This window comes from Merdimmobilis hominis, assembly GCF_900104615.1.
GTDB lineage: Bacteria > Bacillota > Clostridia > Oscillospirales > Ruminococcaceae > Merdimmobilis > Merdimmobilis hominis.
In genome coordinates this window covers 1,032,717-1,085,493 of the sequence record NZ_LT629939.1, presented here as the reverse complement: position 1 = coordinate 1,085,493, position 52,777 = coordinate 1,032,717, and the positions used below count along the sequence as shown (strand labels likewise).

46 protein-coding genes and 2 other RNA genes are annotated in these 52,777 nt (G+C 56.6%); 20 read left to right on the top strand and 28 right to left on the bottom strand.

From position 1 onward, the window contains the following. Positions 1–96: 96 nt before the first annotated feature. Positions 97–1,260 carry a class B sortase gene (locus tag BQ5353_RS05250; RefSeq protein WP_071427438.1) on the top strand — a complete coding sequence of 388 codons (1,164 nt, stop codon included), beginning with the start codon at positions 97–99 and terminating at the stop codon, positions 1,258–1,260. A 597-nt stretch (positions 1,261–1,857) separates the two neighbouring features. Here BQ5353_RS05250 and BQ5353_RS05240 read toward each other — a convergent pair. From BQ5353_RS05240 to BQ5353_RS05190, 11 genes are all read right to left on the bottom strand, one after another. Continuing rightward, complete coding sequence (locus tag BQ5353_RS05240; RefSeq protein ID WP_054332041.1) at positions 1,858–2,625, bottom strand: M23 family metallopeptidase; 768 nt, start codon at positions 2,623–2,625, stop codon at positions 1,858–1,860. A gap of 186 nt (positions 2,626–2,811) precedes the next feature. After that, the gene (locus BQ5353_RS05235) at positions 2,812–3,189 is read right to left on the bottom strand and encodes a sulfite exporter TauE/SafE family protein (RefSeq protein ID WP_071427437.1); all 378 of its coding nucleotides are present in this window, start codon (positions 3,187–3,189) and stop codon (positions 2,812–2,814) included. Continuing rightward, entirely contained in the window at positions 3,186–3,536 is a 351-nt protein-coding gene (locus BQ5353_RS05230) for a sulfite exporter TauE/SafE family protein (protein WP_054332040.1), read from the bottom strand. Before BQ5353_RS05230 ends, BQ5353_RS05235 begins: the two co-directional genes overlap by 4 nt. A gap of 191 nt (positions 3,537–3,727) precedes the next feature. Continuing rightward, positions 3,728–4,318, bottom strand: coding sequence for a hypothetical protein (locus tag BQ5353_RS05225; RefSeq protein ID WP_054332039.1), 591 nt, complete (start codon positions 4,316–4,318; stop codon positions 3,728–3,730). A 94-nt stretch (positions 4,319–4,412) separates the two neighbouring features. Further along, complete coding sequence (locus tag BQ5353_RS05220) at positions 4,413–5,141, bottom strand: tRNA threonylcarbamoyladenosine dehydratase (RefSeq protein WP_071427436.1); 729 nt, start codon at positions 5,139–5,141, stop codon at positions 4,413–4,415. A 33-nt stretch (positions 5,142–5,174) separates the two neighbouring features. Beyond that, positions 5,175–5,365: non-coding RNA, 6S RNA (gene ssrS, locus BQ5353_RS05215), on the bottom strand. A 12-nt stretch (positions 5,366–5,377) separates the two neighbouring features. Beyond that, on the bottom strand, positions 5,378–5,674 hold the full coding sequence (locus BQ5353_RS05210) for a DUF1292 domain-containing protein (RefSeq protein ID WP_054332038.1): 297 nt from the start codon (positions 5,672–5,674) through the stop codon (positions 5,378–5,380). Between the two features lie 1,014 nt (positions 5,675–6,688). Continuing rightward, complete coding sequence (locus BQ5353_RS05205) at positions 6,689–7,279, bottom strand: hypothetical protein (RefSeq protein ID WP_054332039.1); 591 nt, start codon at positions 7,277–7,279, stop codon at positions 6,689–6,691. Positions 7,280–7,373: 94 nt separating this feature from the next. After that, positions 7,374–8,102, bottom strand: a complete 729-nt coding sequence (locus tag BQ5353_RS05200) for a tRNA threonylcarbamoyladenosine dehydratase (protein WP_071427436.1) — start codon at positions 8,100–8,102, stop codon at positions 7,374–7,376. Between the two features lie 33 nt (positions 8,103–8,135). After that, positions 8,136–8,326, bottom strand: a non-coding RNA gene (ssrS, locus tag BQ5353_RS05195) — 6S RNA. Positions 8,327–8,338: 12 nt separating this feature from the next. Further along, a complete protein-coding gene (locus BQ5353_RS05190; protein WP_054332038.1) occupies positions 8,339–8,635 on the bottom strand; it encodes a DUF1292 domain-containing protein in 297 nt (98 codons plus the stop codon). An 810-nt stretch (positions 8,636–9,445) separates the two neighbouring features. Between BQ5353_RS05190 and BQ5353_RS13040 the strand changes: the two genes are divergently transcribed. The 5 genes from BQ5353_RS13040 (at position 9,446) to BQ5353_RS05165 (ending at position 13,311) form a co-directional block, all read left to right on the top strand. After that, positions 9,446–9,631 carry a hypothetical protein gene (locus BQ5353_RS13040; protein ID WP_071427435.1) on the top strand — a complete coding sequence of 62 codons (186 nt, stop codon included), beginning with the start codon at positions 9,446–9,448 and terminating at the stop codon, positions 9,629–9,631. Beyond that, positions 9,628–10,353, top strand: a complete 726-nt coding sequence (locus BQ5353_RS05180) for a peptidylprolyl isomerase (RefSeq protein ID WP_162273110.1) — start codon at positions 9,628–9,630, stop codon at positions 10,351–10,353. The genes BQ5353_RS13040 and BQ5353_RS05180 overlap by 4 nt, the downstream gene beginning before the upstream one ends. A gap of 76 nt (positions 10,354–10,429) precedes the next feature. Continuing rightward, the gene (locus BQ5353_RS05175) at positions 10,430–11,017 is read left to right on the top strand and encodes a peptidylprolyl isomerase (RefSeq protein ID WP_071427434.1); all 588 of its coding nucleotides are present in this window, start codon (positions 10,430–10,432) and stop codon (positions 11,015–11,017) included. A 130-nt stretch (positions 11,018–11,147) separates the two neighbouring features. After that, positions 11,148–12,026: an LCP family protein gene (locus tag BQ5353_RS05170; RefSeq protein WP_071427433.1), complete on the top strand. Its 879-nt coding sequence runs from the start codon at positions 11,148–11,150 to the stop codon at positions 12,024–12,026. A 196-nt stretch (positions 12,027–12,222) separates the two neighbouring features. After that, positions 12,223–13,311: a M24 family metallopeptidase gene (locus BQ5353_RS05165; protein ID WP_071427432.1), complete on the top strand. Its 1,089-nt coding sequence runs from the start codon at positions 12,223–12,225 to the stop codon at positions 13,309–13,311. 79 nt (positions 13,312–13,390) lie between these two features. Here the strand turns inward: BQ5353_RS05165 and upp are convergent, their stop codons facing one another. From upp to BQ5353_RS05140, 5 genes are all read right to left on the bottom strand, one after another. Beyond that, positions 13,391–14,023 (bottom strand): uracil phosphoribosyltransferase, encoded by a 633-nt coding sequence (upp, locus tag BQ5353_RS05160; RefSeq protein ID WP_071427431.1) that lies wholly within the window; start codon positions 14,021–14,023, stop codon positions 13,391–13,393. Between the two features lie 42 nt (positions 14,024–14,065). Then, on the bottom strand, positions 14,066–14,506 hold the full coding sequence (gene rpiB / locus BQ5353_RS05155) for a ribose 5-phosphate isomerase B (RefSeq protein ID WP_054332065.1): 441 nt from the start codon (positions 14,504–14,506) through the stop codon (positions 14,066–14,068). A gap of 5 nt (positions 14,507–14,511) precedes the next feature. Beyond that, positions 14,512–15,222 (bottom strand): tRNA (adenosine(37)-N6)-threonylcarbamoyltransferase complex dimerization subunit type 1 TsaB, encoded by a 711-nt coding sequence (gene tsaB / locus BQ5353_RS05150; RefSeq protein WP_231358676.1) that lies wholly within the window; start codon positions 15,220–15,222, stop codon positions 14,512–14,514. Next, a complete protein-coding gene (gene tsaE / locus BQ5353_RS05145; RefSeq protein WP_054332031.1) occupies positions 15,194–15,637 on the bottom strand; it encodes a tRNA (adenosine(37)-N6)-threonylcarbamoyltransferase complex ATPase subunit type 1 TsaE in 444 nt (147 codons plus the stop codon). Before tsaE ends, tsaB begins: the two co-directional genes overlap by 29 nt. Positions 15,638–15,698: 61 nt before the next feature. Continuing rightward, the gene (locus BQ5353_RS05140; protein ID WP_054332030.1) at positions 15,699–17,366 is read right to left on the bottom strand and encodes a formate--tetrahydrofolate ligase; all 1,668 of its coding nucleotides are present in this window, start codon (positions 17,364–17,366) and stop codon (positions 15,699–15,701) included. A 270-nt stretch (positions 17,367–17,636) separates the two neighbouring features. Here BQ5353_RS05140 and BQ5353_RS05135 point away from each other — a divergent pair, with 270 nt between their 5' ends. The 6 genes from BQ5353_RS05135 to BQ5353_RS05105 all read left to right on the top strand — a co-directional run bounded on the left by BQ5353_RS05135 (position 17,637) and on the right by BQ5353_RS05105 (position 26,980). Then, complete coding sequence (locus tag BQ5353_RS05135; RefSeq protein WP_071427429.1) at positions 17,637–18,767, top strand: FtsW/RodA/SpoVE family cell cycle protein; 1,131 nt, start codon at positions 17,637–17,639, stop codon at positions 18,765–18,767. A gap of 264 nt (positions 18,768–19,031) precedes the next feature. Then, entirely contained in the window at positions 19,032–20,414 is a 1,383-nt protein-coding gene (gene glmU, locus BQ5353_RS05125) for a bifunctional UDP-N-acetylglucosamine diphosphorylase/glucosamine-1-phosphate N-acetyltransferase GlmU (protein WP_231358679.1), read from the top strand. 52 nt (positions 20,415–20,466) lie between these two features. Then, positions 20,467–21,429, top strand: coding sequence for a ribose-phosphate pyrophosphokinase (locus tag BQ5353_RS05120; RefSeq protein WP_054332027.1), 963 nt, complete (start codon positions 20,467–20,469; stop codon positions 21,427–21,429). Positions 21,430–21,599: 170 nt separating this feature from the next. Further along, positions 21,600–22,217 carry an aminoacyl-tRNA hydrolase gene (gene pth / locus BQ5353_RS05115; RefSeq protein ID WP_231358680.1) on the top strand — a complete coding sequence of 206 codons (618 nt, stop codon included), beginning with the start codon at positions 21,600–21,602 and terminating at the stop codon, positions 22,215–22,217. Positions 22,218–22,250: 33 nt separating this feature from the next. Next, entirely contained in the window at positions 22,251–25,739 is a 3,489-nt protein-coding gene (gene mfd / locus BQ5353_RS05110) for a transcription-repair coupling factor (RefSeq protein ID WP_071427428.1), read from the top strand. Positions 25,740–25,951: 212 nt separating this feature from the next. Continuing rightward, positions 25,952–26,980, top strand: a complete 1,029-nt coding sequence (locus tag BQ5353_RS05105) for a hypothetical protein (protein ID WP_071427427.1) — start codon at positions 25,952–25,954, stop codon at positions 26,978–26,980. A 132-nt stretch (positions 26,981–27,112) separates the two neighbouring features. On the opposite strand, the gene BQ5353_RS05100 is transcribed toward BQ5353_RS05105, so the two are convergent. Further along, positions 27,113–28,249 carry a sensor histidine kinase gene (locus tag BQ5353_RS05100; RefSeq protein ID WP_054332025.1) on the bottom strand — a complete coding sequence of 379 codons (1,137 nt, stop codon included), beginning with the start codon at positions 28,247–28,249 and terminating at the stop codon, positions 27,113–27,115. A gap of 543 nt (positions 28,250–28,792) precedes the next feature. Here BQ5353_RS05100 and gap point away from each other — a divergent pair. Then, positions 28,793–29,812, top strand: a complete 1,020-nt coding sequence (gap, locus tag BQ5353_RS05095; protein ID WP_054332024.1) for a type I glyceraldehyde-3-phosphate dehydrogenase — start codon at positions 28,793–28,795, stop codon at positions 29,810–29,812. Between the two features lie 144 nt (positions 29,813–29,956). Here the strand turns inward: gap and BQ5353_RS05090 are convergent, their stop codons facing one another. Beyond that, complete coding sequence (locus tag BQ5353_RS05090; protein ID WP_054332023.1) at positions 29,957–30,874, bottom strand: SufB/SufD family protein; 918 nt, start codon at positions 30,872–30,874, stop codon at positions 29,957–29,959. Beyond that, positions 30,868–31,605, bottom strand: a complete 738-nt coding sequence (locus tag BQ5353_RS05085; protein ID WP_071428419.1) for an ABC transporter ATP-binding protein — start codon at positions 31,603–31,605, stop codon at positions 30,868–30,870. The genes BQ5353_RS05090 and BQ5353_RS05085 overlap by 7 nt, the downstream gene beginning before the upstream one ends. 724 nt (positions 31,606–32,329) lie before the next feature. Between BQ5353_RS05085 and BQ5353_RS05080 the strand changes: the two genes are divergently transcribed. Next, positions 32,330–33,685, top strand: a complete 1,356-nt coding sequence (locus tag BQ5353_RS05080; RefSeq protein WP_071427426.1) for an MATE family efflux transporter — start codon at positions 32,330–32,332, stop codon at positions 33,683–33,685. 104 nt (positions 33,686–33,789) lie between these two features. Here BQ5353_RS05080 and BQ5353_RS05075 read toward each other — a convergent pair whose 3' ends face one another. Both BQ5353_RS05075 and BQ5353_RS05070 read right to left on the bottom strand, forming a co-directional pair. After that, entirely contained in the window at positions 33,790–34,488 is a 699-nt protein-coding gene (locus BQ5353_RS05075; RefSeq protein ID WP_071427425.1) for a GDSL-type esterase/lipase family protein, read from the bottom strand. A gap of 66 nt (positions 34,489–34,554) precedes the next feature. Continuing rightward, entirely contained in the window at positions 34,555–35,931 is a 1,377-nt protein-coding gene (locus tag BQ5353_RS05070) for a hypothetical protein (RefSeq protein WP_071427424.1), read from the bottom strand. A gap of 448 nt (positions 35,932–36,379) precedes the next feature. Between BQ5353_RS05070 and BQ5353_RS05065 the strand changes: the two genes are divergently transcribed. Next, complete coding sequence (locus BQ5353_RS05065) at positions 36,380–37,837, top strand: MATE family efflux transporter (protein WP_083386410.1); 1,458 nt, start codon at positions 36,380–36,382, stop codon at positions 37,835–37,837. Between the two features lie 138 nt (positions 37,838–37,975). Then, positions 37,976–38,338, top strand: coding sequence for a VOC family protein (locus BQ5353_RS05060; RefSeq protein ID WP_071427423.1), 363 nt, complete (start codon positions 37,976–37,978; stop codon positions 38,336–38,338). Between the two features lie 49 nt (positions 38,339–38,387). Here BQ5353_RS05060 and BQ5353_RS05055 read toward each other — a convergent pair whose 3' ends face one another. The 5 genes from BQ5353_RS05055 to BQ5353_RS05035 all read right to left on the bottom strand — a co-directional run bounded on the left by BQ5353_RS05055 (position 38,388) and on the right by BQ5353_RS05035 (position 42,263). Continuing rightward, positions 38,388–39,050 carry a hypothetical protein gene (locus BQ5353_RS05055; RefSeq protein WP_071427422.1) on the bottom strand — a complete coding sequence of 221 codons (663 nt, stop codon included), beginning with the start codon at positions 39,048–39,050 and terminating at the stop codon, positions 38,388–38,390. Between the two features lie 36 nt (positions 39,051–39,086). Beyond that, positions 39,087–39,590, bottom strand: coding sequence for a hypothetical protein (locus BQ5353_RS05050; protein ID WP_054332016.1), 504 nt, complete (start codon positions 39,588–39,590; stop codon positions 39,087–39,089). A 21-nt stretch (positions 39,591–39,611) separates the two neighbouring features. Continuing rightward, a complete protein-coding gene (locus tag BQ5353_RS05045; protein ID WP_054332015.1) occupies positions 39,612–40,202 on the bottom strand; it encodes a hypothetical protein in 591 nt (196 codons plus the stop codon). 155 nt (positions 40,203–40,357) lie between these two features. Next, positions 40,358–40,873 (bottom strand): hypothetical protein, encoded by a 516-nt coding sequence (locus BQ5353_RS05040; RefSeq protein WP_054332014.1) that lies wholly within the window; start codon positions 40,871–40,873, stop codon positions 40,358–40,360. A gap of 58 nt (positions 40,874–40,931) precedes the next feature. After that, positions 40,932–42,263, bottom strand: a complete 1,332-nt coding sequence (locus BQ5353_RS05035; protein ID WP_071427421.1) for a hemolysin family protein — start codon at positions 42,261–42,263, stop codon at positions 40,932–40,934. Between the two features lie 286 nt (positions 42,264–42,549). Here BQ5353_RS05035 and nifJ point away from each other — a divergent pair, with 286 nt between their 5' ends. Beyond that, a complete protein-coding gene (nifJ, locus tag BQ5353_RS05030; RefSeq protein ID WP_071427420.1) occupies positions 42,550–46,101 on the top strand; it encodes a pyruvate:ferredoxin (flavodoxin) oxidoreductase in 3,552 nt (1,183 codons plus the stop codon). Positions 46,102–46,538: 437 nt separating this feature from the next. Further along, positions 46,539–48,158, top strand: coding sequence for a CTP synthase (locus BQ5353_RS05025; RefSeq protein WP_054332062.1), 1,620 nt, complete (start codon positions 46,539–46,541; stop codon positions 48,156–48,158). Positions 48,159–48,294: 136 nt separating this feature from the next. Here the strand turns inward: BQ5353_RS05025 and BQ5353_RS05020 are convergent, their stop codons facing one another. Together BQ5353_RS05020 and BQ5353_RS05015 are read right to left on the bottom strand one after the other, a co-directional pair. After that, the gene (locus tag BQ5353_RS05020) at positions 48,295–49,062 is read right to left on the bottom strand and encodes an acyl-CoA dehydratase activase (RefSeq protein WP_054332011.1); all 768 of its coding nucleotides are present in this window, start codon (positions 49,060–49,062) and stop codon (positions 48,295–48,297) included. A gap of 10 nt (positions 49,063–49,072) precedes the next feature. Next, entirely contained in the window at positions 49,073–50,233 is a 1,161-nt protein-coding gene (locus BQ5353_RS05015) for a double-cubane-cluster-containing anaerobic reductase (protein ID WP_071428417.1), read from the bottom strand. 377 nt (positions 50,234–50,610) lie between these two features. On the opposite strand from BQ5353_RS05015, the gene glgB reads away from it, so the two are divergent. Then, the gene (gene glgB / locus BQ5353_RS05010) at positions 50,611–52,554 is read left to right on the top strand and encodes a 1,4-alpha-glucan branching protein GlgB (RefSeq protein ID WP_071427419.1); all 1,944 of its coding nucleotides are present in this window, start codon (positions 50,611–50,613) and stop codon (positions 52,552–52,554) included. An 85-nt stretch (positions 52,555–52,639) separates the two neighbouring features. Then, a partial coding sequence (locus BQ5353_RS12395; protein ID WP_267888292.1) for a sugar phosphate nucleotidyltransferase occupies positions 52,640–52,777 on the top strand: 138 nt, incomplete at its 3' end.

Below are 52,777 nucleotides of genomic sequence, written 5' to 3'. Positions count from 1 at the left end.
GCGCCTTCCCCCCGCCGGTTCCTGCGGCGGGTTGGCGGTGGGAGGAAAAATCCCTCCGCCCAAAATCCAATTTTTTGTAAAACAAGGGGTGCAACCATGGAACGGAAACAACAAAATCAAAGCGCGGCAACTCCCCGCCGGCGCAAAAAGAAAATGAAGCTCCGCTACGGCAGAATCGCTGTGCTGGCCATTGCCTCCGCCCTTGCTATGGGCAGTGTGGGGTATGCCCTCAGCAATACATTTGTAAGCCGTCCTATCGACGCGATGGCTTCCAGCACCGTATCGGTGGTCAGCGGCCGCGATTTGGCCTCGGTGCTCTCCACCCGGGCCAATAATCTCCTGGCTGAACGGAACCAGCAGCTGGCAGAGCAGCAGCTCCCCCAAGAGGAGGAGTCCCACAGCCAGCAGGCGTCTTCCAGCTCTTCCAGCCAGTCTTCCGGCTCCTCCAGCCAGGCTTCCAGCACCCCCGCTTCCAATGGGACAGCTTCCAGCTCGGCACCGGTGAACAATGGCAATTCCTCTGCGGCAAGCTCTTCTGGAGCGGCTTCCAGCCAGGCCCCAGCCACCTTTGATCCCAATTCTCTGGGAGCTTCCGGCGCGGCGAACATTCCCCAGTGGAAGGCCATCAACGCCGATGTCCGGGGTTGGATCAAGGTCCCCAACACCAACATCAGCTACCCAGTGGTCATCGGCCCAGACAACAACTACTATTCCAACTTGGGGTATTACAAAGAGCAGAGCCGGGACGGCGTCATCTGGGCGGATTCCGGCACCAAGTTCGGCAAAAAGGCGGATATCAGCCGCAACACCGTGCTGTACGGCCACAACTGGACCAATATTTCGGCCAACCCCCGCATCGGAAATGTCAATGACCGGATGTTTGCCCAGCTGACCGCTTTCCACCATCTGAATTTTGCCCAAAAGACCCCCTATATCCAGTATTCCACCGAAGATGAGAGCATGATTTTTAAGGTGTTCGCTGTCTTTTATACCGAGGTGGACTTCAACTACATCGCCAGCGATCCCGAGGACCCCAACTTCCTGTACATCATTCAGGAGGCCCAGCGCCGCAGCCGCTTCACCTACGATGTGGACGTCAACACCACCGATAAAATCCTGACCCTGTCCACCTGCACCCGGGCCTATGGCCCCAGTGACCGGCAGCGGTTTGTGGTCATGGCCCGCCTGATGCGGGACGGGGAGGAGATCACCCCCGTCACCATCACCGACAATCCGAACCATAAGAAACCCACCCTGTAATCCGATGCTGCAAAACAGCGAAGGCAATTGCCTTCGCTGTTTTTTCTTTGTGGGGAAAAGGACCCGGCGGTGGCCCCAGATGGAAATTTGGGGTGGTGGCAAATCTCCTGTCCCCATGGGGAGGGAGAGGATTTTGAAAAGCCATCCATATTCCCCATGTGGACCTTCCGTTGGGAGCCACCAAACCAAGGCGCAGCACATTGCCACAAGCGGGCTCCCCCAAATCAGGCGATGATATTCTGCGGTGTCAGCCGGAAGCCCTTGAGCAGAAGGTGAGCCCTCTATCTTACGGGATGAGGCTGAGGGGCGCAATAGAAAAGCAAAAAGCAAAACCCCCGCGGCGGGAAGAACGCCGCGGGGGTTTTGCCGCTTGGGTCGGCTCGAGCACATTCCTTTTGCAGACTGTCTGTGAGAGAGGCAAACAGGAGGATTTGTTGATTGGTAAGAGTGCATAACACGTATGGGGCACACCCCGCCAAAGCCTTAGAGATGGTGGTTTCGCTGGCGGGGCAGGATGGGACTCCCTCGCCTCTCTATTTTATCAGTGGCAGGGGGCTCCCGTTTTGTTGCACCCTCAATTGTGAATCTTTTATGACCTTACCGGCCGATGATGGCCAAGGGGTCCAGGTTGCCGTCAGAGCCTATCAGTTCAAAGTGGATGTGGGTGGGCAGGGAGATTTCGGTGGGGATGGAATCCACCTGGCCGATGGTCTGGCCAGCGTTGACCAGGTCCCCTTCCTTCACCGCCAAATCCTTGGCCAGGCCGCAGTACCGGCTGATGGAACCGTCGCCGTGGGTGATTTCCACCACCTGGCCCCACAGGGTATCCTGGGCCACTTTGGTGACGCTGCCCGCAGCAGCGGCAAAGACTTCAGCGCCTTTATCCGCTTTGATGTCCACCCCGTCGTGGGTGCGCCATTCACCCAGGGTCACATCCTTGACCAGCTCCCCTTGGCTAAAAGAGGTGAGAATTTCGCCCTGCACTGGCAGCACGAAGTCCAAAACGGGCGATTGTACCGGCTGCTCCGAGGGTTCGGAGCTGCTGGAAGATTCGGAAGAAGCCTCGGACGAGGATGAAGAGGTATCCGCCGAAGAGGAGGAAGCCGACGGCTTGGAAACGCCGCTTTGAGGCTTGTCCGCTTCCTCCAGCGAAGGGAAACCCCAGTTTGACTCCGAAGAAGAGAGGGGCAGGCTGGAAGAAGCCCGGTCCAGGATGGCCTTGTTGTTCTGATCGATGCTGTCGATGGTGCGGTCCACTGCGGCCCAGGCGGCTGCTCCTGCGCCGATCAGGCAGAAGGTGAGGGCCACATAAAAACCTTTGCCAGCCATGAATTTACTAAAATTGCCTTTGGTTTGTTTGCTCATAGTGATGATCTCCATTTCCGCCCTGCCGGACGCGGTGGCAGGAGCAAATTTTGCTTTTGAAAACTTCGATAGTAGTTTGAGCGGAAATGAAAAGCTTTATACCGCAAAGAAATCGATTTTGAAGGGAGATTTGCAATATGAAAAAATCCCCTTGGAAGGATTCTTCCAAGGGGGATGGATAGCAGGTCATTTTTGCGGGGGATCTTCCTGCTGCTTTTTGGAAAAGAGCTCCCGGCAGCCGATGTAGATGAGGAAGAGAGCAAACGCCTTGGAAAGGAGCTGGGACCCCAGCTTCCCGGCAATCCAAGAGCCCACCGGGACGCCAATGAGGCCGCACAGCACCGAAGGGAGGACCACCTTCCACTCCACCAGTTTGTTTTTGGCGTGAAAGAGGAGGGACAGGGCGGCGATGGGCAGAAAAAACAGCAGGTTCATCCCCTGGGCATCCAGCTGAGCCATGTTTTGGAACACCGTCAGGTAAATCAGCAGCACCCCGCCCCCGCCCATGCCCAGGGAGCCGAGGACAGCGGCAAAAAAGGCGGCGATTATAGTGGCAATATTCATCGCAGCAACAACCTCACAGCAGAGAATAGAACCAGCGCCCCAAAGATCCGCCGGAGCCACAGGGTGCTCATCCGGGGCAGGAGGTAGGAACCGGCCAAGCAGCCGGCGATCCCGCCGGGCAGGTAGGGGAAGGCTTCCCGCCAGGCCAGGTGCCCGCCCCGCAGGTAGAGATAGGCGCTCACCGCAGAAAGGGGCAGGATAATGGCGATGGAGGTGGCGTGGGATTTCCGGGTCTCCACCCCCATAGCAGACAACATGGGCACCGCCGCCATGCCGCCGCCTGCACCGAACAACCCGTTGAGGAGGCCCGCCGCAAAGCCCAATAGGCCGCTTTTGATCCGGTTCACAGTATCTTCCTCCTTTTTGGGAACTTCTTTGGATTAGCATTCCATTTGGTTTTAAAAATATGCAGCTCCAGCGCCGGGCGGGAAATCCCATTCATGGAAAAGAATTTTCTGCTTTGTGGGTATATCTCTCACGCACAAAAGGGCCTGCAGGGAAGATCTCCCCACAGGCCCTTTGTTTTATGTACTTGGTATTACAGCTCCATACCGCCGGCCAGTGCGTTCAGGACATCATCGGGCAGATCGGTGACGATCCACTTGTTCTCCTCCACAGCGGTGGGGACGGTGACTTCGCTGCTCAAAGTTTTGGCGTCTTCCGCAGAGATGGCGGCGTCCAACATCTCCATAGTTTTGGCCATGATTTCATCTTCGGTAGGCTGCTCGGCGGCGGGCTTAGCAGCTTCCTCGATCGCCCACGCCATCAGATTTTCCTGGGCGACGGTCATTGCTTCATTCATATCCACGTTGGTGATCTTCAAGGTGACTTCGGCAGTTTTGCCATCGGAAGCCTTGTCGGTGCTGACCACTTCAAAAGTGGCCCGCTTCAAAACCATTTTGACAATGTCCAAGTCCTCAGAAGAAAACTCGTCTTTGAGGGTCTGGATCTCCTCGGTTTTGGAGACATAGTTGGCCATGGCGTCAAAATCCATAGCTTTGAAGGACTCCATGCAGCCTAGGACAGCGTCACCAGGCTCGCCTTGTACTTTGCTTCCGCAGCCGGCCAGAGCCAAGCCAAACACCAGAACTACAGCCAAAAGGCCGGAAAGCATTTTTGTCTTTTTCATTGGGATAAACCTCCTCATTTGTTTCAGTGATACGCAACTCACTTTATCACAATATACCAAAAAAACAAATAAAACACAAGCAGAAAATTTGCTATTATTTGGATCCCCCATCCATTTGACAACAATCCCGGACAACCACCGACGCGAGAAGGCAGCCTGCCGCTGGTGGGACAAAGGGGCTGCTCCCCGGGCTGTGCCGCCCGGCAGGGGAATCCGCCGCCACCTGTGCAGGCAGGGGCTGTTCGGTGGAAAAGACCACCCGCAGCCGGGGGACTCCCTGCTTTTTCAGCTCCCGGCGCAGGACCCGGGCCAGGGGACAGCCACACCCGGAGGTGTCTGCGATGTCCCCCACCGTCAGTTTGGAGGGGTCTAGGCGGTTGCCGGTGCCCAGGCAGGCGATGAGGGGGATCCCCCTCTCCCAGCAGGCTTTGGCCAGGTGGAGCTTGGCAGTGACCGTGTCGATGGCGTCCACCACATAATCGGGCTTAAAATCAAAGAGGAAATTGCAGTTGTCCGGCAGGTAAAACTGGTCAGCGGCGAGGATCTCCGCCTCTGGGTGGATGGTGGAAAGCCGCTGCTTAGCAACTAGGCATTTTTTCTTCCCCAGCACGTCCCGGGTGGCGAAAAGCTGCCGGTTCAGGTTGGTTTCATCCACTGTGTCGTGGTCCACAAGGAGCAGGTGGCCGACGCCAGCCCGGCAGAGGGCCTCCGCTGCGCTGCCCCCCACGCCGCCTAAGCCCAGCACCGCAACCCTGGCGTCAGCCAGCCGGGAGAGGGCGCTTTCCCCTAAAATCAGCGCGGTGCGCGCTTGCCAATGGGACATACGATGATCCTCCTTTTCCTCAAAAAAACAAAAAAATACCCCGCCGTACCGTTCCATCGCCTTTTAAAACCCGTCCGAAGACAGGTGGGTGAGCTCCCTCTGAGGTCATGCTCCCTTCGTCCGGCTGGGCCGGGAGGTCTGCAATCGGTCAGAGGAGAATGGCTCTCCCGAAAAGTAAGTGTTGGATTATAAAGCGGCGACAGTATCGTATACAGCAGGGATTTTTTTCACAGGTATTAGTCTTCGAATTCGAAGGTGTCTTTTAAGCGGTCCATAAAGATTTCAGCGACTTTGTTGAACTCATCCTCGTCCTCAATGGGCTCCAGATAGCTGTCTTCTTCTTCCCCAGCGGCTTTGAGGATTACCAGCTCGCCCATGTCGTCCAGAAGTTCTTCGGATTCCTCAAATACCGGGACCATGGCCAGGTAGTGGCCATCTTCGAAATCCATAGCGTCCAGCACCTCGAAGGAATGCTCCACGCCTTCTTCATCCACCAAAGTCAAAATGTCATTGCCAAACTCGTTCTGTTCCATAAATCCTCCCCATTCCACGCTGGGCGGGAATGATGCTTGTTAATTCAGCGCCCCGGGTTGAGGGGCTGCTCTTTTCATATCTCAGTTTAATGCATCCGGGGAAGGTTGTCAAGAACTTGTTGCGGCAGGAATTTTTGAATAAAATTTATAATAAAATGTGGAAAATAACTATTGACAAAAGCTAATGGATGGGGTATTATATAGATGAAATAAGGGATAGATGGAAATCTAGAACGCAGAGAGAGGAGTGGTTCCGATGTACGAAGATACCCCAAAGCAGTCCCATACGGTCGGGGCCGCGCGGAACGCATAGATCGGTTGATTGTTGGGCCTGGAATATCCGCCCATGATGCAGTGGAATTTTTCTACAAGTACCGCTATACATGCTTCCCCAAAGCTTTTGCCGTATGCGTTGGAAACAGTTGAATCATCCAAAGTAAATATTTCAGGTGAGTCCAATGGAAGAATCAATTTCTGGTTCGAGTAAAATTTGATGCAAAGGTTGAGTCCAATGAAATAGCATCTGCCCTATTTATGTTCCTGCATTCTTAAGAAAAGGAATGAAGCAAACCGGTTGGTCGCCCCTCGAAAGTAGTAAAGAGGTAGGCCCGGGAAGCGTGCAATCTGAAAAAGGTGTGTTTCCCCGTGAATGGGAAAGAGACTTCAAATGATTTGGATTGTAGAAAGGCCTTTTTGTAGGATTGCCAAGGTGAAACATGAACAATATAAAGTAAAGGCTGCAATCAAGTTGGGTTGCAGCCTTTTTGATNCCGTTGAGGAGGCCCGCCGCAAAGCCCAATAGGCCGCTTTTGATCCGGTTCACAGTATCTTCCTCCTTTTTGGGAACTTCTTTGGATTAGCATTCCATTTGGTTTTAAAAATATGCAGCTCCAGCGCCGGGCGGGAAATCCCATTCATGGAAAAGAATTTTCTGCTTTGTGGGTATATCTCTCACGCACAAAAGGGCCTGCAGGGAAGATCTCCCCACAGGCCCTTTGTTTTATGTACTTGGTATTACAGCTCCATACCGCCGGCCAGTGCGTTCAGGACATCATCGGGCAGATCGGTGACGATCCACTTGTTCTCCTCCACAGCGGTGGGGACGGTGACTTCGCTGCTCAAAGTTTTGGCGTCTTCCGCAGAGATGGCGGCGTCCAACATCTCCATAGTTTTGGCCATGATTTCATCTTCGGTAGGCTGCTCGGCGGCGGGCTTAGCAGCTTCCTCGATCGCCCACGCCATCAGATTTTCCTGGGCGACGGTCATTGCTTCATTCATATCCACGTTGGTGATCTTCAAGGTGACTTCGGCAGTTTTGCCATCGGAAGCCTTGTCGGTGCTGACCACTTCAAAAGTGGCCCGCTTCAAAACCATTTTGACAATGTCCAAGTCCTCAGAAGAAAACTCGTCTTTGAGGGTCTGGATCTCCTCGGTTTTGGAGACATAGTTGGCCATGGCGTCAAAATCCATAGCTTTGAAGGACTCCATGCAGCCTAGGACAGCGTCACCAGGCTCGCCTTGTACTTTGCTTCCGCAGCCGGCCAGAGCCAAGCCAAACACCAGAACTACAGCCAAAAGGCCGGAAAGCATTTTTGTCTTTTTCATTGGGATAAACCTCCTCATTTGTTTCAGTGATACGCAACTCACTTTATCACAATATACCAAAAAAACAAATAAAACACAAGCAGAAAATTTGCTATTATTTGGATCCCCCATCCATTTGACAACAATCCCGGACAACCACCGACGCGAGAAGGCAGCCTGCCGCTGGTGGGACAAAGGGGCTGCTCCCCGGGCTGTGCCGCCCGGCAGGGGAATCCGCCGCCACCTGTGCAGGCAGGGGCTGTTCGGTGGAAAAGACCACCCGCAGCCGGGGGACTCCCTGCTTTTTCAGCTCCCGGCGCAGGACCCGGGCCAGGGGACAGCCACACCCGGAGGTGTCTGCGATGTCCCCCACCGTCAGTTTGGAGGGGTCTAGGCGGTTGCCGGTGCCCAGGCAGGCGATGAGGGGGATCCCCCTCTCCCAGCAGGCTTTGGCCAGGTGGAGCTTGGCAGTGACCGTGTCGATGGCGTCCACCACATAATCGGGCTTAAAATCAAAGAGGAAATTGCAGTTGTCCGGCAGGTAAAACTGGTCAGCGGCGAGGATCTCCGCCTCTGGGTGGATGGTGGAAAGCCGCTGCTTAGCAACTAGGCATTTTTTCTTCCCCAGCACGTCCCGGGTGGCGAAAAGCTGCCGGTTCAGGTTGGTTTCATCCACTGTGTCGTGGTCCACAAGGAGCAGGTGGCCGACGCCAGCCCGGCAGAGGGCCTCCGCTGCGCTGCCCCCCACGCCGCCTAAGCCCAGCACCGCAACCCTGGCGTCAGCCAGCCGGGAGAGGGCGCTTTCCCCTAAAATCAGCGCGGTGCGCGCTTGCCAATGGGACATACGATGATCCTCCTTTTCCTCAAAAAAACAAAAAAATACCCCGCCGTACCGTTCCATCGCCTTTTAAAACCCGTCCGAAGACAGGTGGGTGAGCTCCCTCTGAGGTCATGCTCCCTTCGTCCGGCTGGGCCGGGAGGTCTGCAATCGGTCAGAGGAGAATGGCTCTCCCGAAAAGTAAGTGTTGGATTATAAAGCGGCGACAGTATCGTATACAGCAGGGATTTTTTTCACAGGTATTAGTCTTCGAATTCGAAGGTGTCTTTTAAGCGGTCCATAAAGATTTCAGCGACTTTGTTGAACTCATCCTCGTCCTCAATGGGCTCCAGATAGCTGTCTTCTTCTTCCCCAGCGGCTTTGAGGATTACCAGCTCGCCCATGTCGTCCAGAAGTTCTTCGGATTCCTCAAATACCGGGACCATGGCCAGGTAGTGGCCATCTTCGAAATCCATAGCGTCCAGCACCTCGAAGGAATGCTCCACGCCTTCTTCATCCACCAAAGTCAAAATGTCATTGCCAAACTCGTTCTGTTCCATAAATCCTCCCCATTCCACGCTGGGCGGGAATGATGCTTGTTAATTCAGCGCCCCGGGTTGAGGGGCTGCTCTTTTCATATCTCAGTTTAATGCATCCGGGGAAGGTTGTCAAGAACTTGTTGCGGCAGGAATTTTTGAATAAAATTTATAATAAAATGTGGAAAATAACTATTGACAAAAGCTAATGGATGGGGTATTATATAGATGAAATAAGGGATAGATGGAAATCTAGAACGCAGAGAGAGGAGTGGTTCCGATGTACGAAGATACCCCAAAGCAGTCCCATACGGTCGGGGCCGCGCGGAACGCATAGATCGGTTGATTGTTGGGCCTGGAATATCCGCCCATGATGCAGTGGAATTTTTCTACAAGTACCGCTATACATGCTTCCCCAAAGCTTTTGCCGTATGCGTTGGAAACAGTTGAATCATCCAAAGTAAATATTTCAGGTGAGTCCAATGGAAGAATCAATTTCTGGTTCGAGTAAAATTTGATGCAAAGGTTGAGTCCAATGAAATAGCATCTGCCCTATTTATGTTCCTGCATTCTTAAGAAAAGGAATGAAGCAAACCGGTTGGTCGCCCCTCGAAAGTAGTAAAGAGGTAGGCCCGGGAAGCGTGCAATCTGAAAAAGGTGTGTTTCCCCGTGAATGGGAAAGAGACTTCAAATGATTTGGATTGTAGAAAGGCCTTTTTGTAGGATTGCCAAGGTGAAACATGAACAATATAAAGTAAAGGCTGCAATCAAGTTGGGTTGCAGCCTTTTTGATTTGCGCAAAATCCCTTTTCTTCCCCAAGGGATTGTGTTACAATGATTGCATGGCAGCTGGCCAATCTGGTTGTGCTGGGCGTGCTTCCAGCCTTGGGTTGGGCGGACAAGCTGGAAACGCCTCCAAAGGCGGCCAGGTTCCCGCACGAGGAATTTTGCCCTTTTTCTGGGGAAACATGGAAACTGCCGTCCCCGCAGCATATGAAACACCAAGAGGTGATCGATTGAAGACATTGAAAATCTTTCTCCCGCTCCTGATAGCTGGCGTGCTTCTGCTGGGGTGCAGCCAAGAGAAGGGGAACGACCCGGCATTTATACCCCCATCGGTGGAGAACAACCAGACGGTGGATGTGGATAAAATCCATCTGTTTCAGCTGGAGGAACCCAAATCCGGCGATACCATCGCCACCATTGAAACCACCCAAGGGGCCTTTGAAGTGGTCTTATACCCTCAGCGGGCCCCCAAGGCGGTGGAGAACTTCACTACCCATGTGACCGAGGGCTACTACAACGGCCTGAAAATTTTCCAGGTGGTGAGGAACAACCGCATCCAGACCGGCGACCCCAACAACGACGGCACCGGGGGGGACAGCATTTGGGGCGGCCCTTTTGAGGATGAATTCGGCTATGATCTGTGGCACTTTACTGGGGCGGTCTGTATGGTGTCCACCGGGGCGGACAGCAACCGGAGCCAGTTCTATGTGGTCTGTTCCGGCGAATTGCCCCAGGAGACCATCCGCCAGATGGAAGAGGCAAAATACCCGCAAAAGGTGATTGACGCCTATAAGGAAAAAGGCGGAGCCCCTTGGCATGACAGCAAGACCACCGTCTTCGGCCAGGTGGTCAGCGGGATGGATGTGGTGCAGAAAATCTGCAACCTCCCCCAGACGGAAAACGTCCCCCAAGAGGATGTCATTGTCACCAATATCACACTGCGCACCGTGGAATAGCCCGACCGGCCGCCGGAGCGGAAGCTCCCGGCCTTGTGGATAGAAGACTTTATTTGATGTGAGAGGAAGATTACCATTGATCCAGTTTGAATCGCCCAAAAAGGGCACTCCGATTGTCACCCTGAAGACCTCCCTGGGGGAGATTGAGCTGATGTTTTTCCCCCAGCAGGCCCCTAAAACCTGTGAAAACTTTTTGACCCATGTGAAAGAGGGCTACTACAATGGTCTGAAATTCCACCGTGTCATCCCGGATTTTATGATCCAGGGCGGTGACCCCACCGGCACTGGCCGCGGCGGACAGAGCATCTGGGGCCGCCCCTTTCCCGACGAGTTCTCCATGGATCTGTGGAATTTCCGCGGGGCCCTTTCCATGGCCAACAGCGGGCCCAACACCAACGGCAGCCAATTTTTTATCGTCCAGGCGCCGGTGGTCAGCGAGGACCTGCTGGGCCAGATGAAGCGGGCTGGCTTCCCGGAGGAGGTCATCGCCCAATATGAGCAGGTGGGCGGCACCCCGTGGCTGGACCGCAAGCACTCGGTGTTCGGTCAGGTGATCCGGGGCATGGATGTGGTGGATGCCATCGCCAATGTGGATACCGACGGCGGCAACATGCCCTTGGAGGATGTCAAAATCCTGGAAGCAGTCTATTCAGAAGCGGAATAGTTTTTTGGCGGGAGGGCGGCAGCTCTCCCGCCTTTGCTTGCTGAATTTTTAGAGGGGGAAACTCCCGCCGCGCATGAATCCCGCCCTCCCGGTCAAAGCTAAGGAAAAAGTGTAGAGAGGCGGTGAGGGTGTGGCACCTTCCAAAAAGCCCAGCCGGTGGGCCTACTTTGTTTCGTCGTTTACCTTGACCTTTCTGGTGCTGGGAGCTTTTACCGGCGTTATGGTGATCTATCTATTCACTGGAAACCCCGGTGAGGAGACTGCCCCAGAACAGGTGGGGGCTTCGGTTTATATTCCCCGGGAATCAGATGATCTGACGGTGTTTTCGGTGGTGGAGGCCGACCAGGACATTTTCCTGTTGGTGCATTACAATCCCACCCGGGGCAAAATTCCCATCCTCTCCCTGCCGCCCCAGCTTCTGGTGGAGGAACCCCCCTCTCCCAAGACGCTGCAGGAGGTGTATGAGGCCGGTGGGGTCGCAGCCACCCGCACGGCATTGGAGCGGCTGTTTGGGGTATCCATCGACCGCCATATGGTCATGGACCGGCAGGGATTCCTGGCGATTGCCGGGGCGTTCGGCCCGGTGGAGTACACCTTGGGGGAGGAGCTGTCCCTCTCCCCGGATGCGGGCGGCGTGGTGCTGAGCGCTGGCAGGCAGCGGCTGGATGGCTCCGCCCTCCTGCGGTTGATGGAGTACCAGGGGTATGACGGCGGGGAGCCCAGCCGGATAAAGGCCATCGCTGAATTGGCCGCAGCTGCGGTCAATCAGAAATTGGGACTGGTCAGCGGGGCCCAGGGGGAGGACTTGTTCCGCAAGGCGGTCAACCAGATGAAGACCGACCTCTCCTTTGTGGATTTTGATGCCCGCCTCTCTTCCGCCCGGATGATGGCGGAGCTAAAGGCATCCCCCGCCCAGGTGATCCCCACCGAGGGCCGGTACAACCAATCCCAGGATATGTTCGCCTTGAGCGAAGTGACCAAGAACATGGTAAAGGACCAGTTCCGGTAAGGGGCCTTGTTTGACCCTGTTTTCACCCTTTCAATCCCGATACCGCAAAAAACAGCGGTATCGGGATTGCTTTTTTTGAGGATTTTCAAAAGCGGCTGCATCCTCAAGACGGATATTTGACTTTCGGGGAAATTCCCGGTATCATGGTCACAATGGAATGCTTGAATAAAATTCGCAGAATGAAAGGAGATATTTTATGGAACTCTATCAAAAACGGTGGCAGAAAGCCCGGGAACTGATGGCCCAAAAAGGGATTGACGCCCTGCTGGTCACCCCTTCCACCGACCTTGCCTACATGACCGGCCACACTGGCCAGTCGATGGAGCGGATTGTCTGCTTTGCCTTGACTCAGGAGCGGGTATTCTTCCTGATGCCCTCTTTTGAGATGGACAACCTGAGCGAGGGGCTGCGCCAGTCGGTGGAGTGTATCGGCTGGAAAGACGGGGAGGACCCCCTTGCCATGCTGGCGGCTCTGCCGGGTATTAAAGGCCGGATCGCCGTGGGCCAGCGGATGTACGGCATCTGGCTGCTGGGCCTTCAGGAGCGCATCCCAGGGGCTCAATGGGTCAACGGGGATGTGATCCTCTCCACCCTGCGCCGGGTCAAGGATGCCCAGGAGCTGGAATACATGTTCCGGGCCCAGCACATGGCAGAAGCCGCGCTGGAGAAACTCTATGCCATCGGCCTGGAGGGCAAGACCGAACGGGAGGTGGCAAGCCTCCTCAGTGAACTGCGGCTGGCCGAAGGGTTGGAGTCAGTTCGGTCGGGCATTGTGGCATGCAGCGAGAACGCCGCCGCACCCCACCATGTCAACGGGGACCGGGTCATCTGCAAAGGGGATTCGGTGATGATGGACTTCGGGGGGCTGTACAAAGGCTACAGCGCCGACATGACCCGCACCTGTGTGGTGGGGAAAGCCCCCGAAGGGTTTGAGGAGATTTACGCCATCGTGCTCAAGGCCCATCTTGCGGTGGCTAAGGCCATCCGGCCCGGCGTGCCCGCCGAAGAGATTGACCGCACCGCCCGCAGGATCATCACCGACGCCGGTTATGGCGCGTATTTCACCCACCGGGTGGGCCATGGCATCGGGCTGGACGTCCACGAGGACCCCTACATGGTGGAGGGGAACAAAGAGCTGTTGGTGCCGGGCAACGTCTTCTCCGACGAGCCGGGCATCTACCTGCCCGGGCGGTTCGGCATCCGCATCGAAAACCTGATGGTGGTCACCGAGACCGGCTCCAAGGCCCTCAACGAGATGGGGCTGGAGCTGCGGGTGGTGGGTTAACCAAATTTCCCCCGTTGCATATACACAAAAAACGATCCCCCTTCTTTGCAAAGAAGGGGGATCGTTTTTATCAGACAGATTATTTGGTGCCGAAGATCCGGTCGCCGGCATCGCCCAGCCCGGGAAGGATGTATTTGTTCTCATCCAGTTTTTCATCCAGGGCGGCGCAATAGACCTGTACATCGGGGTGGGCGGTAGTCAAGGCGTCCAGCCCTTCAGGGGCGGCGATGATGCACATGAACTTGATGTTCTGCACCCCTTCTTTTTTCAGCAGGTTGATGGCTTCTACTGCGGAACCGCCGGTGGCCAGCATGGGGTCCAGCACGATGACGTGGCGGCTGGCGATGTCCTTGGGCAGTTTGCAGTAGTAGTCCACCGGTTTGTGGGATTCAGGATCCCGGTAGATGCCGATGTGGCCCACCTTGGCAGCGGGGATCATCTCCAGCACGCCGTCCACCATGCCAAGGCCCGCCCGCAGGATGGGCACAAAGGCCAGTTTGCGGCCAGAGATCACGTTGGACTTGGTCATGGTCATGGGGGTCTCAATCTCCACCTCTTTCAAAGGCAGGTCGCGGGTGGCCTCATAGCACATCAGCATGGAGACTTCGGCGATCATCTCCCGGAACTCCTTGGAGCCGGTGCGCTTGTCCCGCAGCAGGGTCAGCTTGTGCTGGATCAGGGGGTGATCCATAATCAACGGTTTGTTTGCCATAGCAAAAACTCCTCTCAAAATCAATGGAATAGGGGATGCCGCTTATTGGGCCGCTTCGATGGCGGTAATTTTGTCGATCCGGCGCTGATGGCGTCCGCCTTCAAATTCCGTATGGAGGAACACCTCCACCAGTTCGGTGGCCAGGCCGGGGCCCACCACCCGTCCGCCCATGCACAGCACATTGGCGTCGTTGTGAAGGCGGGTGTATTTGGCGCTGAAGTAATCGGAGCAGCAGGCAGCCCGGATGCCCTTGACCTTGTTGGCGGCCATGGAGATGCCGATGCCGGTGCCGCAGATGAGGATGCCCCGGTCGCACCGGCCGGAGACGATGGCCTGGCAGGCCGCGTTTGCAATATCGGGATAATCGCAGGATTCCCCGGTCAGGGTGCCAAAATCCTCATAGGCGATCTGTTTGGAGTCCAGGTACTTTTTGATTTCTTCCTTGAGGGCGTAGCCGCCGTGGTCGCTGCCGATGGCCAGCATATACATCAACCTTTCTGATTTTGTTTGCGCAGGAGCTCCCGCTCCGCCTGGGGCAGGCGCAGATAAGCTGGGGCCAACTCCGCCGCCGGGACAGCTGCTTCCAGGTCCTCTAGGGCCGCTTGGGCCACGCTGGACGCTTTTTGGAACAGAAGGGAGGGCGGAGCCAGGACGATATTCGGGCAGGAGCCGATACATTCATTATAGCACAGCTTGGCCCCGTCGCCAACTAAAAATACCCGTTTGGAAAGGCGGGAAAGACGGTTTTCCAACTGGGTGAGGGGAATGGCGGAGTCCTCTTCCACCTGGACGGGGCGGCCGCCCACCATCTCAAAGAGGGCGGTGTACACCTGCTGGCAGCGGGCATCCATGACAGGGCAGACATAGCCGTCAAACCCCAGAAGGTTGTAGGCCATCCCCTTGAGGGTGGAAACTGGGATACAGGGCTTCCCAAGGGCGTGGGCCATGCCCTTGACTGCGGCGATGCCGATGCGAAGGCCGGTGAAGGAGCCAGGCCCGGTGGAGACGGCAAACAAATCCACCTGGGAAAGGGAGGTCTGGGTGGCCTTCAGCAGGTCCTCCACCATGGGCATGGCCGTCTGGCTGTGGGTGAGTTTGGCGTTGATGAAGAATTCCCCCAGCAGCCGCTCGTCCTCCCAAAGGGCGGCGGAGGCGGCCAGGGAGGAGGTGTCAAGCGAGAGCAGCTTCAAGGCGCTCATCCCCCTTTATGGTGATTTTTCGGGTGGTGTCGTCCACCCGTTCCAAGGATACTTGGATGCAGCCTTCGGGCAGGGTCCCGGCGATGTTTTCGCTCCACTCGATGGCCAGGATGCCGCCGTAATCCAGGTAATCAAAGAACCCGGTGGAGTACAAGTCGGAGAAGCTCTCCACCCGGAACATGTCGAAGTGATAGAGGGTGGCATTCTCCCCCCGGTATTCGTTGACTAGGGAGAAAGTGGGGCTGGAGACGTCGGCGGCGATGCCAAGGCCCCTGCAAAGGCCCCGGGTAAAGGCAGTTTTGCCCATCCCCATGCCGCCTTCATAGGCGATGATATCCCCAGGGGAAAGAAGCGCCGCCAGCTTCCCGGCCAGTTCTTCGGTCTCCTGGGGGCTGTGGGTAATAAAGGTTTTCATAGCGGAAGCGCTCCTTTCAGGCCGCCAGGGCTCTGCCCAGCGGCAGTTGCAATTGGTTCGGTTAAAACAGTCCCAGGATGCTGCCCTGTTCGTCTACATCAATTTTACAGGCGGCAGGCTGTTTTGGCAAGCCCGGCATGGTCATAATATCACCGGTGAGCAGCACCACAAACCCGGCCCCGGCAGAGAGGCGGGCCTCCTTCACCGTAATGGTGAAGCCGGTGGGCCGGCCCAGCAGGGAGGGGTCGTCGGACAGGGAGTACTGGGTCTTGGCTACGCAGATGGGCAGATCCCCTTTTCCAAGGGCGGTGATATCCTTGATGGCTTTTTCCGCAGCGGGGGTGTAGTTGACCCCGTCGGCGCCGTAGATCTCCCGGGCGATGATGGCCATCTTTTCCTTGATGGGCAGCTTCTCATCGTAGAGGAAGCGGAAGGAACTTTCCTCCTCGCAGGCGGCAACTACCTTGTTGGCCAGGTCGATGGCCCCTTCGCCGCCTTTGGCGAAATGTTCGCAGAGGGAGAAGGGGACCCCTTTCTGGGTCAGGAAATCGGTGAGGAAGGAGATCTCCGCCTCGGTGTCGGTGTAAAAGCGGTTGATAGCCACCACCACCGGCACGCCGAATTTATGCAGGTTGTCGATGTGGGCTTCCAGGTTGGAGACGCCTTTTTTCAGGGCGTCCACATTCTCCTGGGAGACCTCCTTTTTGGGCACGCCGCCGTTGTACTTCAGCGCCCGCATGGTGGCCACCAGCACGATGGCAGAGGGGGCCAGTCCGGCGTACCGGCATTTGATGTCCAGGAATTTCTCCGCGCCCAGGTCGGAGCCGAAGCCGGCCTCGGTGATGCAGTAATCCCCCAGCTTGAGGGCCAGCTTGGTGGCCCGCACCGAGTTGCACCCGTGGGCGATGTTGGCGAAGGGGCCGCCGTGCATCAGGGCGGGGGTGTTCTCCAGGGTTTGGACCAGGTTGGGCTTCAAGGCGTCTTTGAGCAGGGCTGCCATGGCGCCGTGGGCCTCCAGATCGCGGCAGTAGACCGGCTCGCCGGAGAGGTTGTAGGCGATGAGGATGTCACCCAGCCGTTTTTTCAGGTCGGCAAGGTCGGCAGCCAGGCAGAGGATGGCCATGACCTCGCTGGCCACGGTGATCTGGAACCCATCCTCCCGGGGCATGCCGTTGGGCTTGCCGCCCAGGCCCACCACCACCTGGCGCAGTGCCCGGTCATTCATGTCCATGCAGCGTTTAAAGAGGATGCGCCGGGGGTCGATGGAAAGGGTGTTGCCCTGCTGCAGGTGGTTGTCGATCATGGCGCAGAGCAGGTTGTTGGCTGCGGTGATGGCGTGCATATCCCCGGTGAAATGGAGGTTGATGTCCTCCATGGGAACCACCTGGGAGTAGCCGCCTCCGGCTGCGCCCCCCTTGACCCCGAACACCGGGCCCAGGGAGGGCTCCCGCAGGGCGATGACGGCGTTTTTGCCAATGCGGTGCATGGCCTGTCCCAGGCCGACGGTGGTGGTGGTTTTGCCTTCCCCGGCGGGGGTGGGGTTGATGGCGGTGACCAGCACCAGTTTGCCGTCTTTGCGGCCCTCCAAGCGGGAGAAAATCCCCTCGGAGAGTTTTGCTTTGTAGCGGCCGTAGGGCTCCAGCTCCTCGGGGAGCACGCCCAGGCGTTCTGCGATGTCGGCGATTGGCAGCATGGTGCACTGCTGCGCGATTTCGATGTCAGTGAGCATATGGTTTCTCCTTTGTTCTCTCCCTGGATAGGGAGGCGTTCTTATGTTTGAGTATAGCAGGAAACCCCAAAAAGTGCTATGGGGGAATTCCCATTTTTCACCGGGCGGGAAGATTTTCGGAAAAACTTGCAGGGAATGGGTTTACCCACTATAATAAAAATAGCGAAACCGCCGGATCGGGCTGCCGTTTTCCTTGGAGTGGGGAAGCGGCCCGCGACACCCCAATTTGTGAAAACCGAAGGCGCTGCCTTTGGGGGAGGACCCAATACGATGAAACGAGTTTTTTCCGCAGTCTATGGGTATCTGCGGGATACCGATAAACTGTACTATGCCCTCTGCCTCTCCTGCACTGCACTCTCCGTTGTGCTCCTGCTGGGGATGTATGAAGCGGGCTTTTTTACCCGGATGCGCCTGGTCTACACCCAGCTGTTGGCGGCGGGCATCGGCCTTCTGGGGGCGGTGATCCTCTCCAAAATGGATTACCACACCATCGCCAAACTGTGGAAGCTCCATGTCCCTTTGGCCTATACCTTGGTGCTGATGACCTTCCTCTTCGGCACTGGGCGGGATGGGGTGGATGACCAGGCTTGGCTGCCTATCCCCTTTATCGGAGGGACTATCCAGCCCTCAGAGTTTTTGAAGATCAGCTTTATTGTGGCCTTTGCCCTCCATTTGTCAGAGGTGCAGAACGAAATCAACAACCCCAAGGTGCTGGCCACTTTGGTGGCCCATGGGGCGGCTCCCATTCTGCTGGTGATGCTCCAGGGGGACCACGGCACGGCCTTGGTCTTTCTGGTGATCTTCGCCGCCATGCTGTTTGTGGCGGGCATCCACTGGAAGTATATCTTTATGGCGGCGGGCAGTGCCGTCGCCCTTCTGCCCATTGTCTGGTTCTTTATTATGGATGAAGACAAGCGAATGCGGGTGCGGGTGATGCTCAACCCGGCTCTTGACCCCCAGAACACCGGGTGGCAGCAGCTCACCGGGCGGATCGCCATCGGCTCTGGCCGGATGTGGGGGGTGGGCATCTTTGCCGATAAGCACCAGTATGTGCCGGAGATTTACAACGACTTCATCTTCTCCTTTATAGGGGAGGCGCTGGGGTTTGTCGGTACGCTGGTGGTAATTTTCCTGCTGTGCGGCATCTGTGGCAAGGCACTGCTCACCGGCGGTCTGGCCGGGGATTACCTGGGCCGGTATATCTGCGTGGGCGTCTTTGCCATGATGGCCTTCCAAGTGGTTGTCAACATCGGCATGAACATCGGCCTGATGCCGGTGGTGGGCATCACCCTGCCTTTTTTCTCCTCCGGCGGCAGTTCCCTGCTGTCCAACTACCTGGCTATGGGGCTGGTGCTCAGCGTGTATATGGGCAGCAAGCCCAATTTGTTCAGCAAGCGGTGATATGCAGTCCAGCGGGGGCTTTAAGCCTCCGCTGTTTTTCCATGGCAGAGAAAAGCCCACCATTTTTCCCGTTTGCACCGGGCGGATTTGTTATTTTTCACGAGACTGTTCATATAATTGACTGAAACGGGAAAATTCCCTTGAAAAAAATGCCGAAACTTGCAATAATAGTGGATGTAGAGGTATCCACCTACAACCAAAACCGCATGGGAAGGCATTGCCATGCGGCAATTTTATCCCAATCACCAAAAGGGGCGTGTTAGTTTGCAGGATGTTTGCGCCATCATTCTGGCGGCCGGAGACGGCAAGCGGATGAAATCCAAATCCTCCAAGGTGCTGTGCGAGGTACTGTTTAAACCCATGCTAAAATGGGTGTTGGACAGCTGTTTTGCCTCGGGGATTGAAACGGTGTGCACCGTGGTGTCAGACCATGCAAAGGACGTGCTGGCCATTGTGCCGGAAAACTGTGCCATCGCGGTGCAGAAGGAGCGCAGGGGTACAGGCCACGCTGTGATGATGGCCCGTGAGTTTCTGGAATCCAATGTGGATGGGGACGTCCTCCTCCTGTATGGGGACACCCCGTTTGTGGACGAGGAGACCATCCGTGCAGCCTATGAGGTCCACCGGGCTGGGGGGAATGCCGTCACCGTTGTGACAGCGGACCTGGAGCAGCCCCGCGGCTATGGCCGGATCCTGCGGCAGGATGGGAAATTCTCCGCCATTGTGGAGGAGAAAGACGCCACCGAGGAGCAGCGGGCTATCCGGGAGATCAATTCTGGGATCTACTGGTTCCGAACCGCCTTCCTGTTGGAGGCGCTGAACCGGATCACCTGCGACAACGCCGCCGGTGAATACTATATCACCGATACAGTTGCCATTGCCAAGGGGATGGGCCAGCCAGTGGGGGTGTACCGGTCTCCCCGGGCGGATGTGGTGCTGGGCGCCAACGACCGCAAGGGCCTTCACCAGCTCAACGAGACTGCCCGGATGCGGGTGCTGGAAAAGCTGATGGATCTTGGGGTTGACATCCCCTTCACCGATGGGGTGGTGATCTCACCGGACGCGGTGATCGGCGCCGATACCCGCATCCTGCCGGGGACGGTTATCAAAGGCAAGACCCGCATCGGCGAGGGCTGCGAGATCGGCCCTAACACCGAGTTGAACAACTGCCGCATCGGTGAAGGGGTGCGGGTCCACTCCTCCCTTTTGGAGGACAGCACGGTGGGAGATGGGGCGCGCATCGGACCATTTGCCCATCTGCGGCCCGGCACCACCCTACAGGCCGGCGTTAAAGTGGGAAATTTTGTGGAAGTGAAAAACTCGGTGGTGGGGGAGAAAACCTCCATCGCCCACCTGACTTACATCGGAGACAGCGATGTGGGCGCAGGGGTCAACTTTGGCTGCGGGGTGGTTACCGCCAACTACGACGGTGCGAAAAAACACCGCACTGTGGTGGGGGATGGCGCTTTTATCTGCTGCAACACCAATTTGATTGCCCCTGTCACTTTGGGGGAGGGCTGCATCACTGGCGCCGGTACCACCGTCACCGATGACGTACCCCCCTATGCCTTGGCCATTGGCCGCCAGAGGCAGGAGAATAAGGAAAATTGGGCCAAGGAAAAAGGAAAATACCGGAAAAAACAGTAGGCTGCCAACCTGGAGTCCCAAGGTGGTCAATATAAAAAAGGAGTTTAGTAAAATGAATCTGCATGGCAAGGACATTAAGATTTTTACAGCGAATTCCAACCCTGATGTAGCGGCTGAAATTGCAAAACAGCTGAACCTCCCCTTGGGAGCTGCCGAGGTCAAAACCTTCTCCGACGGGGAAATCTCCGTCTCCATCAACGAATCGGTCCGCGGCTCTGACGTATTTGTGGTGCAGTCCACCTGCTCCCCCGTCAACGACCATTTGATGGAACTCTTGATTATGATTGACGCCTTTAAGCGGGCTTCTGCCGGCCGGATCACCGCGGTGATGCCCTATTTTGGCTATGCCCGGCAGGACCGCAAGGCCAAGGCCCGCGACCCGATCTCCGCCAAGCTGTGCGCCGATCTGATCACCGCCGCCGGTGCCGACCGGGTGCTGACCATGGACCTTCACGCCGCCCAGATCCAGGGCTTTTTTGACATCCCAGTGGACCATCTGCTGGGTGTTCCCCTGCTGGTCCCCTACTTCAAAGAGTATTTCAAAGACCTTCCCAAGGATGAGCTGGTGGTGGTTTCCCCCGACCTGGGTTCGGTGACCCGCGCCCGGAAGTTCGCCGAAAAATTTGACGCGCCCATCGCCATCATCGACAAGCGCCGTCCCAAAGCCAACGTCTCTGAGGTGATGAACATCATCGGCGAGGTCGCCGGCAAGACCTGCGTCATCGTGGATGACTTGATTGACACCGCCGGCACCCTGTGCAACGCCGCTGCCGCCCTGGTGGAAAAAGGCAGGGCCAAAAAGGTCATCGCCTGCGCCACCCACGGCGTCCTCTCCGGTCCAGCCATCGAGCGCCTGGAAAAGAGTGTCATCGACGAACTGGTCATCCTGGACACCATCCCTCTCAACGACCGGACCCGCCATCCCATGATCAAGACCATTTCGGTGGCGCCTGTGTTTGCAGAGGCGATCGAGCGGATTTATGAGGACAAACCGGTTTCCCCGCTGTTTGTGTAATCACATCCATTCCCTTGTACATACTATTAAAACAATCGCGTATAAGCGGGGCAGGTCTCTGTCCCGCTCATATGCTGTTTGGGGCAAAGGAGGTCACCATTTCTTTTCCGCCAGGAAAGGCCGTGGGAACCATCCCTTGCAAGTGCAGCAACGAAAGGAGGGAAACCCTGTTGTTTCCCAAAATCAAAGACTATTTCGGGGGATATACCCCCTCCGGCCCGGTGGAGTACATCGTCGCCGGCCTGGGCAACCCGGGCAAGGAGTATGAGAACACCCGCCACAACGCCGGCTACCTGGCGGTGGATTACATCAGCGCCAAACGGGGATTTCGGGTGGACAAACTCAAATTCAAATCCCTGTGCGGCGACACTATGATCGCCGGCAAGCGGGTCCTCTTCTTAAAGCCCACTACCTTTATGAATCTTTCCGGCGAAGCGGTGCGGGACGCCATGCAGTTCTACAAAATTCCCATCGAACGGGTGATTATACTATACGATGACATCTCGTTGGAGCCAGGGCACCTGCGCATTCGCCGCAAGGGGAGCGACGGGGGCCACAACGGGATTAAAAACATCATCTATCTCACGGGAAAGGACACCTTCCCCCGGATCAAGATGGGGGTGGGCGCCAAGCCCCATCCCCAGTACGACCTGGCGGACTGGGTGCTGAGTAAGTTTTCCGCCGAGGAGCGAAAAGCCCTGGAATCCACCTTCGGCCATGCCAACGACGCCGTGGAGCTGATTGTGGACGGAAAGATTGACCAGGCGATGAACCAGTTTAATTCTTGACCAATTGTTTGCAACAGGAAAGGGGGCAAGGGGATGAAGAATTTTTCTCGCATGCTGCTCAACCTCAAGGACTTTGCGGAGATCTGCGACAGCTTCGGAAGCGGCAGGACCCCGATGCTGGCAAGCGGCCTTTCCGGCATCCACAAAGCCCATTTTATCTATGCCATCACCCAAATTATCGAGCGCCAGGGATTGGTGATCACCCCGGACGAACCCTCCGCCCTGCGTATCTGTGAGGATATCAACGCCTTTTTCGGCCCGGATCACCAGCAGATGGCCTTTTATTACCCCGCCCGGGAGCTGACTTACCGGGATGTGGAGGGGGTAAGCCGGGAATATGAACACGCCCGGCTCAAGGTGCTGGGCCTTTTAAGCGGTGGGGACTGCCCCATTGTGGTGGCCTCCGCCGAGGCGGCCCTCCTGCACACCATGCCGCCTCAGGAGTTAAAAGCCCGGACGGTGGCCATCCACCCAGGGGAGAGTTTTTCCATGGAGGAGCTGGTGGCTCTCCTTCTCAAGGCCGGCTATGAGGGGCGGGAGCAGGTGGAAGGGGTGTGCCAATTCTCCCACCGGGGCGGCATCCTGGACTTTTACCCTCCCCAGAGCGCCGACCCCTACCGAGTGGAGTTTTGGGGGGATGAGGTGGACACCATCTGCCAGTTCAAGACCGATACCCAGCGCCGCAGCGAGGTGGTGGAGGAAGCGGTGATCACCCCCGCCCGAGAGGTGCTCTATGATTCCCCAGAGGGGTTCCGAAAAACCCTCTGCGCCATCCGGGACCGGCAGAAGGGCAAGGCCGGGGTGGCGGCCAAGGAGCACCTCCAGAAGGATATTGACCGGCTGGAAGGCGGCCTCACCCTCAATAGCATTGACAAGTACCTGCCGGTGGTCTATGAAAAACCGGCAACCCTCTTCGATTATTTCTCCGATGCAGCGCTGTTTGTCAGCGACCCCATCGGGGCCAAGGACGCCTTGAAAAACCTCCATTGGCAGCTCCAGGAGGATATCAAGATCATGCTGGAAGAGGGGATACTTTTCCCCGGCTGTACTGGTTACATCGGGGACTATGTGGATCTTCTCACCCAAATGGAGCGGTGGGACACCCTTATTCTGGATACTTTCACCCGCAACCTGGGGGAGATCCCCCTCAAGGGCCTGTACAACATCGAGGCAGTGCAGCTTTCGGTGTGGAGCGGGGAGTTTGACCTGCTCAAGGAGGATTTGACCGATTACTTGGGCCAGGAGTACTGCGCCATTGTCATGGCGGGCACCAAGCGGGCCGCCGCAGCCCTTACCGACGACCTGCAAAAGGCGGGCATCTCCGCCGATTATGTGGAGAATTTAAGCGAACTGCGCCGGGGCAAGGTGCTGGTCACCGACGGGGCCCTCTCCGCCGGGTTTGAATACCCCCGGCTCAAGCTGGCGGTGATCACCCATGGCAGGGCGGCTGCCTCCGCCCCCCGCAAACACAAGGCGGCTAAAAAAGGAGATGCCATCAAGAGCCTGGCCGACCTGACTCCCGGCGATTACGTGGTCCATGTGGCCCACGGCATCGGGGTGTTTGAAGGCATCATCAAGCGGGACATCCACGGGGTGGTGAAGGACTACATCAAGATCCGCTACGCCGGCACCGATACCCTCTTTGTGCCGGTCACCCAGCTGGATCTGGTGAGTAAATACATCGGCGCCCGGGAGGACAGCGGGGTTAAGCTGAACAAGCTCAATTCGGTGGAGTGGAGCAAGACCCGCCAGCGGGTGAAAAAGGCGGTGGCCGATATGGCCCAGGAGCTGATCCGCCTCTACTCCCAGAGGATGCAGCTGAAAGGGTACGCCTTTGGGCCGGACACCGACTGGCAGCGGGACTTTGAGGACCGCTTCCCCTATGAGGAGACCGACGACCAGCTGCGCTGCATTGACGAGATCAAGGCGGATATGGAGCGCCCGGTGCCTATGGACCGGCTTCTGTGCGGCGATGTGGGTTTCGGCAAGACCGAGGTGGCCATCCGGGCGGCATTTAAGGCGGTGATGGACGGCAAACAGGTGGCGGTGCTGGTGCCCACCACCATTTTGGCCTGGCAGCATTATCAGACCTTCCGCAACCGGATGAACGGTTTCCCCATCAAGGTGGAGGTCCTCTCCCGGTACCGCACCGCCAAGCAGCAGGAGGAGATCCTTCGGGAGCTGCGGCGGGGAGAGGTGGACATCATCATCGGCACTCACCGGGTGATCCAAAAGGATGTAACGTTTAAAGATTTGGGCTTGTGCATCATCGACGAGGAACAGCGGTTCGGGGTGGCCCACAAGGAGAAATTCAAGGAGATGCGGGGGGAAGTGGATGTGCTGACCTTGTCCGCCACCCCCATTCCCCGGACGTTAAACATGGCCATGAGCGGCATCCGGGATATGTCGGTTATCGAGGAGGCCCCCCAGGACCGCCACCCGGTCCAGACCTATGTATTGGAACACGACTGGGGCGTTTTGGGCGAGGCCATGCGCCGGGAGCTGCGCCGGGGCGGCCAGGTGTTCTATCTCCACAATCATGTGGAGTCCATCGACAGCTGCGCCTTTAAGATCCAGCAGATGCTCCCCGACGCCCGGGTGGTCTCCGCCCACGGCAAAATGGGGGAGGAACAGCTCTCCCGGGTGTGGAAGCAGCTCAACGACCACGAGATCGACATCCTAGTGTGTACCACCATCATCGAGACCGGGGTGGACGTCTCCAACTGCAACACCCTCATCATTGAAAACGCCGACCGGATGGGCCTCTCCCAGCTGTATCAGCTGCGGGGGCGGGTGGGCCGCTCCAACCGGCGGGCTTTTGCCTACCTGACCTTTACCCGGGGCAAAGCCCTCTCGGATGTGGCCACCAAGCGTCTGGCCGCTATCCGGGAATTCACCAGCTTTGGCTCCGGCTTCCGCATCGCTATGCGGGATCTGGAGATCCGGGGTGCAGGCAACGTTCTGGGCGCCCAGCAGCATGGGCACATGGAGGCGGTGGGCTATGACATGTACCTGCGGCTCCTCTCCGAAGCGGTGGGGGAGCAGCGGGGGGAAGCCCCGCCCAAAACCAGCGCCGAGTGCATGGTGGATATCCGCATTGGCGCCCACATCCCCGAGGAGTATATCTCCAACCTCTCCCAGAGGATCGATATTTACAAGAAGATTGCCGCTATCCAGAACAAAGAGGACTCCATGGATGTGCTGGATGAGCTGATCGACCGGTTTGGCGACCCGCCCCAGGCGGTCAAGGGTTTGGTGGATGTGGCTTTGGTCCGCAACACTGCCGCGGGCCTGGGCATCAAGGAGATCAGCGAGCGGGGGGATGCGGTATGGCTCATCCCCGAGCAGCTGGACATGGAGCGGGTCTCGACCCTAGCGGTAAAACTCCCCGGCCGGGTGATGGTCAACGCGGGTGCGAAGCCATATATTACCGTCAAAATCCCCAAGGGCAAAAAGGCCCTGGACACCATCCGGGAAGCCCTTTCTGCCATGCAGCCGGAGGGTGCGGGAGTAGAGAAATAAGGTTGGTTTCTTTTGTCCCCTTTTCTTTTTCCAAAGAAAAGGAGGGGGTGTTTACAGAATTCCTATAGATTTCCCTTTTGGGGGATGGTATAATAAGCGGTAAGTGGCGCCTAGGTGTCAAACTGTTATACAAGAGGGGCGCCATAGATGTACATTACAATGGGGGAAGGATGGATTCCCCTCATTTGGGAGGAAACAAAAGGATGAATTGGATGAAACGACTGACTGCGATCGCCTTGTGTGGGGTCTTGGTGGCTTCCTTTGCAGGGTGCAGCGGCGCCGATACCACTTGGATTGCCAAATACGGCGACACCAAACTGCCCGCAGGGGTGTATATCGCCACGATGATGGATGTGTACTCGGAGGCCAAATACCGGGTGCCGGATCAGAAAGGGGATTTGCTCAGCCAGCAGATCGATGAGGTAAATGCCGACGAATGGATCCGCAATGAAACCATGAACCGGGTGAAAGAACACATTGCCATCGACCAGCTGTTTGATGAGATGGGCCTCTCCTTTACCGAAGAACAGCAGAAGCAGATTGACGATTCCTTCACCTACCAGTGGGGGATGCTCCAAAAGATTTATGAGCTCAATGGGGTGGGTGAGACCTCCCTCAAACTGAATTTGGAGAACAACGCCAAGGTCAATGTCCTGTTCCAGGCCATCTATGGCAAGGACGGCACCAAGGCGGTTTCGGATGAGGAACTGCTGGATAAGATCGAACAGGATTACGCCAAGACCCAGTACATTCTCCTCTCCAAGGTGGACAACACCGGCACCGCCCTGCCGGAGGACAAGCTCGCCACAGTGAAAGAACTGGCAGAGAGCTATCTGGCCCGGGCCCAGGCTGGGGAAAAGATCCTCGACCTGATCCTGGAGGAGGAAAAACGGACTGCGGAAAACCCGGACGATGTCCATTCCCATGAGGATGAGACCATCCACGACGCATTGGTCAGCAAAGAGAACAGCAACTTCCCCAAAGAATTTGTGGAGGCCATTTTCCAAAAGGAATTGAATGAGCCCTTCCTGGTGGAAACCGAGGAATACCTCTTTGTGGCCACCCGCCTCAGTGTCCGGGATGAAAAAATGCTGGAAAGCCTGCGGAATACCGCCCTGCTCAGCTTGAAGAGCGAGGAATTCCAGAAGGATCTGGAGGATCGGGCAAATAGCTTGGAGAACGTCACCATCAACGAAGGGGCTGTCAATCGCTACACCCCTAAGAAGATCCGCCTCGGTTAATTTGCAATAGAAAAAGGGAACCCGGAAGGGTTCCCTTTTTTGCCGTCTGGGTGACAATTTACGAGAGAAAGAAAACGTTTTTCGACAATATCTGCCCATAGTCTGGACTGAATCAAACGGGAGGAAGGGGGGTTACGGAGTGGGGCAGCGGCAGCTGTCGGAGAGCTGGACATACACCGGTGAAAATTTATTGAAAAGATAATCCACGGCGTCTTGCTTATCAGAGAAGGTGTAGCTGTCGTCGTCCCGCAGTGGGATGGTAAACACTACAGTAGTCCCCTCCATCTCCTTGGATTGGAGCGCCACCGTCCCGCCGTGAATCGAGGCGATAATCTTCACCAGGGTGAGGCCCAGGCCCAATCCAGAGAAGGGCCGCCCGCCGGGATCGTGGGAGAAATAAGGGGTGAAAAGGTCCCTCTGGATATCATCGGGGATTCCACAGCCCCGGTCAGCTACGGTGATTGCCATATTGTCCCCTCGAATCCGCACCGAGATGTGGATTTTGTTCCCCTCCCTGGTGTAGAGAAGGCTGTTTGACACCAACTGCAGCAGCGCGTTGGCCAGCAGGTCGGCATCGCAAAGGGCGATGGCTGGATCGTTGGGAATCTCATAGGTAATGGGAATTCCAGTTTGGTTTCCCACAATGGAGAGGGCAGTGCAGAGGTTTTCCAGCGTCCGGCAGACTGTGACCCGGGAAAGCTGAGGGGTCATCTCCCCATAGAGATAGCGGAGATAGTCTGTGAAGTTGGAGGAAGCCCGCAGCATTTTATAGCAGCTCTGGCTTGTGGACTGGATGAGGATTTGGTTTTCCTCTGGGATCTCGGTGTCTGCCAAATTGTTACTGAGAACCGACAGGGCCGAAAAGGCAGAGGTGAGGGGTGCCCGGAAAAAGTGGGCAAAGGCGGAGATCACCTTTTTCCCCCCCTCCAAGGGGAAGGCGTATTCGGTGCGTTTGGGGAGGGCAAACTGCAGGAGGTACAGCCCCCCTTCCAAGGGGGTAAAGATCAAGCGGGTGCTGCCAGCCATCGTGGGCGCCTGCAATTCCTGACAGGGCGCCTCCTCCGCCTGTTGGCGCAGGGCTATCAAAAGGTTGGCCGGGAGCAGGGTTTCCAGGCCGTCAGCCATGGCGAGGGTGGGATAGGTGGAAAGGGCAAAGGCGTTAGCCCAGCACAATTGCAACTGTTGGTCACATACCATGACAGGGAAACTGGACATCTGATATAATTGTTCAACCGCTGATAAAGCAAAGAAACCAGCTTTTTGTTCCATCGAGAGACACTTCCAATACCATGTATTTGTTCCACGGCCCAGCGGCCTGGAAGTTTTCATCTTTATTATATCTGAAAATTGTAGAAATTGGTACCGGGTGGGGAAATAAATTTGACCGTATAAATATTAAAAATAATTTCATAAAGATTTATTTTGATCAAAAATTATCCATATAATACTGGGAAATGTTGGAGTTTTATAAATTCCTATTGAATAAAAAGATGTATAACAAAATTAAAGACAAAACTGGTAAATTAACCCAATTATGTGAACTTTTTCGCATTTTCAGATGTTTTTAGAGTTTTGTCGACAAAACAAAAGATAAAAGGGGATTCCATGAAAATTCCAGCTGCTTCCCGCGATACTCCTTGTATCCGACGGGGTTTTGGTATATAGTATAGGTAAAGCAGATTGTCCATTTTGGGCTCTGCAAGTTGTTCTTTCCATCATTGGCAACGTTTTCCGCTGGAAATAACAGGGGTTGGAAAAAAGAAATCCATACCCTTGGCGTGGGCCAGTCAAAAAGAAAAAGGAGTGTTCCCAATGGCAATTAAAATTGGTATCAACGGCTTCGGCAGAATTGGCAGACTCGTGTTCCGGGCAGCAGTTGCGCAGCCCGACCGGTTCGAAATCGTCGGCATCAACGATCCTTTTGTCACCCCGGATTATATGGAGTATATGGCAAAATACGACACCGTCCACGGCAGATTCCAGGGCGAACTGGGCCACACCGAGGATAAGCTGCTGGTCAACGGCAAAGAGATCGCCGTCTATGGCTGCATGAACCCCGAAGAAATTCCGTGGAAGGACTGCGGCGCAGAATATATTGTGGAGTCCACTGGTGTGTTTACCTCTACCGAGAAAGCCATGGCCCACCTCAAAGGCGGCGCCAAGAAGGTTGTCATCTCCGCCCCCGCCAAGGACAAAGAGACCCCTACCTTTGTCATGGGTGTCAACCAGGATAAGTACACCAAGGATATGGTGGTCGTATCCAATGCATCCTGCACCACCAACTGCCTGGCTCCTTTGGCTAAGGTGATCCATGACAACTTCGGCATCGTAGAGGGCTTGATGACCACCGTCCATGCCACCACCGCCACCCAGAAAACGGTGGACGGCCCTTCCAAAAAGGATTGGAGAGGCGGTCGGGCGGCTGCGGCCAACATTATCCCCTCCTCCACCGGTGCGGCGAAAGCCTGTGCCCTGGTCATCCCCGAGCTGAAAGGCAAGTTGACTGGTATGTCCTTCCGCATCCCCACTGTGGATGTTTCGGTGGTAGACCTGACGGTGCGGCTGGAGAAATCCACCTCCTATGAGGAAATCTGCGCCAAGGTGAAAGAGGCTTCGGAGGGTTCGATGAAGGGTATCCTGGGCTACACTGAGGATGCCGTCGTCTCCAGCGACTTCCTCACCGACCCCAGAACCTCCATCTTCGATGCCAAAGCGGGCATCATGCTCAATGAGAATTTTGTGAAACTGGTCTCCTGGTACGACAACGAGTGGGGCTATTCCAACAAGATTCTGGATTTGATCCACCACATGAGCAAAGTAGACGCTCAGTAATCAACCGACTGCAAAAGAAAACCCCCGTCTCTCTCAAAGGAAAGACGGGGGTTTGTTCTGTTTTTTAATATACTGTGAGGATAAATTTAAAGAATATTTCCAATTGGTATTTATAGGAATAAATTTTTCCAGCACAAAAACATCTTAGTCCAGGAAGGCGTTCACAATGACCGTCTCAGCCTCTTCTTCGGTGAGGCCGAAGGTCTGGAGTTTCAGCAGCTGCTCGTTGTTGATCCGGCCAATGGCTGCCTCATGGACAATCTGGGCCAACGCATGGTTGGCGGTGATCTCCGGGATGGAGCTTACCCGGGCATCGTCCATGATGATGGAATCGCACTGGACATGGGCGCGGCTTTTGGTGTTGCCGATGGCGATGGGGTGGAATACCTGGACGGAAGTATCCTTGGCCACCGAACGGGAGATGATCTGAAGGGCGGCGTCCTCCCCGTCCAGGTTGACGGTCACGTCGGAATGGGCGGTTTGGCTGCCATGGGTCAGCAGTTTTTCGGTCATGACCAGTTTGGCGTCCTTGCCCAGATGGGCGTCGGTTTTGCGCATAGTGGAGGTCACTCCGCCGATCTGCACCATCTCCATCTCGCAATAGGAGCCTTCCTCCATCTGGACGATGGTGGTGGGGTTGAGGATGCGGTCGCCGGTGCCCTCCCCTTCGCCGTAGTGCTTCTCTACGTATTTGAGCCGGGCCCCAGGGCAGAGGTGGAACCGGTGGATGCCGTCGTGCTGGCTGGCATCGCAGCCGTCGTTGTGGATGCCGCAGCCGGCGATGATGGTGACGTCGGCATTTTCCCCGATTTCAAAGTCGTTGTAGACCATGTCGTTGACTCCGCTTTCGGTGACCACCACCGGGATGTAAGCGACCTCCCCTTTGGCGCCGGGTTTGACTTTGATGTCAATACCGGGAATGCCGATTTTAGAGGTGATGGAGATGTTGTCGGTGGAGTGCTGCTGCACCCCTTTGCCATTGGCCCGCAGGTTGTAGGCCCCATAGTTGAGCTCCGGCAGGTCGGCGATGGTTTTCAGCAGGTTTTGCATCATAGTTAGCATTGGCCGTTCCCCCCCTGTCTTTGGATGCAGGCGCAGTTTTGGACTTCCCCCTGCAGAAGCGGGAGAATTTCCTCCTGGGTGCCTTGTGCAGAGATTCTTCCCCCGGCAATGACGATGATCTCATCGGCCAGGCGGATGATCCGCTCCTGGTGGGAGATGATGATGCTGCTTTGCTGAGGGTTGGTGCGGAAGCTTTCAAAGCTGTCTACCAGCATGGAGAAGCTCCACAGGTCGATGCCGGCTTCCGGCTCGTCGTAGATGGCCAGGCGCACATCCCGGGCCATGAGGGTGGCAATTTCAATCCGTTTGAGCTCGCCGCCGGAAAGGGATGCATCTACCTCCCGTTTCAGATATTCCTGGGAACAGAGGCCCACCCGGGAGAGGAGATTGCAGCATGCAGGCTCCGAAAGAGGGCTGCCGTGGGCCATCTCCAACAGCCGCCGGACGGTGACCCCTTTAAAGCGGGGGGGCTGCTGAAAGGCGTAACCGATGCCCAGACGGGCCCTCTCGGTGATGGAAAGGCCGGTGATATCCTGGCCGTCCAGCAATATTTGGCCGGAGGTGGGCCGCTCAATGCCCATGATCAATTTGGCCAAGGTGGATTTTCCGCCGCCGTTGGGGCCGGTGATCACTGTGATCTGGCCGCTGGGCACGGTGAAGCTGAGGTTATCCAGGATGGTGGCTTCCCCGCCATCGGTGACGTGGAAGGTGAGATTTTTTACTTCAAGCATAAAAAACTCCTTGTGTTTCAGGGGCTTGTCCAGGTGGGGGACAGGCCCCGATTCTTGGAAAAAGCCGGAGATCAGCCGGCAATTTAAAACATGGAAAAATCCCCCGGCGGGCCTGCCGCCATGGGATGGTGAATGGTTGTTCCGCTTTTCCCCGCTCCAGCGGGCGGAGTAGGGGACTTGCAGATTCTTTGACACGGTTTTACAGTGATTATTATACCCTATTTTGGTAGGGTTTGTCTAGGCCCCCGATGGAGAATGTTGCCGGTCCCTGGCCTTTGCCCCAACGGGGCAGCACAGAGGGAAAAAGATTGCCAGAACCTTGGCCAGAAATGGGGATACATTTTATCCAAAAGGCCAAAATACTGGTAGTGCCTTGTATTTTCTCATTTTTTTATGTAAAATATACCAATGGAATGGCCATTTTTGTGGCAGTCTGTCCATGGCGAATTGGAAGGGGAGGGAAGGACCTCTTCGCCCAGCCCGCCGTTCTATGGAATCCCATCCACGCGGGAGTGCGGGGGTCTTTCGCTGCCGGGGGCTTGCGCCGGGGCCCAAGACGAGTTCCGCCCCGCCATGCACCGCATGGATGTTTCTGGCCCAGCCGCGGCCGGTTTTGGATTACGATCCCCAATTGCGCCGCCAGTCGAGGGGGCGGGCGATTCACTGGGCGGGAGCTTGCGCCGCCCGGTCAAGGGGAACATCACCCCGCAGGAGGAACAACCCTATGGAAAATGCAAAACAAAACAAAATGGGCACCGCCCCAATCTTCCCGCTGATCGTTTCAATGTCGCTGCCCGCCATGTTCTCCATGCTCATCCAGGCGATGTACAACATCGTGGATAGTATCTTCGTAGCCCGGGTGGGGGACAACGCACTCACCGCCGTGTCTTTGGCTTTCCCCATCCAGACACTGATTATCGCGGTGGCAGTGGGCACCGGTGTGGGACTCAATTCCCTGATCTCCCGCCGCCTGGGGGAGCAGAACTACGAAGCTGCCAACAGCGCGGCCAGCCATGGCCCGTTCCTTGGCATCTGCAGCTGGCTGGTATTCGCCGTGTTCGGCCTCTTTTTCAGCCGCACCTTCTTTGAAGCGTTCACCGAGACCGCCCAGGTCATCGAGATGGGAACCCAGTACATTTCAATTGTCACCATCTTCTCCTTTGGCAGCTTTGTGCAGATCAATTTTGAGAAGATCCTGCAGGCCACTGGCAACATGTTTTACCCCATGTTGTTCCAGCTGGTGGGTGCGGTGACCAATATTATCCTGGACCCCATCTTTATCTTTGGCTACTTTGGGTTCCCCAAGATGGGGGTGGCCGGTGCGGCCGTCGCCACCGTCGCTGGCCAGATTTTGGCTATGGTATTCAGTGTATATGTGGCCTTCTGCAAAAACCATGCGGTGACCATCCAGATTAAGGGCTTCCGGCCACAGAAAGCCGTCATCCAGGAAATATATGCGGTGGGTCTGCCCTCCATCGTCATGCAGTCCATCGGCTCGGTGCTGGTCATGGGGCTCAACGCCATCCTGATCACCTTCTCTGAGATCGCTGTCTCGGTGTTGGGGGTGTACTACAAGCTCCAGTCCTTTGTCTTTATGCCGGTGTTCGGCCTCAACCAGGGCTTGATGCCGATTATGGGCTTTAACTACGGCGCGGGCAACAAGAAACGGTTGCTCGATGCCTTGAAAATTGGCGTCCTCATCGCCGCCACCATCCTTTTGGTGGGGATGCTTCTGTTCCTGTTCTTCCCCGCCCAGCTGCTGGGGATCTTCAACGACTCTGCGGAGATGCTGCGGATTGGAGTCCCCGCCCTGCGGATCATCAGCACTAGCTTCGTCTTCGCCGCAGTGAGCATTATCTTCTCCACCCTGTTCCAAGCCATTGGCCGCGGGGTGAACAGCTTGCTCATCTCGGTGCTGCGGCAGCTGTTTGTCATCCTGCCGGTGGCCTATTTGATGGCCAACCTGTTCGGGCTGGAGATGGTGTGGTATGCCTTCCCCATCGCTGAAGTGGTGTCGGTGGCAGTGAGCATCCTGTTGTTTATTCAGGTTTATAAAGCCCGGCTGGCCAACCTGGCCTAGGCAGCCGAATGTAAGATACAAAAAGCAAAAGGGAATCGGAAGCTGCATCGGCAGTTTCCGATTCCCTTTTTTGGAAAAAAGTGCATCCTCAGTTGCAGGGGGGCTCATTCTCCTTCTGGAGGCACCGAGCCGGTGAGGCAGGGCAGCACCGGGATTGCCCACAGGTGCAGCTGGGCCAGTTGGAGTTGTCCCCATGGGGTGGGGTGTGGGTTGCGGAAAAGGGCCCCCATCCGCGGGTAGAGGCAGCACAGCTTCTCGATAGGTCCTAGGGAGAACCGCTGGGCCGCATCTACCAGGATGACATCTTCCTGGGCCCGGATACACCGGTTGATCCGGCCCAAATATTTCTGGGCCAACCGGAATAAGGCGGGTTCCCGCCGGCAGGAATAGGGGTTGTATACCGTCATGGAGAGCAGGCGGCAGTGGGGGTTCAGCCGCCGCAGCTCCCGGATGATTTGGGGATAGACCCGTTCAAACCGGCGGGTGCCAGCCTCCAAACCGGGGAGATAGGCCCGGGTAAACCCGGGGATTTGGACAGCGGCCATCACATTGTTGCCGCCGATGCACAAAGTGATCAAATCGGCGTTCTGCACCCAGTGGCGCAGAGATGCGCTGGTTTTTAACCGCAGGAGCAGGTCCTCCGCCCGGTCGCCATTGCGGGCGAAATTTCGGAAGGCAATCCGCCCATACCGCCGCCGCAGTTCCGGAAGCATCCGGATAGGGTACCCGACCGTTCCGCTCCAATAGGTGATGGTCCCCAGGGCGATGGAATCCCCTAGGGCAATATAACAAAAATCCTTCATAGCAATCCTCCCAAGGCCGCCGCCCCGGTGTCATACTATGAAGGATTTGAGGGTTTGGTGCCTGGGTTAGGCGGCCGCAGTCCCCTGGGCAGCTAAAGCGTCCACCCGGCTTTGCAGGGCCGAAAGGGATTGGCCGCTGACCGCCTGGTACACGCACATAAAGTCCATGCCGGTGGCGGCGATGACCAGCTCCCCATTCTCATGGAAGGTAATGGTATAGCGAGTGCCGGTGTCAAAATCCAGATCAATCCGCCGAAGTTCCGCGGAGATGCCGGAGAAATCGCCAGCCGAGGGATTCTTCAAGGTACCGGTGTGGCAGGAGAGCTGCTTCAGCAGGGCAGTCACGTCGGCGATAATATCCCTGGAATCGGTGGAGTACACCTTGCCGCCCGCGGTAATCTGCATGTTGGTGGCCCGGGAGGCGTTCATCACCACCAGCCACTGGGGGATGCCAGTAGTCCGGTTTATCAGCGAATCCCGCAGGGAGTAGAGGGCATTGAGACGGCCGGTGTCCACCAGGAAGAACTTGCCGCCATCTACAGCGATGCCGGTGCTGTGGCACTCATAGTCGTAAATATCTTCGGTGGCATTCTGCCGGGCGATGCGGATGGTGCTGGACCAGCCTTCCGGTCCAGGGTCCACCTCACTGACCGTTACCGTGCCAAAGTTGCGCATGGCCGCCAGGATCTGGCTGGTCTCCCCCTGGGTCAGGGGGAAGTAGAGCATGTTCTGATTGTCCAAAATCCAGCCTTTGGCCGGCCCGTTATAGTTGAAGTAAGAGGAGTTGGTGGGGTATTTTTTCAGCATCTTCTCCGGGATTTCGTTGACCAGCATCCCGGCCGGGCTGTTGGTGGTGTACTGGGAGGACTGGCCGCCGGTGGAGAAGTAAAAGCTGCTTTGGGCGGGGCTGCAGTGATAACCATAAGAAGCCACCGAGCCGTCGCTGTAATAGAAGTCCACTTTGCTTATCAGGCCGCCGGTGGGGGGATTGATGCGTTCCTTCTGGACGCTGTCGGCAAAGCCGTTGAACAGCTGCACCAGGGCAGTAATGTCCTCCTGCCCGGTGACGGTGATCACGTCGTCATAGGTCTCGTGGCCGCCATTTGAGACTACTACCTTGGTCACCGATCCAGCGGGGATGGCGAAGGGCTTGGCAGTGGAAGCCGCCGGGGCAGGGGTGGAGCTGGATGCGGGGGAAGAAGACGAGGATGAGGTGACCGGAGGGACAGAGGAAGGCTCCGCTCTCAAGGAGCTGCTGCTTTCCTCCTGGGAGCTGCTTTCCGCCAGCTCCTCGCTGCTGGAGGACGGCTCCTCACTGGAGCTCTGGGAAGAAGACGAGGGTTCCGACGGGTCATCCCGCCCTTGGCAGCCGGAGAGCGGAGCCAGCAAGAGCATGGCGGACAGCACGAGGGCGAGCGCTTTCTGCGCGATGGATCGTTTCATAGAAACCTCCTTAAAAAAACAAGTTTCTCAATTGTTATGGATATAGTGGCATAGAATAGCCGTTTTGTTGCATCTTTGGCCGGATGAACGGGGAAAGAGAAAAAATTTATGTATGTGTGGGTGGGTGAGGGCACTCCCTGGATGGAATGGGCCCCTGGACAGGACTGCCGCAGATTGCACCTTGATTATAGTGTATATTCCCTAAAATAGCAATTGAATTTTCTACAACTATGCCCAGTATTTTTTTAACAATCTTTACAGCGGGAAAATTCACCCAATTAACTGTTTCGGCTATTTGTAAATAATGTCTATATATTTTGTTACTTAATTGTGTTAAGATAAAAAAGAAAAGTGAGAGCAGTTTTATGGCCGGCTTCTAGGGGAATTGCCGGTTTCTTTTCAATCTAGGGAAAAGGAGTGATCATGGGCGGGAGTCCGCCCAGTGTGCATGGAAGAAAATAAACAAGTCAGCACGCCGACCGAGGCGGAGCTGGAACGGGAGAGGGCGCTTGCCGATACGGATCATCCCATTCACCACGAACGGGTGACCAAGGCAATCCCTGAGGGATACACCTCCCGCCAGCTGTACAACGATGTCATTCAAATCGCATGGCCCTCCTGCGTCGAGCTGCTTTTGACACAGCTCGCTTCGATGGTCGACCTGATGATGGTGGGCCAGTTGGGCGCCTGGGCATTGACCAGTGTCGGCCTTTCCACCCAGCCTAAATTCCTTGTCATGACCATGTTCATGGCTCTGAACGTGGGCGCCACCGCTATGGTTGCCCGGTTTAAGGGCGCCGGCGATCAGGAGAATGCCAACGTGATCCTGCGCCAGGCTCTGGTGCTCTCCCTCATACTTTCCACCATTGCAGCGGTGGTAGGCTACATCTTTGCGCCTCAATTGATCCAGTTTATGGGCTCCACCGAGGAGGCCACCCTCATCGGCGGCACCCAGTACCTGCGCATTCAGATGATCGGCATCCCCGCCGTGGCACTGACCAGCGTTGTCACCGCCACCATGCGTGGCATCGGCAACAGCCGTATTGCCATGATTTACAACATCATCGCCAATGTGGTCAACGTCATCTTCAACTACCTGCTCATTGGCGGCAACCTGGGCTTCCCCCGCCTGGAGGTTGTCGGCGCTTCGCTGGCCACCATCCTGGGCCAGTTTGTGGCCTTCGGCATCGCTGTGTATATGATTCTGCGGCCTAAATCTTACCTGCGGATCAAGCGGGGTGACAGCTTCAAGTTCGACCTGCCGATGATCAAACGCATTGTCAACGTTGGTATCCCCGCCATGATTGAACAGCTTTTGATGCGGGCCGGTATGATCATCTTCTCCAAGACCGTGGCTGGTTTGGGAACTGTGGCTTTCGCCACCCATCAGGTGTGCATGAATATCCAAGCGCTGTCGTTTATGAATGGCCAGGCCTTTGCCACCTCTGCCACCAGCCTGATGGGCCAAAGCTTGGGGAAAAAGCGCCCCGACCTGGCGCAGGCATATTGCCACCGGGCAAGGCGCCTCGGCATGATGGTCTCCCTGTTCCTGGGTGTGGTCTTCTTCTTCTTTGGCGGTCCCATCGTGGCGTTGTACAACGACGACCCGATGATCGTGGCGGAAGGCGCCAAGATGCTGATGATCGTGGCCATTACCCAGCCGCTCCAGTCCAGCCAGTTCATCCTGGCAGGTGCGCTGCGCGGCGCCGGCGATACCCGTGCCACCGCTTACATCACCTTCCTCACCGTTTTGGTCGTCCGCCCTTTGCTGGCCATCTTCCTCATCAACTCGATGAATATGGGCCTACTGGGTGCCTGGGTGGCCATCGCTGTGGACCAGCTGATCCGTTCTACCTTGGTTCTGTTCCGTTTCAACTCCGGCAAGTGGAAAAAAATCATTGTTTAATAGAAATGGAAAAGGAGAGGCTTTTGCCTCTCCTTTTTTTGTTGTGTAGAAACCGGGCTGGACATGGGCGGAATCTTTCTCCCCAGTGTGGATTTGTGGTATAATGAGATCAATTCCAAACTGGAGAGGAGTTTTCATATGGCGATTGAATCCAGCATCATCTTTTTGCCCTGCATCAATTTGGAGGAGACCACCAAGTTCTACACCGAGGTCATCGGCCTCACAGTAGCCAAAGACCTGGGCAGCACCCGGCTGATCGATACCGGCTACGGCTACTGGGGGTTCTGCCAATACGACGATGGCCGCCCGCTGGCCAGCAGCATCTGCCTGTCCCACAACTGTGCGGACAATGCCGATGTGGATGCCTATTACCAGCGGATCACCAGCCATGGGGTGGAGACCATGGGCGCTCCCCAGCTTCACCCGGTATTCCCGGTGTATTCCTTCTTCATCCACGATCCCAATGGATATTTGGTGGAGTTCCAGAAAATCCAAAAATAAGGCATAAAAAGGGCCGGGGACTCGAGTCCCCGGCCCTTTTTATGTGCAGTTATTCCTTGACAAAGGTGATGGATTCCTGGGTGATTCCCACTTGGGCCACAAAATCGCCGCAGGGGTAGAACAGAGAGCCGTCTTCCTGGAGGGTGACTTCCAGGCTGCCTACATTTTCCGCCGAGTAGCTGGGCAGATTCACCGCCTCCGCCGCCAAAGAGACCTGGCTGCCGTTGACGGCGTAGCTGCCGCTCACTGTGCCGGACAGCAGGAAGGCGGAGAGCTTCAGCGTGTATTGATCCCCCTCTTGGAGGGTCAGGGTGAGACGGATGGCACCCAGGTCCTCCTGGGGCAGGTAGGTTCCAATCAGGGAACTCCCCTCTTCCGGTGCGGAGGATGGAGAAGAACCCTCCTGGGGCTTGCCGGCAGAAGAATTGCTGCTGGGTTGTTGTTCCGCATCCTGGGAACTGCTCTCCTGGGGTACAGCGGGAGGGGTGGATTCTGGGGCCGGTTGGGCGGCATAGCTGCCGCCCGTTTGAGACGGAGTAGAGGATAAGAAGTCCTCCATTGGGCTGGAGGCCCCCTCCGGCTGGGATGACAGGGATTGGGAGGAGCCTTGGCTGGAAGGAAGGTTCTCCTCCGCAGGGGGAGTGGAGCGGCATCCGCCTAAAAATGCAGATAAGGCCGCCGCCGCAAGGAGGCTAATCAGTAATTTTTTCACAGGGATCTCCTTTGTTTTGAAGTGATGTTGCCCGCCCTAATAGAAGTAAGGGAACTGGGTAAAGAGCCACTTGCCGTCGACCTTCTCCTGGACGAAAAGGTATTCCTGGGCACCCTTGACAAAATAGGCAGTGGCCATGATCTCCCGGCGGGAATCGGTTTCGGAAACCAGGGCGTAATCGGCGCCGCCAATGAAGCGGTTTTTCTCCCGGATATTGCCCCGGGTATACAGTTTGCCATCCAGTTCCCGGTAGTTGCCCCCGGCCAGAAGGGTGCCGTCCACCATCTCCTGGGGGAAGATGCCGGTGAGATAGCGGTAGAAGGATTGGTAGTCGGGGAAGCGGGAGTCGTCTACCTGGTGCCAGGGGGAGCTACCTCCCTCGACCCAGACTTCCTCCGCCTGGTAATGGAGGCCGCCGGTGACAAACCATCCATAAGCCTCCATGGCAGGGGCGACCAGCTCCTCCGGCGTCTTTGGGGTTGGGTTACAGCCTGGCAACAGAAACAGGAGGGCGAAAAGAAAGGGGAGAAGGCGTTTCACAGCGGGTACCCTCCTACGGGGTTAATAAAAGTAAGGGAACTGGGTGAAGAGCCATTTCCCATCGATTTTTTCCTGGACAAAGGTGTATTCCTCGACCTTTTCCACCTCAGGTGTCTCGGCGGCAGGGTCCACCAGGTACTCCACCGAAGCGATGATCTCCCGGCGGGTGTCGGTTTCCTCACCCATGGCATAGGTCACCCCGCCGACAAAGATGTTGGAGCCCCGCGCTCCGTCATGGCTGTAGAGGGCGCCGTCCACATTCACATAATTCCCCCCGGAGAGGAGGGTGTTGTCCACCATCTCCTGGGAGAAAATTCCGGTCAGATAACGATATAGGGAATCGTAGTCGGGGAAGCGGGGGTCGGTGACCCGGTAGGCGGGCCATCCATCCAGGGAAACGGCGTCGTTGGGGTCGCAGGGGAGGCTGTAGACCATGCACCAGGTATAGGCTTCCATAGCGGGTTCGATCAGCTCCTCGGCGGTGACAGGAGCGGCTTCAGGGGAGGACTGGCTCGACTGCTGGGAAGAACCTTCACTGGAGGGGTTCCCACTGCCTGCGCAGGCGGTGAGCAGCAACGCGGCTGCGGTCAACAAAATCAGCGCCTTTTTCATACAAACACTCCTTTCAAGGTGTATACTTGGTTCTATCTGCGAAAAAAGAGGGGAGGGCGTACCCTCCCCCCTTTGTTTTTCAGTGCCTGAAAAGCGGGGAAAACTTGCACCCCACCAGATTTTTCCCCCATGGGCCGGGAAAAAATGGAAAACGGTTAATCCATCACGCTCTTGTGACGGACTAAATACGCCCGGAACACCCCTTGCCCATCGGCTTCTACTTCGCCCCGAACCACAGGGCGGTAGTTGAGGCCATCCTCTTCGCTGAAGAAGAGGGCGAAGGTCTCATACTGCTCCCCCAGCCGTTCGAACAGCTTCAGCGCCAGATCCCGGCACTGGTCCCGGTTGAGGTTTTCATAACCGGCAGTTTCAAACACCAGGCCCACCTGATCGATCATCACATTTTTCTCCTGGACCAGGATATGGTCCGGCGGGCGCTTGGGGAGTTTGGATGCGATGTATTCCACCAAAGGGGTCTCCTTGGCCCGGGCATCTGTCCGGCGGCGGAGGATATAAAACGGGGTGGCAAACAACACTGCCCACAGGATGATGCTGGCGAAAAAGCCCACATACCCGGGGAGCAGCTTCCCCAGGAAGATGGCCGCACCGAAGCAGACAATCAACCAGGCGACGGTGAAGACAATGGAAAACAGGCGGGTCAAAGGGTTCATAGTCGGTGAGATTCCTTTCCGGCAGTTTGACCACAGGGCAAACTGCGTTTTCGCTCTTTTATACCAGTTCATCCTGCCCGTCGGCGGGCAGGGTTTCAGCGCGGATTTTCGAGATCCGGCGGCCATCCATTTCCACCACGGTGAAAAGGGTGTTTTGAATGGTAACCTGGGGGTGTTCCCCCGCTTTGGGGATGCGCCCCAGCTTGTCAGTGAGGACGCCGCTCAGAGTCTCCGAGTCCACGTCGTCTTCAAATTCGATGCCCAGCTGCCGCTCCACCTCGTCCAGGGACACTGAACCATCAAAAGTCACGGCGCCGTCCGGTTGGACGGAGATCTCCTCCGCTTCGTTGTCGTATTCATCCTGGATATTGCCCACGATGGATTCCAGCAAGTCCTCCATGGTGACAATACCGTAAGTGCCGCCGTATTCATCTACAATCACTGCCATTTGCAGCTTGCGGCTTTTCAGCTCTTTAAACAGCTCGGTGCAGCGGGTGGATTCAGGGATGAAAAGGGGCGGGCGCATGCAGTTGTGGATGTTAAACTCCCGTTCGCTGCCGATAAACTGCAAAAGGTCCTTGGCATAGATGATGCCGATGATGTTGTCCAGGTCGTCCTCATACACCGGTATGCGGGAATAACCGGTTTCCATGGCCACCTGGACGATCTCCTCCAGGGAGGCGGTGGCTTCCACAGCGGTGGTCTCGGTCCGGTGGGTCATCACGGCTGCCACCGAGCGGTCGTCAAACTCGAAGATGTTGTTGATCATGTCCTTCTCGCTTTGTTCGATGACGCCTTTTTCCTCGCCCACATCCACCATCATGCGGATTTCTTCCTCGGTGACCTCCTCTGGTTCCTCATCGGGGCTGTGGCCCAACATCCGCAGCAGCAGGCCGGCGAAGCCTTCTGCCGCAGCCACAAAGGGCAGTAGCAGGGCGGCAAAGAAGCCGTAAGGGCCAATAAGGGAGAAGGAGATCTTCTCCGGCCGGGAAGCGGCCAGCCGCTTGGGCAGCAGTTTGCCGAACACCAACAGCACAAAGGCGAGAACCAATGTGATTAAAAAGACAGCGAGGGGGTGGAGCCAGGGGCTGGCTATGCCGTGGCCAGCCAAAGCATTGACCGCCACACCGGCGAACCGGTCGCACACTAGGCCGGCAGCAAAGAGGCCGCACAGGGTGACGCCGGCCTGTACGGTGGCCAAAAACCGGGAGGGGTGGTCCAGCTTATCCAGGAGTTTGCGCGCCCGGTTGTCGCCGTCCTCCACCAGGCGTTTGAGCCGGCTGTCGCTGAGGGTGACCATGGCGGATTCGCACATGGAAAAAAAGGCGCTGGCCGCCACTAAGATGAAAAGGGTCAATAGAAGCGGGGCAATAGTACCGTCGGGGTCCATAAAGCATCTCCTTAACCTATTAAGACTGATATTTGCGGAAAACCGCTTTCCTACCAAATTATACATGGTTTACCCGGCACTGTCAATTTGCCGCATAGGGGCAGCGGGGCTGGCGGGGAAGGGTGATAAATATTTTTCAAAATTGGCTTTCAATCGACCAAAAGACCCTCTGTTCTCTTTACATTAGAGGGGAGAAATGATAGAATCTATATGGGTAAGTATCCAAAGAATGGCATGTCCCGAATTTGCGGGAACGCCCAAAAATCCAAAGGGAGGAACAAAAAACATGGCAAGAAAAATGAAGACCATGGATGGCAACAACGCCGCTGCACATGTAGCGTATGCGTTTACAGACCTTGCTGCCATCTACCCCATTACGCCGTCTTCCGTCATGGCGGAAGTATCCGACAAATGGTCTGCAGACGGCCGTAAAAACGTCTTTGGCCAGAAGGTCAAAATCGTGGAGATGCAGTCTGAGGCCGGCGCAGCCGGAACCGTGCACGGTTCTTTGGCAGGCGGCGCCCTGACCACCACCTTCACCGCTTCCCAGGGCCTTCTCCTCATGATCCCCAATATGTATAAAATTGCTGGCGAGCAGCTGCCCGCAGTAATCCACGTGTCCGCCCGCGCCATCGCTTCCCACGCGCTGTCCATCTTCGGCGACCACTCCGACATCTACGCCTGCCGTCAGACCGGCTTTGCAATGCTCGCTTCCGGCGGCGTGCAGGAGGTCATGGACCTGGGCGCTGTCGCTCACTTGGCCGCCATCAAAGGCAGAGTGCCCTTCCTGCACTTCTTCGACGGCTTCCGCACCTCCCACGAGATCCAGAAGATCGAGATGTGGGACTACGAAGACCTCAAAGAGATGCTGGACATGGATGCGGTCAACGCTTACCGCAAGAGCTGCCTGAATCCTGAGCGTCCCACCCTGCGCGGCACCGCTCAGAACCCGGACATCTTCTTCCAGGCCAGAGAAGCCTGCAACTCCGCTTACGATGCGGTTCCCGCCATTGTTGAGGAGTACATGGGCAAGATCAACGCCAAACTGGGCACCAACTACGGCCTGTTCAACTACCACGGCGCCCCCGATGCCGAGCATGTCATCGTCGCCATGGGCTCGGTGTGCGACACCATCGAGGAGACCGTCGACCATATGAACGCCGCTGGCGCCAAAGTTGGCCTGGTGAAGGTACGCCTGTACCGTCCCTTCAGCGCTGAGCACCTGATCGCCGCCATCCCCGAGACTGCCAAGACCATCTCCGTTCTGGATCGGACCAAAGAGCCTGGCTCCCTGGGCGAACCCCTGTACCTGGATGTCGTCCTGGCCCTGCGGGATTCCAAGTTCCACAACACCCCTGTGTACTCCGGCCGCTACGGTCTGGGCTCCAAGGACACTACCCCCGGCCAGATCGCCGCTGTGTATGAGAACGCCAAAAAGGCCGATGCCAAGAAGCGTTTCACCATCGGTATTGTGGACGATGTAACCCATCTGTCCCTGGACGAGGTAAAAATGCCTGATACCACCCCCGAAGGCACCACCAGCTGCAAATTCTGGGGCCTGGGCTCCGATGGTACCGTCGGCGCCAACAAGAACTCCATCAAGATCATCGGTGACCACACCGATATGTATGCGCAGGCTTACTTCTCCTATGACTCCAAAAAATCCGGCGGTGTCACCGTTTCCCACCTGCGTTTCGGCAAAAAGCCCATCAAGTCCACCTATCTGGTGAGCAAGGCTGACTTTGTTGCCTGCCACAATCCCTCCTACATTGACAAGTACGACATGGTTTCCGACCTGAAAAAGGGCGGCACCTTCCTCTTGAACTGCGGCTGGGATATGGATGAGATCGAAAAGAGACTGCCCGGCGATGTGAAGCGCTATATGGCTGAGAACGACATCAAGTTCTACACCATCGACGGTATTTCCATCGGTAAGGAAATCGGCCTGGGCAGCCGCATCAACACCATCCTGCAATCCGCTTTCTTCAAACTGGCGAACATCATCCCCATCGAGGATGCTGTCAAGTACATGAAGGATGCTGCCACCGCTTCTTACGGCAAGAAGGGCGAAAAAGTTGTCGCTATGAACCATGCCGCCATCGACCGCGGTGTCACCGACGTGAAGGAGATCAAGATCCCCGAGTCCTGGAAACAGGCTTCCGGCGCCATCGTGCATCCCGTTGCCACCGGTTCCCGCAAAGACCTGGTGGACTACGTCAACAACATCCAGACCCCTGTCAACGCACAGCAGGGCGACAAGCTGCCTGTTTCCACCTTCATGGGCATGGTGGACGGCACCTTCCCTGTGGGGTCCTCCGCTTACGAGAAACGCGGCATCGCTGTGGATGTCCCTGTCTGGAACCCCGAAAACTGCATCCAGTGCAACTTCTGCTCCTATGTCTGCCCCCACGCCGTCATCCGTCCCTTTGCTATGACCGAGGAGGAGGCCGCTAATGCCCCTGCCGGCACCAAGACTGCGGACATGACCGGTATGCCCGGCTACAAGTTCGCCATGACTGTTTCGGTTCTGGACTGCACTGGCTGCGGCTCCTGCGCCAACGTCTGCCCCGGCAAGAAGGGCGCCAAGGCCCTCACCATGCAGAGCCTCGACTCTCAGCTGGACCAGCAGGAAGTTTCCGCTTACGGCCAGTCCCTGGATGTGAAGCCCGAAGTTCTTGCCAAGTTCAAAGAGACCACCGTCAAAGGCAGCCAGTTCAAGCAGCCTCTGCTTGAGTTCTCCGGTGCCTGCGCAGGCTGCGGCGAGACTCCTTACGCCAAACTGGTCACCCAGCTGTACGGCGATCGGATGTACATTGCCAACGCCACCGGTTGTTCTTCCATCTGGGGCGGTTCTGCTCCCTCTACTCCCTACACCGTCAACAAAGACGGCCACGGTCCCGCTTGGGGCAACAGCCTGTTTGAGGACAATGCGGAGTACGGCTACGGCATTTACCTGGCTCAGAAGAACATGCGCGACAGCCTGATCGAGAGAGTCAAGGTCATCGCCGGCAAGACCCAGACCCCTGGCAAGAAAGAGGCTTGCGAAGAGTTCCTGGCCACTTTGGAAGACGGCGTTGCCAACAAAGCCGCTGTCGCCAAACTGCTGCCCCTGCTGAAACACGAGCCCATCTGTGAGGATTGCCAGTATGTCCTGGACAACGCGGAGTTCCTCTCCAAGAAATCCGTCTGGATCTTCGGCGGCGACGGCTGGGCATATGACATCGGCTTCGGCGGCCTGGACCATGTCCTGGCTTCTGGCGAGGATGTCAACGTCTTTGTCTTCGACACCGAGGTGTACTCCAACACCGGCGGCCAGTCTTCCAAGGCCACCCCTGTGGGTGCTGTTGCCCAGTTCGCTGCCAATGGTAAAGAGGTCAAGAACAAAGACCTGGCTGCCATTGCCATGAGCTACGGCTACGTCTATGTTGCCCAGGTGGCTATGGGCGCTGATTACAACCAGTGCATCAAGGCTATCACCGAGGCGGAGAGCTACCATGGTCCTTCCCTGATCATTGGTTACGCCCCCTGCATCAACCACGGCATCAAGGGCGGCATGACCATCGCCCAGACCGAGATCAAACGGGCTGTTGAGGCTGGTTACTGGAATATGTTCCGCTTCGATCCCCGCCTGAAACTGGAGGGCAAGAACCCCTTCCAGCTGGATTCCAAAGCTCCTACCGCCAGCTACAAAGACTTCATCTCCAATGAGGTCCGGTACAGCTCGCTGGTTCGCGCTTATCCCGATCGTGCAGACGTTCTGTTCGACAAGGCGGAAACCGTTGCCGAGGATCGTTACAAACACCTGTTGCGGCTTGCCAAACTCTACGATGTAGAATAATAAGCCGTTTCAAAGCTGACTGCATGAAAAGCAGCCGCCCCATTGGGGCGGCTGCTTTTTTGTGTGCAGATACAATGGGGAAAGGGTGCCCCGAGAGAAGAACGGCGCCCCCCAGTGCCCCTTTTCTACAGGGAAATGGTATTGTCCTTGGTTTTTCTCATGCCGAACCGCCATCTGTTGCAAAAACCGAGGGGTATTTACTGATAATTTGGGAAATATAAAGAAAAATTGCAGGTTTTGCTTGACCCAGAGTGCAAAAAAATGTAAAATAAAACCTTGTAAAAAACCATTTCCCCAAGGGGAATGTAAACTGAAGGCTGAAACGCTTGCACTTTGAAAACACCGCCCTGCGTTTCCCATCCGCAAATTTGGATGGGGACGGGGCGGTTTCCCATTTTTTCAGGGTGTGGGTGAAAGAAGAAAAGGGGGATTCGCGTATGTCAGTAAAATACATCTTTGTCACCGGCGGTGTGGTATCCGGCCTGGGGAAGGGCATCACGGCAGCGTCCTTGGGGCGGCTGCTCAAGGAGCGGGGCTACCGGGTGACCATCCAAAAATTTGACCCGTACATCAACGTGGACCCCGGCACCATGAGCCCCTACCAGCACGGGGAGGTATTTGTCACCGAGGATGGCGCTGAAACCGACCTGGATTTGGGCCACTACGAGCGGTTCATCGACGAGAACCTCTCGGTGGATTCCAACGTGACCACTGGTAAAATCTATTGGACGGTGATCCAGAAGGAGCGCCGGGGGGACTACCTGGGCGGAACAGTCCAGGTGATCCCCCACATCACCAACGAGATCAAGGACCGGATCTACCGGGTGGGCAACAGCGGCGAAGCCGACATCGTCATCACAGAAATTGGCGGCACAGTGGGGGATATTGAAAGCCTCCCCTTCCTGGAGGCCATCCGCCAGGTGGGCAACGAGGTGGGCCGTGGGAACGCCTTGTTCATCCATGTGACCCTCATCCCCTTTATCGCCGGCTCCAATGAATTAAAATCCAAGCCTACCCAGCACTCGGTGAAGGAGCTCCTATCCCTGGGCATTCAGCCGGGAGTGATTGTCTGCCGCACCGAGTATGAGATTCCCCGGGAAATGCGGGAGAAGCTGGCTTTATTCTGTTCCACCCGGCCAGAAGACATCATTCAAAACCTGACCTTGTCCACCTTATATGAAGCCCCGCTGATGCTGGAACGGGAGGGGCTGGCCGCGGCAGTCTGCCACCATCTGGGCCTACCGGATCAACAGCCGGGTCTCCGGGAATGGAAGGCTATGGTGGAGCGGATGAAGCACCCTTCCCACAAGGCGGTCATCGGGGTGGTGGGCAAATATGTGGCCCTGCCCGATGCCTACCTCTCCATTCTTGAAGCGCTGAAACACGCCGGGGCCGCTCAGGATGGGGCGGTGGATATCCGGCTGATCAACGCAGAGGAGGTCACCCGGGAAAACGCCGCGGCCGTTCTTGGGGAGTGCGACGGCATCCTGGTGCCCGGCGGATTCGGGAACCGGGGCATCCAGGGCAAATTGGAGGCCGCCCGCTACGCCCGTGAGAAGGACATCCCCTATTTGGGCATCTGCCTGGGGATGCAGATGGCGGTGGTGGAATTTGCCCGCAACGTATTGGGCTACGCCGACGCCGATTCCTATGAATTTGACGAGAAGACCACCCACCCGGTCATCCACCTGATGGACGAGCAGCGGGAGATCACCGAAAAGGGCGGTACGATGCGGCTGGGAAGGTACCCATGTGTACTCCGGGAGGGGAGCTTGGCCCGCCGCCTCTACGGCCAGCCCTCTATCAGTGAGCGGCACCGCCACCGGTATGAGTTCAACAACCAGTTCCGGGAGGAGATCACCGCCGCAGGGATGGCGCTGACAGGACTTTCCCCCGATGGCAAATTGGTGGAAATTGTGGAAATCCCCACCCACCGGTGGTATGTAGGGGTCCAGTTCCACCCGGAGTTTAAATCTCGTCCCAACCGGCCCCACCCGCTGTTCTGCGGGTTTGTGGGCGCGGCGCTGGATCTTCACCAAGACAGATGCGGCCAATAGAAGAACCCGGCAGAAAATGAAATTCGGCCGCCGCCAGGGGGATAAAGGCGGCGCCTGCAAAAGCAAAAGAAAAATCCCCTTGGAGTGCCTGGATTAGCGCCCCCAAGGGGATTTTTGGAGTTGTAAGTGGTATACCTTACACCCGTTGCAGCCGTTTTGCTTTGTTGTAGGCGACAACACTGGCCCCGATGGCCCCTGCATATTGGGACAAGGGGTGGGTGTTTACCTTCAGGCCCAAGAAGGATTGGAGGGTGGAGCGGAAGCTCTCAAAATTGGCCAGCCCCCCGCTGAAAAAGACCTCCTCCTGGAGGGAGAGCTTCTGGGCGAAGACGGCGGTCCGGCGGCAGATGGATTGGATGACCCCCAAGGCCACATCTCCCCGGTCAGCTCCGGTGGCCAGCAGGCTGACAATCTCGCTCTCGGCGAAGACGGTGCACATGCTGGAGATGTTGACCGGGTGTTTGCCCACCACAAACTCGTCGATGGAAGCAAGGTCTTCCTCCAAGATCCGCATCATCACCTCAATAAACCGGCCAGTGCCGGCGGCGCATTTGTCATTCATCAAAAAGTCCACCACGTTGAGGCCGTTGTCCAGGAGGATCACCTTGCTGTCCTGGCCGCCGATGTCCACCACCACCCGGGTGGCGGGGTTGAGATAGGCGGCCCCCCGGGCGTGGCAGGTGATCTCGGTGACCTTTTGGTCAGCCTCCTCCAACAGATCCCGGCCATAGCCGGTGGAGACGGTGAAAGTCACCTCTGGGGAGTGGAGCTGGTGATACAGGGCGAGGATACTCTCCCGCGGGTTGGCGGAGGTGGGCAGGATGGCGGTCCTCACAACCTGAGTTCCGTCAAAGAGGGCTCCTTTGGTGGTGGTGGAGCCGGAATCAATTCCCAATGTCAGCATGGCGCACCCCTTACAGCATTTCGATGAAGGCGGCAAGACGGGTGTTCAGCTGGCCAGCATCAGAGGTGGAAAAGTCAGTCTCTACGCTCATGTAGGGGATGCCCTTTTCCTGGTTGACAAACCGTTTGATGGACAGAGTCTCCACATTGTAGGTGTGGCAGGCCTGGAGGATGACCTCCACCACCGCATCCACCTTATATTCGTCGATGAGCCGGTCCATCAGCAGAATGCGATTGGGGTTTGGGCTCATGCAGGAACAGCCGATGTTCAGGTATTTGCGGGCCAGGGCGTCGTAGACATCGGGGTTCTCCTCGTCCACCAGGTCTTCCACCGCTTTGGCGCCGCCGCAGTTCTCATAGCAGACCACATAGGCCCCGTTCTGCTCAATGGCGCCGACAATCTTTTCCATGACGCCGCCCAAGGGGCAGCCGGTGACCAGGATACGGGGCTTCTTGGGCAGCTTGTTGGTCTCGTACTCTGTCATGATCTTAGCGATGATGTCATCGATATCGCTGGCCAGCTTGTTTTCCTTGATCCGCTGGTCCATCCGGAAGGTGGAACCGTACAGGACCTTGTACTGGTCCACGCCGGTCATGGGCACTGGATCCAGCTTGGACAGGGAGTAAAACCGCTTCATGGCGCGGCGCACATCGTTGCGGGAGCGGATGGCGGCGCGGATGTCGTCCTCGGTGATGGTGACGCCGAACTGGGCCTCCAGTGCCTCCTTGAGGCGGATGATCTCCTTTTTCCACAGAACCAGGGAATCCTCGCTCTGGGTGTTGGGCAGGTTCATCACATGGACGTTTTTAAACTGGCCCAGGTATTCGTACATCTTCTTTTTGCCGTCGCAGGTGGTTTCGCCCACGATCAGGTCGGAGAAGTAGAAGTAGGGGCATTTGTCGGTCTTGGCAAACCCGTAGCTGGATTTGATCAGCGGACAGAGGTTGCGGGGCAGGTCTTTCTCCGCGTCGGGAATGGTCTCATCGCTGGTGGAGCAGAGGCTGACGGTAATGGCTCCCATGGCGATGGCCAGCTCCTGAGGGAAATAGGTACAGAAGGTGCCGATCATCGGTATGTTGTTGTCCTTGACTTTCTTGGCGCTAATGAAGGAGTTGCGCCGTGCCTCGGCGAATTCTTCAAAGATTTCGGGCAGCTCTTTTTTTAGTTCCATCTTGTATCCCATCCATTCTATCGTAATTCCATGAAAAACCGCCCCCAAAAGGCGGTTTTCGGCATAAGCCAACAAGATTAGTTTACGGTTGGGGAGTGGGAAAAAGCAAATAAAAAATATCTATTCTGCGGGCCGAGCCATCGCCTTTTTCAATAAGAAAAAAGAGCGGCGGGATACTAGGCAGGGTGTGGGTGGTTTCGACATGGGAAGGCAGGTATAATAATCGCTGATGAATGAAGGGAACGGTCAAGAATTTGTAAATATTACTAAATTTTATGGAATTTTTCTCTATATTTTCTGTATGTTTGCATGGGTGTTTCTTGAAAAAATAGGAAAAAGCTGGTATGATTAAAAAAAGAGGAAAAGGAGGTGCCGCGATGGCTCCAAGGAGCAAAAAAGAACGGCAGGCTCTTTCAGATTTTCACGGGGGAAGCAACTGCCGCGCCTGGGAGTATCTGGGCGCCCACCCCGCCCGCCGGGGAAGGGGAAAGGGGGCGATGTTCCGGGTGTGGGCCCCCCATGCTCAACAGGTTTCGGTGGTGGGGGATTTCAACAGCTGGGATTCCCACAAGCACCCCTTGTCCCCAGTGGGGGAAGGGGGCGTTTGGGAAGGGTATGTCTCCGGCGTAGAGCCCTTTGCCTTATATAAATACGCCATCACTGCCGCTGACGGGCGGGAGTTTTTGAAGGCGGACCCCTACGCCTTCCACAGCGAGACCGCGCCTGGCACCGCTTCCCGGTTCTACGACCTGGAGGGGTATGCCTGGAAGGATGAGAAGTGGCTGGCCGCACGGCGGGAAAAGGATCATCTCCACAGCCCCCTCAACATCTATGAGGTGCATTTGGGCTCCTGGCGGCGCTACCCCGACGGGGAGCCCTTTGATTACGAAAAGCTGGCCCAGGAGCTGATCCCCTACGCCAAGGGGATGGGGTACACCCACTTGGAACTGATGCCGGTGACCGAGTACCCCTATGACGGCTCCTGGGGGTACCAGGTGACTGGATATTTTGCCCCCACCTCCCGCTATGGCACCCCGGCGCAGTTTAAAGCCTTTGTGGATAAATGCCATCAGGCTGGGCTGGGGGTGATTCTGGATTGGGTTCCCGCCCACTTCCCCAAAGACGGCTGCGGCCTCTATGAATTCGACGGGGAGTGCTGCTATGAATACAGGCACCCCCAAAAGCAGGAGCACGCTGGCTGGGGGACCCGGGTGTTTGACTACGGCCGCAGGGAGGTGGTAAGCTTCCTCATCTCCTCGGCGATGTTCTGGGTGGAGGAGTACCACGTGGATGGCCTGCGGGTGGATGCGGTGGCGTCGATGCTCTATCTGGACTATGGCCGGCAGGAGTGGACCCCCAACATCCACGGAGGCCGGGAAAACCTGGAGGCGGTGGCCCTTCTGCGGGGGATGAACACCGCGGTGCTCTCCGCCCATCCGGATGTCCTCACCATCGCCGAGGAATCCACCACCTGGCCGCTGGTCACCAAGCCGCCCTACGACGGGGGCCTTGGCTTCACCCTCAAGTGGAATATGGGGTGGATGAACGACATCCTCTCCTACCTTTCCACCGACCCTTTGTTCCGGGCCGGGTGCCACGACAAGCTGACCTTCAGCCTGATGTACGCCTTCAGTGAAAACTACATATTGCCTATCTCCCATGACGAGGTGGTCCATGGAAAGGGCTCCCTCATCGGCCGGATGCCGGGGGCATACGATCAAAAATTCGCCGGGGTGCGGGCTTTTCTCGGGTATATGATGGCTCACCCAGGCAAAAAGCTCCTGTTTATGGGCAGCGAGTTCGGCCAGTTCATCGAGTGGGATTATAAAAAGGAATTGGATTGGCTCCTGCTCTCCTACCCGCGCCACCAGGAATTGCAGCGGTATGTGCGGGACCTGAACCGGTTCTATCAAAAGAATGCCGCCCTCTGGCAGGTGGATGACAGCTGGGAGGGGTTCCAGTGGATCGCCAATGACGATAACGCCCAGAACATCATCGTCTTCCGGCGCATCGACCGAAAGGGGAAGGAACTGATCTGCCTGTGCAACTTTGCCCCGGTTCTGCGGGAGAAGTACCGGATCGGTGTCCCAGATGCCAAGGGCTACCGGGTGGTGTTCCACTCCGACGAGTTCTTCTATGGAGGGACCGGCGTTGTCCATCCGCCCCTTTACCCTTGTGAGAAGGTCCCCATGCACGGGTTTGATCAATCAGTGGAGCTGACGATCCCGCCGATGTCCACCCTGTATCTGGCGGCGGAGAGCCCCCGCAAACCCCGCGCCGCCCGGCGGGCCCGCAAGCCGGACCGGGAGGAGAACCTGTAAGTTCGCCACAATCCGGCAAAGGAGAACAACCGGCTGCCTGGATTTGTTTTATGTATATCCCAATATCGCTCGGGGAGGTTTCAACATGTTTCGCAAAAAAGAATGGATCGCCATGCTGCTGGCCGGAGGGCAAGGAAGCCGCCTCTACGCCCTGACCCGGAACCTGGCCAAGCCGGCGGTTCCTTTTGGCGGCAAATACCGCATCATTGATTTTCCCCTGTCC

Bases quoted from the DNA above. Each gene is read 5' to 3' on its own strand.
- BQ5353_RS05250 (WP_071427438.1), top strand. From the start codon at position 97: ATGGAACGGAAACAACAAAATCAAAGCGCGGCAACTCCCCGCCGGCGC.
- BQ5353_RS05240 (WP_054332041.1), bottom strand. From the start codon at position 2,625: ATGAGCAAACAAACCAAAGGCAATTTTAGTAAATTCATGGCTGGCAAA.
- BQ5353_RS05235 (WP_071427437.1), bottom strand. From the start codon at position 3,189: ATGAATATTGCCACTATAATCGCCGCCTTTTTTGCCGCTGTCCTCGGC.
- BQ5353_RS05225 (WP_054332039.1), bottom strand. From the start codon at position 4,318: ATGAAAAAGACAAAAATGCTTTCCGGCCTTTTGGCTGTAGTTCTGGTG.
- BQ5353_RS05220 (WP_071427436.1), bottom strand. From the start codon at position 5,141: ATGTCCCATTGGCAAGCGCGCACCGCGCTGATTTTAGGGGAAAGCGCC.
- BQ5353_RS05210 (WP_054332038.1), bottom strand. From the start codon at position 5,674: ATGGAACAGAACGAGTTTGGCAATGACATTTTGACTTTGGTGGATGAA.
- BQ5353_RS05205 (WP_054332039.1), bottom strand. From the start codon at position 7,279: ATGAAAAAGACAAAAATGCTTTCCGGCCTTTTGGCTGTAGTTCTGGTG.
- BQ5353_RS05200 (WP_071427436.1), bottom strand. From the start codon at position 8,102: ATGTCCCATTGGCAAGCGCGCACCGCGCTGATTTTAGGGGAAAGCGCC.
- BQ5353_RS05190 (WP_054332038.1), bottom strand. From the start codon at position 8,635: ATGGAACAGAACGAGTTTGGCAATGACATTTTGACTTTGGTGGATGAA.
- BQ5353_RS13040 (WP_071427435.1), top strand. From the start codon at position 9,446: ATGATTGCATGGCAGCTGGCCAATCTGGTTGTGCTGGGCGTGCTTCCA.
- BQ5353_RS05165 (WP_071427432.1), top strand. From the start codon at position 12,223: ATGGAACTCTATCAAAAACGGTGGCAGAAAGCCCGGGAACTGATGGCC.
- upp (WP_071427431.1), bottom strand. From the start codon at position 14,023: ATGGCAAACAAACCGTTGATTATGGATCACCCCCTGATCCAGCACAAG.
- rpiB (WP_054332065.1), bottom strand. From the start codon at position 14,506: ATGCTGGCCATCGGCAGCGACCACGGCGGCTACGCCCTCAAGGAAGAA.
- tsaB (WP_231358676.1), bottom strand. From the start codon at position 15,222: ATGAGCGCCTTGAAGCTGCTCTCGCTTGACACCTCCTCCCTGGCCGCC.
- tsaE (WP_054332031.1), bottom strand. From the start codon at position 15,637: ATGAAAACCTTTATTACCCACAGCCCCCAGGAGACCGAAGAACTGGCC.
- BQ5353_RS05140 (WP_054332030.1), bottom strand. From the start codon at position 17,366: ATGCTCACTGACATCGAAATCGCGCAGCAGTGCACCATGCTGCCAATC.
- BQ5353_RS05135 (WP_071427429.1), top strand. From the start codon at position 17,637: ATGAAACGAGTTTTTTCCGCAGTCTATGGGTATCTGCGGGATACCGAT.
- BQ5353_RS05120 (WP_054332027.1), top strand. From the start codon at position 20,467: ATGAATCTGCATGGCAAGGACATTAAGATTTTTACAGCGAATTCCAAC.
- mfd (WP_071427428.1), top strand. From the start codon at position 22,251: ATGAAGAATTTTTCTCGCATGCTGCTCAACCTCAAGGACTTTGCGGAG.
- BQ5353_RS05105 (WP_071427427.1), top strand. From the start codon at position 25,952: ATGAAACGACTGACTGCGATCGCCTTGTGTGGGGTCTTGGTGGCTTCC.
- BQ5353_RS05100 (WP_054332025.1), bottom strand. From the start codon at position 28,249: ATGGAACAAAAAGCTGGTTTCTTTGCTTTATCAGCGGTTGAACAATTA.
- gap (WP_054332024.1), top strand. From the start codon at position 28,793: ATGGCAATTAAAATTGGTATCAACGGCTTCGGCAGAATTGGCAGACTC.
- BQ5353_RS05090 (WP_054332023.1), bottom strand. From the start codon at position 30,874: ATGCTAACTATGATGCAAAACCTGCTGAAAACCATCGCCGACCTGCCG.
- BQ5353_RS05085 (WP_071428419.1), bottom strand. From the start codon at position 31,605: ATGCTTGAAGTAAAAAATCTCACCTTCCACGTCACCGATGGCGGGGAA.
- BQ5353_RS05080 (WP_071427426.1), top strand. From the start codon at position 32,330: ATGGAAAATGCAAAACAAAACAAAATGGGCACCGCCCCAATCTTCCCG.
- BQ5353_RS05075 (WP_071427425.1), bottom strand. From the start codon at position 34,488: ATGAAGGATTTTTGTTATATTGCCCTAGGGGATTCCATCGCCCTGGGG.
- BQ5353_RS05070 (WP_071427424.1), bottom strand. From the start codon at position 35,931: ATGAAACGATCCATCGCGCAGAAAGCGCTCGCCCTCGTGCTGTCCGCC.
- BQ5353_RS05065 (WP_083386410.1), top strand. From the start codon at position 36,380: ATGGAAGAAAATAAACAAGTCAGCACGCCGACCGAGGCGGAGCTGGAA.
- BQ5353_RS05060 (WP_071427423.1), top strand. From the start codon at position 37,976: ATGGCGATTGAATCCAGCATCATCTTTTTGCCCTGCATCAATTTGGAG.
- BQ5353_RS05045 (WP_054332015.1), bottom strand. From the start codon at position 40,202: ATGAAAAAGGCGCTGATTTTGTTGACCGCAGCCGCGTTGCTGCTCACC.
- BQ5353_RS05040 (WP_054332014.1), bottom strand. From the start codon at position 40,873: ATGAACCCTTTGACCCGCCTGTTTTCCATTGTCTTCACCGTCGCCTGG.
- BQ5353_RS05035 (WP_071427421.1), bottom strand. From the start codon at position 42,263: ATGGACCCCGACGGTACTATTGCCCCGCTTCTATTGACCCTTTTCATC.
- nifJ (WP_071427420.1), top strand. From the start codon at position 42,550: ATGGCAAGAAAAATGAAGACCATGGATGGCAACAACGCCGCTGCACAT.
- BQ5353_RS05025 (WP_054332062.1), top strand. From the start codon at position 46,539: ATGTCAGTAAAATACATCTTTGTCACCGGCGGTGTGGTATCCGGCCTG.
- BQ5353_RS05020 (WP_054332011.1), bottom strand. From the start codon at position 49,062: ATGCTGACATTGGGAATTGATTCCGGCTCCACCACCACCAAAGGAGCC.
- BQ5353_RS05015 (WP_071428417.1), bottom strand. From the start codon at position 50,233: ATGGAACTAAAAAAAGAGCTGCCCGAAATCTTTGAAGAATTCGCCGAG.
- glgB (WP_071427419.1), top strand. From the start codon at position 50,611: ATGGCTCCAAGGAGCAAAAAAGAACGGCAGGCTCTTTCAGATTTTCAC.